Origin of the sequence: Allobosea massiliensis, from assembly GCF_042655245.1 — a bacterium.
Classification (GTDB): Bacteria; Pseudomonadota; Alphaproteobacteria; order Rhizobiales; family Beijerinckiaceae; genus Allobosea; species Allobosea massiliensis.
In genome coordinates, this window is record NZ_JBHSLU010000068.1 from 1 (window position 1) to 56677 (window position 56677).

49 protein-coding genes (1 of these 49 cut by a window edge) are annotated in these 56677 nt (G+C 69.8%); 20 read left to right on the forward strand and 29 right to left on the reverse strand.

All coding sequences use genetic code 11. The features are described from left to right. Nucleotides 1–8: 8 nt before the first annotated feature. The gene (locus ACFPN9_RS20505) at nucleotides 9–563 is read right to left on the reverse strand and encodes a hypothetical protein (protein ID WP_377817539.1); all 555 of its coding nucleotides are present in this window, start codon (nucleotides 561–563) and stop codon (nucleotides 9–11) included. Next, nucleotides 560–1831 (reverse strand): tyrosine-type recombinase/integrase, encoded by a 1272-nt coding sequence (locus ACFPN9_RS20510; RefSeq protein WP_377817540.1) that lies wholly within the window; start codon nucleotides 1829–1831, stop codon nucleotides 560–562. Before ACFPN9_RS20510 ends, ACFPN9_RS20505 begins: the two co-directional genes overlap by 4 nt. Before the next feature lie 357 nt (nucleotides 1832–2188). Between ACFPN9_RS20510 and ACFPN9_RS20515 the strand changes: the two genes are divergently transcribed. Further along, a complete protein-coding gene (locus ACFPN9_RS20515) occupies nucleotides 2189–3649 on the forward strand; it encodes a cryptochrome/photolyase family protein (protein WP_066725705.1) in 1461 nt (486 codons plus the stop codon). Nucleotides 3650–3652: 3 nt separating this feature from the next. Here the strand turns inward: ACFPN9_RS20515 and ACFPN9_RS20520 are convergent, their stop codons facing one another. Further along, nucleotides 3653–4456: an SDR family NAD(P)-dependent oxidoreductase gene (locus ACFPN9_RS20520; RefSeq protein WP_066734595.1), complete on the reverse strand. Its 804-nt coding sequence runs from the start codon at nucleotides 4454–4456 to the stop codon at nucleotides 3653–3655. Nucleotides 4457–4618: 162 nt separating this feature from the next. On the opposite strand from ACFPN9_RS20520, the gene ACFPN9_RS20525 reads away from it, so the two are divergent. From ACFPN9_RS20525 to ACFPN9_RS20570, 10 genes are all read left to right on the forward strand, one after another. Next, nucleotides 4619–5335, forward strand: a complete 717-nt coding sequence (locus ACFPN9_RS20525) for an alanyl-tRNA editing protein (protein ID WP_066725699.1) — start codon at nucleotides 4619–4621, stop codon at nucleotides 5333–5335. Nucleotides 5336–5384: 49 nt separating this feature from the next. Beyond that, the gene (gene sseA, locus ACFPN9_RS20530) at nucleotides 5385–6242 is read left to right on the forward strand and encodes a 3-mercaptopyruvate sulfurtransferase (RefSeq protein ID WP_066725696.1); all 858 of its coding nucleotides are present in this window, start codon (nucleotides 5385–5387) and stop codon (nucleotides 6240–6242) included. 187 nt (nucleotides 6243–6429) lie between these two features. Continuing rightward, nucleotides 6430–7974, forward strand: coding sequence for an MFS transporter (locus ACFPN9_RS20535; protein ID WP_245282349.1), 1545 nt, complete (start codon nucleotides 6430–6432; stop codon nucleotides 7972–7974). 60 nt (nucleotides 7975–8034) lie between these two features. Continuing rightward, nucleotides 8035–8553: a cupin domain-containing protein gene (locus ACFPN9_RS20540; protein ID WP_066722269.1), complete on the forward strand. Its 519-nt coding sequence runs from the start codon at nucleotides 8035–8037 to the stop codon at nucleotides 8551–8553. Nucleotides 8554–8693: 140 nt separating this feature from the next. Next, nucleotides 8694–9476: a molybdate ABC transporter substrate-binding protein gene (modA, locus tag ACFPN9_RS20545; protein ID WP_245282348.1), complete on the forward strand. Its 783-nt coding sequence runs from the start codon at nucleotides 8694–8696 to the stop codon at nucleotides 9474–9476. Further along, entirely contained in the window at nucleotides 9473–10171 is a 699-nt protein-coding gene (gene modB / locus ACFPN9_RS20550) for a molybdate ABC transporter permease subunit (protein ID WP_066722273.1), read from the forward strand. The genes modA and modB overlap by 4 nt, the downstream gene beginning before the upstream one ends. Beyond that, on the forward strand, nucleotides 10168–11262 hold the full coding sequence (gene modC / locus ACFPN9_RS20555) for a molybdenum ABC transporter ATP-binding protein (RefSeq protein ID WP_066722274.1): 1095 nt from the start codon (nucleotides 10168–10170) through the stop codon (nucleotides 11260–11262). Before modB ends, modC begins: the two co-directional genes overlap by 4 nt. 76 nt (nucleotides 11263–11338) lie before the next feature. After that, on the forward strand, nucleotides 11339–11755 hold the full coding sequence (locus ACFPN9_RS20560; protein WP_066722348.1) for a winged helix-turn-helix domain-containing protein: 417 nt from the start codon (nucleotides 11339–11341) through the stop codon (nucleotides 11753–11755). Further along, a complete protein-coding gene (gene cueR, locus ACFPN9_RS20565; RefSeq protein ID WP_066722276.1) occupies nucleotides 11752–12156 on the forward strand; it encodes a Cu(I)-responsive transcriptional regulator in 405 nt (134 codons plus the stop codon). Before ACFPN9_RS20560 ends, cueR begins: the two co-directional genes overlap by 4 nt. Nucleotides 12157–12273: 117 nt before the next feature. Next, complete coding sequence (locus ACFPN9_RS20570; protein ID WP_066722278.1) at nucleotides 12274–13695, forward strand: M20 family metallopeptidase; 1422 nt, start codon at nucleotides 12274–12276, stop codon at nucleotides 13693–13695. Between the two features lie 35 nt (nucleotides 13696–13730). Here ACFPN9_RS20570 and ACFPN9_RS20575 read toward each other — a convergent pair whose 3' ends face one another. The 4 genes from ACFPN9_RS20575 to ACFPN9_RS20590 all read right to left on the reverse strand — a co-directional run bounded on the left by ACFPN9_RS20575 (nucleotide 13731) and on the right by ACFPN9_RS20590 (nucleotide 16952). Next, complete coding sequence (locus tag ACFPN9_RS20575; RefSeq protein WP_066722279.1) at nucleotides 13731–14330, reverse strand: hypothetical protein; 600 nt, start codon at nucleotides 14328–14330, stop codon at nucleotides 13731–13733. Between the two features lie 98 nt (nucleotides 14331–14428). Further along, nucleotides 14429–15013, reverse strand: coding sequence for an amino acid synthesis family protein (locus ACFPN9_RS20580; protein WP_066722280.1), 585 nt, complete (start codon nucleotides 15011–15013; stop codon nucleotides 14429–14431). Nucleotides 15014–15163: 150 nt separating this feature from the next. Beyond that, nucleotides 15164–15751 (reverse strand): amino acid synthesis family protein, encoded by a 588-nt coding sequence (locus ACFPN9_RS20585; RefSeq protein WP_066722286.1) that lies wholly within the window; start codon nucleotides 15749–15751, stop codon nucleotides 15164–15166. 10 nt (nucleotides 15752–15761) lie between these two features. Further along, nucleotides 15762–16952 (reverse strand): amidohydrolase family protein, encoded by a 1191-nt coding sequence (locus ACFPN9_RS20590; RefSeq protein ID WP_066722288.1) that lies wholly within the window; start codon nucleotides 16950–16952, stop codon nucleotides 15762–15764. Between the two features lie 157 nt (nucleotides 16953–17109). Between ACFPN9_RS20590 and ACFPN9_RS20595 the strand changes: the two genes are divergently transcribed. The 5 genes from ACFPN9_RS20595 to ACFPN9_RS20615 all read left to right on the forward strand — a co-directional run bounded on the left by ACFPN9_RS20595 (nucleotide 17110) and on the right by ACFPN9_RS20615 (nucleotide 23863). Then, nucleotides 17110–17604, forward strand: a complete 495-nt coding sequence (locus ACFPN9_RS20595) for a MarR family winged helix-turn-helix transcriptional regulator (RefSeq protein ID WP_066722289.1) — start codon at nucleotides 17110–17112, stop codon at nucleotides 17602–17604. 97 nt (nucleotides 17605–17701) lie between these two features. Continuing rightward, the gene (locus tag ACFPN9_RS20600; RefSeq protein WP_066722291.1) at nucleotides 17702–18580 is read left to right on the forward strand and encodes an FAD binding domain-containing protein; all 879 of its coding nucleotides are present in this window, start codon (nucleotides 17702–17704) and stop codon (nucleotides 18578–18580) included. Next, entirely contained in the window at nucleotides 18577–21366 is a 2790-nt protein-coding gene (locus tag ACFPN9_RS20605) for a molybdopterin-dependent oxidoreductase (RefSeq protein ID WP_377817541.1), read from the forward strand. Before ACFPN9_RS20600 ends, ACFPN9_RS20605 begins: the two co-directional genes overlap by 4 nt. Nucleotides 21367–21380: 14 nt before the next feature. Continuing rightward, entirely contained in the window at nucleotides 21381–22889 is a 1509-nt protein-coding gene (locus tag ACFPN9_RS20610; protein WP_066722357.1) for a 6-hydroxynicotinate reductase, read from the forward strand. 104 nt (nucleotides 22890–22993) lie between these two features. Further along, entirely contained in the window at nucleotides 22994–23863 is an 870-nt protein-coding gene (locus tag ACFPN9_RS20615) for a hypothetical protein (RefSeq protein ID WP_066722292.1), read from the forward strand. Between the two features lie 104 nt (nucleotides 23864–23967). On the opposite strand, the gene ACFPN9_RS20620 is transcribed toward ACFPN9_RS20615, so the two are convergent. The 9 genes from ACFPN9_RS20620 to ACFPN9_RS20660 all read right to left on the reverse strand — a co-directional run bounded on the left by ACFPN9_RS20620 (nucleotide 23968) and on the right by ACFPN9_RS20660 (nucleotide 34515). Beyond that, on the reverse strand, nucleotides 23968–24678 hold the full coding sequence (locus tag ACFPN9_RS20620; RefSeq protein ID WP_066722294.1) for an ABC transporter ATP-binding protein: 711 nt from the start codon (nucleotides 24676–24678) through the stop codon (nucleotides 23968–23970). A gap of 1 nt (nucleotide 24679) precedes the next feature. Beyond that, nucleotides 24680–25486 (reverse strand): ABC transporter ATP-binding protein, encoded by an 807-nt coding sequence (locus tag ACFPN9_RS20625; protein WP_066722296.1) that lies wholly within the window; start codon nucleotides 25484–25486, stop codon nucleotides 24680–24682. Beyond that, nucleotides 25483–27372 carry an ABC transporter permease gene (locus tag ACFPN9_RS20630; protein WP_066722297.1) on the reverse strand — a complete coding sequence of 630 codons (1890 nt, stop codon included), beginning with the start codon at nucleotides 27370–27372 and terminating at the stop codon, nucleotides 25483–25485. Before ACFPN9_RS20630 ends, ACFPN9_RS20625 begins: the two co-directional genes overlap by 4 nt. Before the next feature lie 152 nt (nucleotides 27373–27524). Continuing rightward, nucleotides 27525–28742 carry an ABC transporter substrate-binding protein gene (locus ACFPN9_RS20635; protein WP_066722299.1) on the reverse strand — a complete coding sequence of 406 codons (1218 nt, stop codon included), beginning with the start codon at nucleotides 28740–28742 and terminating at the stop codon, nucleotides 27525–27527. Between the two features lie 475 nt (nucleotides 28743–29217). Then, on the reverse strand, nucleotides 29218–30096 hold the full coding sequence (locus ACFPN9_RS20640; protein ID WP_245282346.1) for an energy transducer TonB family protein: 879 nt from the start codon (nucleotides 30094–30096) through the stop codon (nucleotides 29218–29220). Next, nucleotides 30093–30545, reverse strand: a complete 453-nt coding sequence (gene exbD / locus ACFPN9_RS20645) for a TonB system transport protein ExbD (RefSeq protein ID WP_066722301.1) — start codon at nucleotides 30543–30545, stop codon at nucleotides 30093–30095. The genes ACFPN9_RS20640 and exbD overlap by 4 nt, the downstream gene beginning before the upstream one ends. A 3-nt stretch (nucleotides 30546–30548) precedes the next feature. Further along, the gene (exbB, locus tag ACFPN9_RS20650) at nucleotides 30549–31610 is read right to left on the reverse strand and encodes a tonB-system energizer ExbB (RefSeq protein WP_082737635.1); all 1062 of its coding nucleotides are present in this window, start codon (nucleotides 31608–31610) and stop codon (nucleotides 30549–30551) included. 215 nt (nucleotides 31611–31825) lie between these two features. Beyond that, the gene (locus ACFPN9_RS20655; protein ID WP_066722303.1) at nucleotides 31826–33739 is read right to left on the reverse strand and encodes a hybrid sensor histidine kinase/response regulator; all 1914 of its coding nucleotides are present in this window, start codon (nucleotides 33737–33739) and stop codon (nucleotides 31826–31828) included. Nucleotides 33740–33759: 20 nt separating this feature from the next. Continuing rightward, on the reverse strand, nucleotides 33760–34515 hold the full coding sequence (locus tag ACFPN9_RS20660) for a helix-turn-helix domain-containing protein (protein WP_082737633.1): 756 nt from the start codon (nucleotides 34513–34515) through the stop codon (nucleotides 33760–33762). A gap of 138 nt (nucleotides 34516–34653) precedes the next feature. Between ACFPN9_RS20660 and ACFPN9_RS20665 the strand changes: the two genes are divergently transcribed. Then, on the forward strand, nucleotides 34654–35376 hold the full coding sequence (locus tag ACFPN9_RS20665) for a response regulator (RefSeq protein WP_066722304.1): 723 nt from the start codon (nucleotides 34654–34656) through the stop codon (nucleotides 35374–35376). On the opposite strand, the gene ACFPN9_RS20670 is transcribed toward ACFPN9_RS20665, so the two are convergent. The 3 genes from ACFPN9_RS20670 to ACFPN9_RS20680 form a co-directional block, all read right to left on the reverse strand. Then, complete coding sequence (locus ACFPN9_RS20670) at nucleotides 35352–35843, reverse strand: hypothetical protein (protein ID WP_156446582.1); 492 nt, start codon at nucleotides 35841–35843, stop codon at nucleotides 35352–35354. The genes ACFPN9_RS20665 and ACFPN9_RS20670 overlap by 25 nt on opposite strands. Before the next feature lie 38 nt (nucleotides 35844–35881). After that, entirely contained in the window at nucleotides 35882–36955 is a 1074-nt protein-coding gene (adhP, locus tag ACFPN9_RS20675) for an alcohol dehydrogenase AdhP (protein WP_066722308.1), read from the reverse strand. A 61-nt stretch (nucleotides 36956–37016) separates the two neighbouring features. Further along, the gene (locus ACFPN9_RS20680) at nucleotides 37017–38546 is read right to left on the reverse strand and encodes a bifunctional aminoglycoside phosphotransferase/ATP-binding protein (RefSeq protein WP_066722363.1); all 1530 of its coding nucleotides are present in this window, start codon (nucleotides 38544–38546) and stop codon (nucleotides 37017–37019) included. 183 nt (nucleotides 38547–38729) lie between these two features. On the opposite strand from ACFPN9_RS20680, the gene ACFPN9_RS20685 reads away from it, so the two are divergent. Further along, nucleotides 38730–39479, forward strand: a complete 750-nt coding sequence (locus ACFPN9_RS20685) for an SDR family NAD(P)-dependent oxidoreductase (RefSeq protein WP_066722310.1) — start codon at nucleotides 38730–38732, stop codon at nucleotides 39477–39479. A 23-nt stretch (nucleotides 39480–39502) separates the two neighbouring features. On the opposite strand, the gene ACFPN9_RS20690 is transcribed toward ACFPN9_RS20685, so the two are convergent. The 5 genes from ACFPN9_RS20690 to ACFPN9_RS20710 all read right to left on the reverse strand — a co-directional run bounded on the left by ACFPN9_RS20690 (nucleotide 39503) and on the right by ACFPN9_RS20710 (nucleotide 47259). Next, nucleotides 39503–42667 (reverse strand): efflux RND transporter permease subunit, encoded by a 3165-nt coding sequence (locus ACFPN9_RS20690; RefSeq protein ID WP_066722311.1) that lies wholly within the window; start codon nucleotides 42665–42667, stop codon nucleotides 39503–39505. Further along, the gene (locus tag ACFPN9_RS20695; RefSeq protein WP_066722312.1) at nucleotides 42664–43821 is read right to left on the reverse strand and encodes an efflux RND transporter periplasmic adaptor subunit; all 1158 of its coding nucleotides are present in this window, start codon (nucleotides 43819–43821) and stop codon (nucleotides 42664–42666) included. The genes ACFPN9_RS20690 and ACFPN9_RS20695 overlap by 4 nt, the downstream gene beginning before the upstream one ends. Then, nucleotides 43818–44924, reverse strand: a complete 1107-nt coding sequence (locus tag ACFPN9_RS20700; protein ID WP_066722313.1) for an alpha/beta hydrolase — start codon at nucleotides 44922–44924, stop codon at nucleotides 43818–43820. The genes ACFPN9_RS20695 and ACFPN9_RS20700 overlap by 4 nt, the downstream gene beginning before the upstream one ends. 66 nt (nucleotides 44925–44990) lie before the next feature. Further along, complete coding sequence (locus ACFPN9_RS20705) at nucleotides 44991–45218, reverse strand: hypothetical protein (protein WP_066722315.1); 228 nt, start codon at nucleotides 45216–45218, stop codon at nucleotides 44991–44993. 121 nt (nucleotides 45219–45339) lie between these two features. Beyond that, nucleotides 45340–47259: a mechanosensitive ion channel family protein gene (locus ACFPN9_RS20710; RefSeq protein ID WP_066722317.1), complete on the reverse strand. Its 1920-nt coding sequence runs from the start codon at nucleotides 47257–47259 to the stop codon at nucleotides 45340–45342. A gap of 194 nt (nucleotides 47260–47453) precedes the next feature. Here ACFPN9_RS20710 and ACFPN9_RS20715 point away from each other — a divergent pair, with 194 nt between their 5' ends. After that, nucleotides 47454–47747: a hypothetical protein gene (locus ACFPN9_RS20715; protein WP_066722319.1), complete on the forward strand. Its 294-nt coding sequence runs from the start codon at nucleotides 47454–47456 to the stop codon at nucleotides 47745–47747. Nucleotides 47748–47753: 6 nt separating this feature from the next. Here ACFPN9_RS20715 and ACFPN9_RS20720 read toward each other — a convergent pair whose 3' ends face one another. From ACFPN9_RS20720 to paoA, 5 genes are all read right to left on the reverse strand, one after another. Next, nucleotides 47754–49682, reverse strand: coding sequence for a sensor histidine kinase (locus tag ACFPN9_RS20720; RefSeq protein ID WP_377817542.1), 1929 nt, complete (start codon nucleotides 49680–49682; stop codon nucleotides 47754–47756). Next, nucleotides 49679–50329, reverse strand: a complete 651-nt coding sequence (locus tag ACFPN9_RS20725) for a response regulator (RefSeq protein WP_066722325.1) — start codon at nucleotides 50327–50329, stop codon at nucleotides 49679–49681. The genes ACFPN9_RS20720 and ACFPN9_RS20725 overlap by 4 nt, the downstream gene beginning before the upstream one ends. A gap of 222 nt (nucleotides 50330–50551) precedes the next feature. Next, nucleotides 50552–52759, reverse strand: coding sequence for an aldehyde oxidoreductase molybdenum-binding subunit PaoC (gene paoC / locus ACFPN9_RS20730; RefSeq protein ID WP_066722327.1), 2208 nt, complete (start codon nucleotides 52757–52759; stop codon nucleotides 50552–50554). Nucleotides 52760–52763: 4 nt separating this feature from the next. Then, the gene (locus ACFPN9_RS20735; protein WP_066722329.1) at nucleotides 52764–53714 is read right to left on the reverse strand and encodes an FAD binding domain-containing protein; all 951 of its coding nucleotides are present in this window, start codon (nucleotides 53712–53714) and stop codon (nucleotides 52764–52766) included. Next, nucleotides 53711–54346: an aldehyde dehydrogenase iron-sulfur subunit PaoA gene (gene paoA, locus ACFPN9_RS20740; RefSeq protein ID WP_082733245.1), complete on the reverse strand. Its 636-nt coding sequence runs from the start codon at nucleotides 54344–54346 to the stop codon at nucleotides 53711–53713. Before paoA ends, ACFPN9_RS20735 begins: the two co-directional genes overlap by 4 nt. A gap of 367 nt (nucleotides 54347–54713) precedes the next feature. Here paoA and ACFPN9_RS20745 point away from each other — a divergent pair, with 367 nt between their 5' ends. After that, nucleotides 54714–56677 carry the 5' portion of a hydantoinase/oxoprolinase family protein gene (locus ACFPN9_RS20745; RefSeq protein ID WP_377817543.1) on the forward strand. It continues 94 nt past the right edge of the window, so the window shows 1964 of its 2058 coding nt (coding positions 1–1964); it begins with the start codon at nucleotides 54714–54716; its stop codon lies beyond the right edge, outside the window.

Consider the following 56677-nt stretch of genomic DNA (forward strand, 5'->3'; position numbering starts at 1 on the left):
TCCCATCGTCAGCCTGCCAGCCGTGGCCGCCTGACCAGCCCGACCAAAGCCGGCACGCGGTGGCTCTGCGAAGCTACACCACCAGCAGGGACACGACCTCTTCCGGCGCCCGGCTCTGCTTTCGGACTGGTAGCGACAGCCTGCCGCGCGCATCGCTCAAGGAATCGCGCTTGCTCGGCGAGACGCCGGAAGAACTCGATATCGCAGTCGCCGATCCAGCCTCTCATCTGATCAGAGGCAGCCTCATCCATCTCTGCTGCAAGCTCGTTATCGCACAGCCACTGCCCTTTTTCGCCGAGCGCTCGGCTCAGCATCGGCCTCACTTCGTCGAGAGACGCGGCGAATAGGTGGGCTCGTTTGTGCAGTCTGTCGATCCGGCGACGGCTCTCGACGTCGACCGGACCGCTGTGGAACTCGTCAGAAGCCCTACTGGCGGCCAATCGCAAGAAGCTCCATTCCACCGCCGAGAACGTGATGCCCGCTTCCCGCTCGACGCGCTGCTGAAGGCTCTCCTCGAGATCCGCATCTGGTCCCTGGCCTGGCCGGTGATGCACATTGGTCATGCCGCCGCAGCCTTCTTGCCGCGTGATATGCCGTACCGCTTCTTGGACTTGTTCAGCGGCAGCACCTCGGCCGAGCCGCCGGCGATTATGGCCGAGAGCCGTTCGGCCCATAGGTCGAGAGCCGCCCGCTTTTCCTTGGCATAGTCGTACCGTGCATAAACGCTGGTGGTGATGCTCGCCTTCGTCGTGCTCACGTGGTTGAGCACCAGCCCGATGTCGAAGGGTGATACGCCCAGTTCAGCCATTTGCGTGGCTGCGGTGCGCCGCAGATCGTGTGCAGTCCACTTCGCCAGGCCGATCGCCTTTTGCGAGCGCTGGACCGCCCGGGCAACGCCGCTATTCGTAAGAGGCGTGCCCCTCGGCCCCGGGAATAGCGCCGGCAGCTTGTGGGCCTTCAGGACGGGCTCAATCACCGACAAGGCCAAGTTCGAAAGCGGTACGACATGCTCTCGCTTGTTCTTCGACCGCTCCGCGGGGATCCGCCACAGCCGCTCGTCAAGGTCGAGCTCGCTGCGCATCATGCCGGCGACCTCGCCCTGGCGAGCCCCGGTGATCAGGCAGAGGCGTAGCGCCTCGATCGTCCACCTCGAGGCATCAGCCTTTTCCAGCGCGCGCCAGAGGGTCGCGATCTCGCCGGACGTCAGGGCCCGCTCGCGCGGCGCCTTGGCCTCAGACGGTGGCTTCCACCGGTGGCCGGGATCGCTTTCGAGGTACCCGTTGTCGAGCCCCCAAGCAGTCATCGCCTTCAACAAAGCAGCGACGCGGTTCGCCTGCGTCTTGGCGCCGCGGTTCAGCACTGCATCGGTCACCTTGACCAGATCCCGACGATGGAGGTGCGAAAGAGCGACTGTCCCGATCACCGGCACGACGTCCGCCTTCATCACCCGCTCCATGTCGTCGACCGTGCGACGATCACGCCGGCGCCTGTCGGTGATGAACGCGGTCGTCAGATCCTCGACGGTCGTCTCAGCTTTGGGGCCGGCCTTGATCTGCTGAACAGCCTGCCGAGCATCGACACCGTCGGACACGCCGTCCTTCAGGAGAATCGCGCGCGCTCTCGCATCACTGAGCGACTTTTCGGGGTATGTGCCGAACGTCGTCCGGGCTCGCTTGCCATCGCCGGGGCGCGTGAACAGCAGACCCCAGGCCTTCCGCTTGGCCGACACGCGAAGGAACAGGCCCGGCGTCACGTCGTCGAAATAGTCGGTCTGCGCGGCCGTCGGCTTCACCCCAGCGACGAAGCGATCAGTCAGTCTGACTCGAGGCATGGCGTACCTATTTCCGTACCTAAAATGCCCCGTTTAGGTACGCCTGCAAGCGATAAAGAGCAACTGAGAAAAACGGAGACAATCTCAAACTGAAGATAACGCACTGATATTGCGTCGTTTATCCTGTGGATCAGTTTGTGATCGTTCGTCTGCGTCCGGCGCTGCAACTGCCTGTTAATCGATTGGTCGCAGGTTCGAATCCTGCTCCGGGAGCCAGCGATTTCGAAAGGCTCGGGCGTCGCCGCCCGGGCCTTTTTGCTTTGCTGAGGAAATCGGGGCTTGCGACGCCTGGCCTGCTTCGTCCTGCCACAGCCGACCGGCTGGCGCGGCAGGTAACCTCGCGTTACCTCTGCGCTGATGTCCCTCTCGCCTTCACCCTCGATCCACTGGTTCCGCGACGATCTGCGCCTCGCCGACAACCCGGCGCTGGCGGCGGCCGTGGCTGCGGGACCGACGCTGTGCCTGTATATCCTCGACGAGCGACCGGAGCGGCGGCCGCTCGGCGGCGCCAGCCGGTGGTGGCTGTCGCGCTCGCTCGCCGCACTCTCCAGCGAGCTGGAGCGCAGGGACGGCGCCCTGCTCCTGCTGCGAGGCGACCCGGAAACTCTCCTGCCGAAAGTGGCGGAGATGATCGGCGCCGCTCTCGTCACCTGGAGCCGCCGCTATGACGGCGACTCGGTCGCGCTCGACGCCCGCATCAAGAGCGAACTTCAAAACGGCGGCCGGCAGGTCTCAAGCTTCAACGCGGCGCTGCTGAATGAGCCCTGGCAGGTCACCACCAAGACCGGCGACCCCATGAAGGTGTTCACCCCCTATTGGCGCGCCGCCCGCGCTCGCGGCGAGCCGCCGGCGCCCCTGCCCGCACCCGTCCGAATCGCCACACCGGCCCTGCCCGCCGGATTGACCGCGCTCGCCGTCACCCGCGAGGATCTTGCCTTGGAGCCCCATGCGCCCGACTGGGCGGGCGGCCTGCGCGAGGCGTGGACGCCGGGCGAGGCTGGCGCCGCCGCCGCGCTCGAACATTTTCTGGCGGGGCCGCTCGCCGGTTATGGCGAAGACCGCAACCGGCCCGATCTGGCGTCGACCTCACGTCTGTCGCCGCATCTGCGCTTCGGCGAGATCGGCCCCCGCCAGGTCTGGCATGCGACCCACAGCGCCGTCGAAAGCGGGGCGGCAGCTGCTCCCGAATCCGATGCCGAGAAATTCCTCTCCGAGATCGGCTGGCGGGAGTTTTCCTACCATCTCCTCTTCCACAATCCTGATCTCGCGACCCGCAACTACAATCCGCGCTTCGATGCCTTCCCCTGGCGCCATGACGATGCCGCACTGGAGGCCTGGCGGCGCGGGCGCACCGGCTATCCGATCGTCGATGCGGGGCTGCGCGAGCTCTGGACCACCGGCTGGATGCACAACCGCGTCCGGATGATCGTCGCCTCCTTCCTGATCAAGCATCTGCTGATCGACTGGCGCGAGGGCGAGGCCTGGTTCTGGGACACGCTGGTCGATGCCGACCCCGCCAACAACGCCGCGAGCTGGCAGTGGGTCGCGGGCTCCGGTGCCGACGCCGCGCCCTATTACCGGATCTTCAACCCCGTGACGCAGGGGCTGAAATTTGATCCCCGCGGCGCTTATGTCCGCCGCTGGATCCCTGAGATCGCGGCGCTTGGCGATGCCGAGATCCACGAACCCTGGAAGGCCTCCACCGCCATCCTGCGCCGCGCGGAGATCGAACTGGGCGTGACCTATCCGCGCCCGATCGTCGATCTCGATGCCGGCCGCCAGCGGGCGCTGGCGGCGCTGGCCGCCACCAAGGGCTGACGCTCAAAGCGGCCGGGCGCCGCCGCGACGTGACGCCTGCCGCAGCAGCCAGAAATAGGCCGGATAAGGCAACAAATTCAGCAGCTTCATCGGCCAGGACAGCCGGCGCGGGAAGGTGATCTCGAAGCCGCTCGAGGCCAAGCCTTCGACGATCCGCCGCGCCGCCGCCTCGGGCGGCATGATGAAGGGCATCGGCACCGCCTTGGGGCGCGTCATCGGCGTTGCCACCCAACCCGGATTGACGAGCTGGAGCGTGATGCCGGCTCGGTCGCAGTCGAATCTCAGCGTCTCGCAGAGATGGATGACGGCCGCCTTTGAGACGCCATAGGCGGAGGCGCCCGGCAGCCCGCCATAGCCGGCGACGGAGGCGTTGACGGCGATCTGCCCGCGGCCGCGCGCGCTCATCCGCTCCAGAAGCACCGAGAGCCCGCGTGCGACACCGACGAGATTGACCGCGATGATTCGCTCGAACGCCTCCATGTCGAGGACTCCGTCCGAATCCGGCGCGATGCCGGCATTGAGGAAGGCGAGCGCGATCGGCCCCTGCACGCTCTCGACCCCTTCGATGACGGCCTTCATCGAATCGGCGTCGGTGATGTCGCCGGCATGGGCGAGGATGCGGCCGGGCAAGCCCTCAGCGCGGCGCGCGATGTCCTCCAGCAATTCGAGGCGTCGAGCGGTAATCGCGACGGTCCAGCCCTGTCGCGCGAGTTCGAGCGCGACGGCCTCACCGATGCCGGAACTGGCTCCGGTGATCCAGGCGACGCCGTCGCCGGGCCGCATCCGCTGCGGGGACTGGCGCTGCATCGATCGGACCCTCACGGATGGCACGGATGGCCTATCTAGGCGGAGCCGCGGCGTGACGGAAGTCCCGGCACAAGCCGAGGTGGCGTCGCGGCCACGTCCGGTGCAATCTCCGCTGCCCTGCCCGACCGGCCCCGCGCCGGCCCTGCCACGAGTTGCCCGACCATGACCACCGCCCTGCTCTTCCGCGACGACGCCTATCTCGCCGAGACTCCCGCCACCGTGCTGGCGATCAATGAGCGCGGCGGTATTGAACTGGACCGGACGGTCTTCTACGCCACCGGCGGCGGCCAGCCCGGCGATGCCGGGCTGCTGCGCCGGGCCGACGGCTCGACCATCACGATCGGCAGCGCGGTCTATGGTCCGCAGGACCGCAGCCGCATCCTGCATGTGCCGCTGGACGGCCAGCCCGCGCCGCAGCCGGGCGAAGCGGTGACCGCCGTGCTCGACTGGGAGCGCCGCCTCAAGCGCATGCGCATCCACACCGCGCTGCATCTGCTCAGCGTCGTCCTGCCCTTCCCCGTCACCGGCGGCGCGATCGGCGACGGCGACGGGCGCCTCGACTTCGATATTCCCGAGGGCGGACTCGACAAGGTCGAGATCGCCGAAAAGCTGAACGCGCTGGTGGCGCGCAACGCCGCCGTGACGGAGCGCTGGATCACCGATGCCGAGCTCGACGCCAATCCCGGCCTCGTCAAGACGATGTCGGTCCAGCCGCCTCGCGGCTCGGGACGCATCCGGCTAGTCGCGATCGGTGACATCGATCTCCAGCCCTGCGGCGGCACCCATGTCCGCAACACCGCCGAGATCGGCCTTGTCGCGGTCACGGATATCGAGAAGAAGGGCAAGCAGAACCGCCGCGTCCGGATCGCGCTCGCCTGAGGGCAGGCGCGCCCCCAAAGCCAGAAACCGAATTCAGGGAAACGCAGAGATGGCCAGCGACACCGTTTTCGTCTCGACCGACTGGCTCGCCGAGCGCCTCGACGCGCCCGACATCGTGGTCGTCGACGGCTCCTGGTATCTGCCGGTCCATGCCCGCGATCCGCATGCGGACTATGCCGAGCGGCGCATTCCCGGCGCGGTGCGCTTCGACATCGACGCGGTCAAGGACACCGGCTCCGACCTACCGCACATGCTGCCACGCCCGGAAGCCTTCGCCGCCGCCGTCGGCGCCATGGGCATCGGCGATGGCATGCGCATCGTCGTCTATGACGGGCTTGGCCTGTTCTCGGCGCCGCGCGTCCGCTGGACGTTTCGGACCTTCGGCGCCAAGGACGTGGTCATTCTTGAAGGCGGCTTCCCTAAATGGCAGGCCGAGAATCGCCCGATCGAGCTGGGCCCGCCGCGCAGCCGCGCCGCGCGCAGCTTCACCGCCCGTCTCGACCATTCCGCCGTCGCCGATGCCGGCGACATCGCCCGGGCGCTGACGGAGGGAACTGCGCAGGTGGTCGATGCCCGGCCGGGCGACCGCTTCCGCGGCGAGGCGCCGGAGCCGCGCGCCGGCGTCCGCTCCGGCCACATGCCCGGCTCGCTCAACCTGCCCTTCCCGGCCATCGTCGAGAACGGGCAGCTCCGGTCGCCGGAGGCCATCGCCGCCGCCTTTGCCGAGGCGGGCGTCGATCTCGACCGGCCGCTGATCACGAGCTGCGGCTCGGGCGTCTCGGCGGCGATCCTGTCCACGGCGCTGGAGACGATCGGCAAGCCGGCCCGCGCCCTCTATGACGGCTCCTGGGCCGAATGGGGCGCGAGCGACCGCCCGATCGCGACGGGGCCGGCCAAGCGCGGTTAGAACACGGAGGCGCCGCGTCATTGACCGGCGCCGGCAGAGAATACTAAACCGACAAGGTAACCATCCTGAACAGCTGGCGACACCGTCTGCTGTCACAGGCGGGTCGTGGTGCCCGTCATAAGGCTCTTCGCCCATACCAACCGAGAGGCGGCTGCGACCGTCGCGGACAGCAGCACGGACAGCGACGATGACACCCGGCCCCGAGATGACGGCAACCGCGCCCAAGGCGACGCGCCGGGACTGGCTGGGGCTGGCCGTGATCGCCCTGCCCTGCCTGCTCTATTCGATGGACCTCACCGTCCTGAACCTCGCCATCCCGCAGCTCAGCGTCGATCTCAAGCCGAGCGCGGCGCAACTGCTCTGGATCGTCGACATCTACGGCTTCATGGTCGCGGGCTCGCTGATCACAATGGGTACGCTCGGCGACAGGATCGGGCGGCGCAAGCTGCTTCTGATCGGCGCTGCCGCCTTCGGTCTGGCCTCGGTCCTCGCCGCCTTCTCGACCAGCGCCGAGATGCTGATCGCGACCCGCGCTTTGCTCGGCATCGCCGGCGCGACGCTGGCGCCCTCGACGCTGTCGCTGATCCGCAACATGTTCCTCGATCCCAAGGAGCGCAGCTTCGCGATCGGCATCTGGATCGCCAGCTTCTCGGCCGGCGGCGCGATCGGCCCGCTCGTCGGCGGGCTCCTGCTGGAGCATTACTGGTGGGGCTCGGTCTTCCTCGTTGGCGTGCCGGTGATGATCCTGCTGCTGGTGCTCGGCCCCTTTCTGCTGCCGGAGTTCAAGGACCCGAACGCCGGCCGGGTCGATCTCGCCAGCGCGGCGCTCTCGCTCGCGGCGGTTCTGGCGGTGATCTACGGCATCAAGCATCTGGCCGAGCATGGGATCGCCTGGCGGGCCGCCGCCGCGATCATCGCCGGCCTCGTCATCGGCGGTGTTTTCCTGCGCCGGCAGCGCCGCCTCTCCGATCCCTTCCTCGACCTGCGGCTGTTCCGCAATCCGATCATCAGCGCGGCGCTGGCGATCAATGTGCTCGGCTTCCTGTTCCTGTTCGGCAGCTTCCTCTTCATCGGCCAATACTTCCAGCTGGTCAGGGGCTTCACCCCCCTCGAGGCCGGGCTCTGGAGCCTGCCCTCCGCGCTGGCCTTCATCCTGGGCACGCCGATCGTGCCCGTCCTGGCCCACCGCTTCCGTCCGGCCCAGATCATGGCGGTCGGGCTGATCATGGCGGCGCTCGGCTTCGCCCTGCTCTCGCGCATCGACACGGGCTCGAGCGTCAGCCTCGTCGTCGTCGCCTCGGTGATCTTCTCGCTCGGCTTCACCCCGGTCGTCGCTCTGACGACGGAACTCGTCGTCGGCAGCGCCCCGCCCGAGCGCGCCGGCTCGGCCGCGGCGATCTCCGAAACCAGCCTGGAATTCGGCGGCGCCGTCGGCATCGCCATCCTCGGCAGCATCGTCACCGCCGTCTATCGCAGCCAGATGGCGCTGACCCAGCCAAGCGGTATGGCCCCCGACGCCGCCCGCAGCGCCGCGGCCACGCTCGGCGGCGCCGTCGCGGAGGCGGCGCGGCTGCCGCCCGATCTCGCATCGAGTCTTCTCGCGGCGGCGAGGATGGCCTTCGTCGCCGGCATGCAGCTCTCGGCGTTGGTCGCGATGGTCGGGCTCGTCGTCACCGCGATGACCGCCCTCGTCCTGCTGCGCAACGCGACGGCCGCTTCGCACCACGGCTGAGCGCCGCGCGGTTTCCCTCGCGCCCCGCCTGCCCTACCCTGGCGCCAGAGGAGCCGACCGATGAGCGATCACGACCACCCGCACGATCACCCGCACGACCATGAGCATGGCGGCGAGCCGCGCTGGAAGCATGATGGCGTGCGCGTCATCAGCGGCGACAGGCTCGATCCCAACACCGCCCAGACGCCTGGCATGTTCCGGCAGGCGGCGATCAACCATGCCCGCGTCGGCGCGCAGAAGATCTGGGCGGGCACGGTCTCGATCCAGCCCAATGCCAAGACCGGCGTGCACCATCATGGCGAGCTGGAGAGCGTGATCTATGTGGTCCGCGGCAAGGCGCGGATGCGCTGGGGTGAGCGGCTCGAATTCGTCGCCGAGGCCGGCCCGGGCGACTTCATCTACGTGCCGCCCTTCGTGCCGCACCAGGAGATCAACGCCGATCCCGACAACCCGCTCGAATGCGTGCTGGTCCGCTCGGACAACGAGGCGGTGGTGGTCAACATCACCGATGTCGACCCGGTCGAGGCGCCGGAATCGGTCTACTGGGTCGACCCGATCCACAAGCATCCGCCGGGCTGACGCGCACTACAACCTCAACCATCGCCATCCAGACGCACGCGCCTTGACTCGCCACGCCGCCCTCTGCGACCATCGCTGTATACGGCGAAACACAGCGCCATGTTGCGGAGGACCCTCGGATGCTCAGGCGGCGCGCTCTTATGGCAATGGCCCTGGCTGCGGCCTTTGGCCTCGCATCGGGCAGCAGCCAGGCGCTCGCCCAGCCGAAGGAACTCGTGATCTTCGCCGCCGCCAGTCTGAAAAACGCGCTCGACGAGGCCGCCGCCGGCTGGGCCCGCGAGACCGGCAAGCCGGCACCGAAGATGTCCTATGCCGCGAGCAGCGCATTGGCGAAGCAACTCGAAGCCGGCGCCCCGGCCGATCTCTTCCTCTCGGCCGATCTCGACTGGATGGATCATGCCGCCGGGAAGGGCCTGATCCGGCCCGACACCCGCGTCACCCTGCTGGCCAACCGCATCGCCCTGATCGCCCCCTCGGATTCGACCGCCACCATCGCCAAGGGGCCGGGCCTCGATCTCGCCGCCGTTGTCGGCCAGGGCCGCCTGGCCATGGCGAATGTCGACTCCGTGCCCGCCGGAAAATACGGCAAGGCGGCGCTGGAGAAGCTCGGCGCCTGGGATGGCGTCAAGGACAAGCTCGCCCAGGCCGACAATGTGCGGGCGGCGCTGCTGCTGGTCTCGCGCGGCGAGGCGCCGCTCGGCATCGTCTACACCACCGACGCAGCCGCCGATCCGAAGGTGAAGGTGCTGGCGACTTTCCCGCCGGATTCGCACCCGCCGATCCTCTATCCCGTCGCCGTAACCAGGGATTCGACCCATCCCGACGCGGTCGCATTCCTCGCCTATCTGCGCGGCGCGGGTCCGAAAGCCGCCTTCGAGAAACAGGGCTTCACCGTTCTGAACAAGGCCGCCAACGCGACGTGACCGACTGGCTGTCCCCGGAAGAATGGGCGGCGGTCCGGCTCAGCCTCCTCGTCGCCAGCACAGCCATGCTCGCGAGCCTGCCTTTTGGGATCGCGGTGGCGTGGCTGCTGGCGCGCGGCCGCTTCTGGGGCAAGTCGATCCTCGATGCAGCCGTGCATCTGCCGCTGATCCTGCCGCCGGTCGTCACCGGCTATCTGCTTCTGATCTGGTTCGGCAGACGCGGACCGGTCGGACAGGTTCTGCATGACTGGTTCGGAATCGTGCTCTCCTTCCGCTGGACGGGCGCCGTGCTGGCCGCGGCCGTGATGGGCTTCCCATTGATGGTGCGGGCGATCCGGCTCTCGATCGAGGCGGTCGACCGCAAGCTGGAAGACGCTGCCGGCACGCTCGGCGCGAACCCGGCCTGGGTGTTCGCGACCGTGACGCTGCCGCTCTGCCTGCCCGGCATCCTCGCGGGGATGATCCTCTGCTTCGCCAAGGCGATGGGCGAGTTCGGCGCCACCATCACCTTCGTCTCGAACATCCCCGGCGAGACCCAGACACTGCCCTCGGCGATCTACACCTTCACCCAGGTGCCCGGCGGCGAGGCCGGCGCGACGCGGCTGACGCTGATCTCGATCGCGATCTCGGTGTCGACGCTGTTTGCCTCCGAGGCGCTGGCACGGCTGGCCTCACGGCGGGTCGGCGCCGCATGACGACCGGGCTCGACATCGTCGTCCAGCACCGGCTCGGGGCCTTCACGCTCGACGCGACCCTGCGCTCTCAGGGCGGCCTGACCGCACTCTACGGCCCCTCCGGCTCCGGCAAGACCTCGCTCGTCAACGTGATCGCGGGGCTCATCCGTCCCGAAGCCGGCCATGTCCGGCACGACGGCGAGGCACTGTTCGACCGGGCGGGCGGCGTCTTCGTGCCGCCGCATCGCCGCCGGATCGGCTATGTCTTCCAGGAGGCGCGGCTGTTCCCGCATCTCAGCGTGCGCCGCAATCTGCTCTTCGGACGCTGGTTCGCGCCGCGCGGGAAAGCCGATCGCACTGATCTCGCGGCGGTTCTGGACCTGCTCGGCATCGGCCATCTGCTGGCGCGCCGGCCGGGCGACCTCTCGGGCGGCGAGAGGCAGCGGGTGGCGATCGGCCGGGCGCTGCTGGCGCGCCCCCGCCTGCTGCTGATGGACGAGCCCCTTGCCTCGCTCGACGAGGCGCGCAAGGCCGAGATCCTCCCCTATATCGAGCGCCTGCGCGACGAGGCCGGTATCCCCATCGTCTATGTCTCGCATGCGCTGGCCGAGGTCGCGCGGCTGGCGACGACGGTCGCAATCATCGAGGCCGGCAGGGTCACGGCCTGCGGACCCGCTGCCACGATCCTGTCGCGTCTCGATCTCGCGCTCCGGCCGGGATCGCCCGAGCCGAGTTCGCTGATCGAGGGCTTTGTCGGCACGGTCGATCCCGCCTTCGGGTTGACGCGGATCGAGACACGCGCCGGCGCGATCGAGGTCGCGCGAACGGGGTTGCGCCCCGGCAAGGCGATCCGGGTCCGCATCCTCGCCGGCGACGTCATGATCGCGCTCGCTCCGGTCGCCGGGATCAGCGCGCTCAACCAGCTTCACGGCACGGTGGCGGAGATCGCCCCTAGCGGAGGCGACGGCTCCGGAACCGTCGATCTGGGAATCGACTGCGGCGGCGAAAGGCTGGCGGCGCGGCTGACCCGCAAATCGCTCGTCACGCTCGGGCTCGGCCTCGGCAGCCCGGTCGTGGCGATCGTGAAGAGCGTTTCCATCGAAACGCCCTGAAGGGCTTTGGCCGATGGTCGCCTTGGGCATTCGGCCTCCCATGCCTATCATCGGAACCATGCCCGAGAACTCCACCATGCCCCAGCCGCCCGCAACCCGCCCCGCATTGAAGCTCGGCCTGCGGCTCGATTTCACGCCCGGTGGCCGGCTCGGCCCCGGCAAGGCCGATCTGCTCGAGGCCATCGGCCGCACGGGCTCGATCTCGGCGGCGGGCCGCGCCATGACCATGTCCTATCGCCGGGCCTGGCTGCTCGTCGACGATCTCAACCGCATGTTCCGCCAGCCGCTGGTCGAGGCCCAGCCCGGCGGCGCCCAGGGCGGCGGCGCAAGGCTGACACCGCTCGGGCACGAGGTCCTGTCGCATTACCGGGCGGTCGAGCGCATGGTGCTGGAGGCGGCGGCCGCGCCGATCGAGGCGCTGCGTGGCGCGATCGATCCGACACCACGCCCGGCCAAGCCGCAGCCGGCGGAAGCGCAGGAGACGACGCCATGAACATCGGCGAGGCGGCGCGGCAATCGGGCGTCAGCGCCAAGATGATCCGCTATTACGAGAGCATCGGCCTGATCGAGGCGCCGCAGCGCACCCAGGCGCAGTACCGCGTCTATGGCCGGGACGATCTGCACACGCTGCGCTTCATCCGCCGCGCCCGCCATCTCGGCTTCTCGCTCGACGAGACGCGCGCCCTGCTCGCCCTCTGGCGCGACAAGAGCCGCGCCAGCGCCGATGTGAAGCGGCTCGCCATGGACCATGTCCGCGATCTCGAGGCCAAGGCTGCGGAGCTCCGGGCCATGGCCGAGACACTGCGCCATCTCGCCGAAACCTGCCATGGCGATGGCCGGCCCGACTGCCCGATCCTCAGCGATCTCGCCGCGCCGCCCGCCGCCTGCTGCTGAGCCCAGCCTGTCCGCCATGCATGAAATGGCCCCTGGCTCGCCTCGGCCATGCGTCTGCCGGCTGGACGGGAGCGGGCTCGATTGGTCATATGCCGGCCTGACTAAGGCAGGACCATCATGGACAACCGAAACGATCTCTGGCGCCACGTCGATGCCAACAAGGAGCGGCTGATCGCCCTCAGCGACAGGGTCTGGGGCATGCCCGAGGTCTGCTACACCGAGACGCGCTCCAGCGCCGAGCACGCCGCCGAGCTGGAGCATCAGGGCTTCCGCGTCACCAAGGGCATCGCCGACATCCCGACCTCCGTGATCGGCGAGGCCGGCGAAGGCGGGCCCGTGATCGCCTTCATGGGCGAGTACGACGCCCTGCCCGGCCTGTCGCAGGAAGCCGGCGTCGCCAGCCATTCACCCGTCGAGGTTGGCGGCCACGGCCATGGCTGCGGCCACAACCTTCTGGGCTCCGCCGCACTGCTCGCCGCCGTGGCGATGAAGAACTGGCTCGCCGAGAACAAGCTGCCCGGCCGCGTTCGCTATTATGGCTGCCCGGCCGAGGAAGGCGGCGCCGCCAAGGCCTTCATGGTCCGTGCCGGCGCTTTCGACGATGCCGATGTCGCGATCTCCTGGCACCCGTCGAGCTGGTGGGAGGTGGCGCCGCCGCTGGCACTCGCCAACACTCGCGCCGATTTCGTCTTCACCGGCCGCACGGCGCATGCCGCCGCCGCCCCCCATCTCGGTCGCAGCGCGCTCGATGCCGTCGAGCTGATGAATGTCGGCGTCAACTACATGCGCGAGCACATGCCCAGCGACGCCCGCGTCCACTACGCGCTGCTCGACACCGGCGGCATCGCCCCCAATGTCGTGCAGGCCCATGCCCGGGTGCGCTACTCGATCCGCGCGCGGGACCTGCGCGGCATGCTCGAACTCGTCCAGCGCGTGAAGAAGATCGCCGAAGGCGCGGCGCTGATGACCGAAACCAAGATGGAGATGCGCATCGTCAGCGCCGTCTCCGACCTGCTCGGCAACACCCCGCTCGAGCAGGCGATGCATGGCGTGATGGAAGAACTCGGCCCGCCGCATTTCGACGACGCCGACCGCGCCTTCGCCCAGGAAATCCGCAAGACGCTGCAGCCGCAGGAGATCGCCTCGATCTGGCGCACGATCGGCATGGAGGACACCGGCGCCCCGCTGGCCGATTTCCTCGTCCCGCTCGACGCCCAGCGCAACCCCGCGATCGGCTCGACCGATATCGGCGATGTCAGCTGGGCGGTGCCGACCGTGCAGGCCCATGCGCCGACGGTGGCGATCGGCACGCCTTTCCACACCTGGCAGGTCGTCGCCCAGGGCAAGACGCCGGCCGCCCACAAGGCGATGGTCCATGTCGCCAAGGCGATGGCCGCGACCGGCGCCGCCGTCCTGCTCGACCCCGCGCTGCTGGCCGCCGCCAAGGCCGATCACAAGAAGCGCTTGGGCGCCGAGGGCTACACCTCGCCGCTGCCGCCCGAGGTCAAGCCGCCGCTGACCATGTCGCTCGGCGGCTGAGACGGACAAGAGGGGCGGATCAGTGTCGGTCCGCCCTATCGCGTCCCAGTCGCCGCCGTGCGATGAAAGATTGCCGTCGTGGCGTAGAGCGGGATGCGCCGGACCAGATTCTGGATGATGGCACCGGCGCTGCCGTAATCGCCGGCATACTCGCCGATGTTCGGATCGAAGATGTGGATCCGGCAGTCGAGCCCGTAGGGACGCTTCTCGATCCGGTTGATGCCGGCGATGGCATGGCCGCCGCCTCCCGAGAACCGCATCGACCAGGTCGCGGCAGCCCCGGGCTCGCGCAGATCATCGGTGACCTTCCGCAGCAGCCCCTGGCGTCCGACATGCAGCTTCATGTCGACGAAGGTCTGTTCCTCGTAATCGACGCCGACGCGCGCGCCCATGTGCCGCCGCGCATCCTCGCGGCCGAGGGCATTGCGCAGCCGTCCGTAGCGGCGCTGATGGGCTTCCGCACGGCTGAAATCGACGGCGAGCGCCTGCAGGCGTAGCCGCGGCGCCGCGCCGGGCGCCTGGAACAGCGACTGCAGCCAGAGATCACAGAGGGCGACGCAAACCCCGCCGCGCGTTTCGGGGTCGCTCGCGTCGAGAAATTGCCCCTGCTGGAAGCGTGTAAGGGTGAAGGTCATGGCGGCTCCATCCGGCGGAGCGATCTTGCTCCGCGCTATGGTCGCGCCACCGGGCGATGCGGTTTCCTCGCGCTGCGATTTGCAGGCAGCCCCTGCGCTCAGCGCAGCCCGTCCTCGCCCTTGATCTGGTCCTTGGTCAGCCCGCCGATGCGCGGCAGCGGCCGGCCTGAATCGGTGACCGCGATCGCGACCAGGATTTCGCCGGCGCGCGGGGCATCCGTCACCCGCACCTCGACGGCATCGAAATGCGAGCGGACGAAGGCTGCATCCTTGTGGCCGAGCGGCACGTCGATGGGCGTGCCGAGCCCGCCGCGCTTCTTGGCGGAAGGGATCAGCGCCGGGCCCTTGCCGAGCGCGGCGCGCACCGGAGTGCCCAGCTTTGGATGCAGGATCGCCGCCGCATGCTCCAGCTCGCCGCCCTCGCCGACGATCGCCGCCTTGCCGAAGCTCTCGGCCTGGCTGGGCTCGATCCCGAGTGCCGCAAGGCAGCGCTTCGTCAGGAGATCGCCGAGCTCGACGCCGATCTCTGTCAGCTCCCCGAGATCGTCCCGGTAGCCGCCCGCAAACGGGTTGGCGATCACCGCGACCGAGACGGCGCGCCGCGTCGGCGGCGAGACGGATCGGCCCCCCTCAATCAGGGTTTCGTCGACCTGGGTCAGGATCTTGCGGATGGTCGCGGGCATGAGGGGCTCCGGGCGGTCTTCTATCGAGGTTTCCGCGTCATGGTCGGGCTTGTCCCGACCATCCACGTCTTCATCTGGCGAGATCGGGGCTCGAGGCGTGGATGCTCGGCACGAGGCCGAGCATGACGGAGAGCTTCCCGCGCTCTTGCATCACCGCTGCCCGTCCCAGACGCTGATCTGGTCGGCGCGCAGGCCGCCGACGCGCTCATGGATGCGCGCACCCGTGGTCATGACGAGGATGAGAACCATCTCGTCGGCCTGGGGCGAGCCCGGCACGCCGATCTCCACCGCGCCGAAATGGCTGCGCACATAGCACGCGTTGATATGGGTGACGGGAATGTCGATCCGCGCCCCCGGTCCGGCGACCTTCTTGGTCGAGGGGACGATCGCCTTGGCGTTGCCCAGGATCTCGCGCATCGCGTAGCCGCCCGGGACATGCCAGAGCGCGCCATGCTCGAGTTCGCCGGCCGAGCCGACGACGGCGCCCTTGCCATAGCCCTCGACGGTCGCGGGATCGCCGCCGAGCGCGTTGAGGCAACGCGTCGCCATCTCCAGCCCCGCGGGCTTGAGCGCCTCCATCATCGGCAGGATGTCGGGCTCGTAGCGGCCGGCATAGGGGTTGGTCAGCACGGCGCAGACGGAGGCAATGCGCTCGGTCCGACCCGGCAGCGGCCCGAATTCGTGGAAGATCTCCTCCACGGTGGTCTGGATGCAGCGGATCTCGACGAGCACGCTCATGGGACGCCTTTCAAACCACGGCCGGGGCGCTGTGCGAGGGCGGCGTCGAGCGCGAGCGTCCGGTCCGCACCAGCCCGTCGATCACCACCATGCCGATGCCGGGAATATCGCCGAGCGACACCGCCTCCAGCAGATCCTTACCGGACGAATGCTGCGGCTTGTCGAGGAAGACGAAATCGGCCGGATAGCCGACTGCGATCAGCCCCGCATCGAGCGAGCGCCGGCGCGCAACATTGCCGGTGGCGAGGCAGAAAGCCTGCTCGGCCGGCAGCCCGCCGAGGCTCGACAACAGCGTGATCATCCGCAGCACGCCATTGGGCTGGACGCCGGAGCCCGCGGGCGCATCGGTCCCGATCAGCACATCCGCCAGCCGCCCGGCCTCGCGTGCGGCCTCTAACGCGACCAGTGCCGATTTCTCGTTACCGTTATGGACGACCTCGAGCGCGCCCTTCGCCTTCTCGCAGAGGATGCGGATGTCGCCATGGGCGATCGAGGTCGGCCCGCCATTGATGTGGCTGACGACGTCGGGCTGGGCTTCCAGCACGTCGTCCTTGTTGACGAAATGCGAGCCCGCGATCGAGGGGCCACCGGTGTGCATGATCGATTCCAGCCCGATCTCGCGGCACCAGTCGGCGACGCGCTTGGCGTCGGGCCCTTTGGCGACGGTGCCGAGCCCGATCTCGCCGATATGGCGGATGCCGAGCGCCTTCAGCTCCTCGAAGACCTCGCGGCCGAAATCGAGCTCGGCCACCGGCGCCCCCGCGATCACCTTGGCGCCGGCGGGCCGGAAATTCTGGAAGCAGCGTTGCGCGGTGACGGCCAGGGCCTTGACGCCGATCGCATCCTTCGGCCGGCCCGGGAGATGCACCTCGCCGGCCGAAACCAGCGTGGTGACGCCGCCATTCACGCCCATCTCGATCCAGCCGAGCTGGTTCTGGCGCGGCGTCCAGTCGCCGAACACGGGATGGCAATGGGAATCGATCAGCCCCGGCGACAGGCCCGAGCCTTTCGCGTCGATCACGCTGTCGGCGCTGGAGCCATCGAGATCGGAGGCCCGGCCGATCGCCGCGATGCGCCCGTCGACGACGACGATCGTGTCGGCATCGAGGATCGGCTTGTTCAGATCGCCCGAGAGCAGCAGGCCGATGTTGCGGATGACCAGCTTGCCCTTGGGCGTTCCCGCCGCGACGTCGTGAGCCATCTGGATCTCCGCAGCCCTCCCGCCGGCACCCTACGGGACAGGCGGCGATTGAATGTGTAATAACAATCATGGAGAGGCCCGCCGCCGCTGGCAAGGCCCTCGCGAGGCCGCCGGCTTGCGCCCGGAGGCACGCCGCCGAGGAGGCTAGGATACGGCCATGACGCGCACCGAATCCCCTGTCGCCGAGCTCGATGACGAGCCGCCTGCCGACCCCGCCCGGCGGGGCCGCAAGCCGGCCGAGCCCTATGTGCTCGAGGAGCAGGTCGGCTTCCTGATGCGGCGCGCGCAGCAGCGCCACATCGCGATCTTCCAGCGCATCATGGGCGAGGACGGCCCGACACCGACCCAGTTCGCCGCCATGGCCAAGCTGGGCGCGGGCGAGGAAATCTCCCAGAATCAGCTCGGGCGCATGACCGCGATGGACCCTGCGACCATCAAGGGCGTGATCGCGCGCCTGGCCGAGCGCGGGCTGGTCGAGCGCCGGCCGGACCCGGACGACCAGCGCCGCGTCCGCGTCCGCCTGACGACGGCCGGGCTGGAGGCGATGCCCGCTTTGACCGAGAAGGCGCGCGCCATCACGGCCGCCACCCTCTCGCCGCTCTCCCGCGAGGAGGCGGAGCGTCTGCTCGCGCTGCTCGCGCGTCTCGATTGAGCAGCGCCTGCCCGCAAAATCCGCTTGCGCCACCTTGTTTGTATACTAACAATAATCAACGAGGGTTCCGGATCGTCACATTCGAGGGGAGCTGGCCATGGCGCGCTATCTGCGGCCGACCACGCTGGACGAGGCGCTGGCGCTCCGGGCGCAGGCGGGCGGGACACCGCTGACGCCTCTGGCCGGCGGCACGGATGTCTACCCGGTCCGCACCCACAGGAGCGCCTGGTTTCAGCCCTTCGACCGCGACATGCTCGATCTCGGCGCGGTCCCGGAGCTCTCAGGCATTCAGCATGGCGCCACGGGAACCCGCATCGGCGCGGGCACGACCTGGAGCGCCATCGCCGAGGCGGCGCTCCCGCCCGCCTTCGACGCGCTGAAACACGCCAGCCGGCAGGTCGGCGGCGTGCAGATCCAGAATCGCGGCACGATAGGCGGCAATCTCTGCAACGCCTCGCCTGCCGCTGACGGCGTGCCGCCGCTACTGGCACTCGACGCCGAGGTCGAACTGGCGAGCCGGCGCGGCCGGCGCCGCCTGCCGCTCTCCGCTTTTGTGCTGGGCAACCGCCGCACCGCGCTGGCGCCCGACGAGATCCTGGTCGCGATCCAAATTCCAGCCCAGTCGACTGACGCCCGCTCGGCCTTCCTCAAGCTCGGCGCGCGGGCCTATCTCGTCATCTCGATCGCATCGGTCGCCGCGGTCATCGCGACCGACGATACGGGCCAGGTCACAGCCGCGCGCATCGCCGTCGGCGCCTGTTCGGCGGCGCCGCAGCGTCTGGGCACGCTGGAGGCCCGGCTCATCGGGCAGCCGGCCGGCGATCTCGCCGCCCTCGTCGAGCCCGAAGACCTCGCCGCGCTGGCGCCCATCGACGATGTCCGCGCCAGCGCCGCCTATCGCCGCGATGCGGCGATCGTGCTGGTGCGCCGGGCGCTCGCTCAGCTCGCCGAGGGATCGATGGAGGTGGCCGCGTGAACATCCATGACCGCTCGGCTCTCGCCGCCACCGCTCATGCCGCGGACGCCATCGCCTTCCGGCTCAATGGCACCGATGTCGCGCTGGGCGACGCGCCCGACAGCCGCCTCAGCGAGGTTCTGCGCGCCAGCCTCGGCGCCACCGGGACGAAGGTCGGCTGCGACGCCGGCGATTGCGGCGCCTGCACCGTCCTGATCGACGAGGCGCAGGCTTGTGCCTGCCTCGTGCCGGTCGGCCAGATCGCCGGCCGCGACGTGCTCACGGTCGAGGGGCTGGCGGAGACGGCGATCGGCGCCGCGCTCCAGCAGGCCTTCCAGCTGCATGGCGCGGCCCAGTGCGGCATCTGCACGCCAGGCATGCTGATGGCCGCCTATGATCTGCTCCGGCGCAACCCGCAGCCCGGCGAGCGCGAGACGCTGGACGCGCTCGGCGGCGTGCTTTGCCGCTGCACCGGCTATCTCAAGATCGTCGAGGCGGTGCGCGACGCCCATCGCTTCATGGGCGGCGGGACGATCGTCACAGAGGTCGAAGGTCCTTCGATCGGCAGCCGCCTCGCCCGTCTCGACGGCGCCCCCAAGGTCGCCGGCACCGAACGCTACGGCGCCGACACCGCGCCCGACGATGCGCTCTGGCTGCGCGCGATCCGCTGCCCGCATCCGCGCGCGGGCTTCACGCTGGGCGATATCGAGGCCTTCGTCGCCGCGCGGCCGGGGCTGGTGCGGGTCTTCACCGCGCAGGACGTGCCGGGCGAGAACTCCTTTGGCATCTATCCGCATCTCAAGGACCAGCCCGTCTTCTCAACCGGAGAGACGCGCTATCGCGGCGAATGCGTGCTGGCCGTGGTCGGCGAGAAGGAGGCGGTCGAGGCGCTGAGCATCGACGACATGCCGATCTCCTGGGAGCCGCTGCCGGCGATGGTCGGCAGCGCCGCGGCGCTGGCCGAGGGCGCCTTCACCCTGCACGACTTCGTGCCCGACAATGTGCTGACGCGCGGCCGCGTCGAGCGCGGCGATGTCGAGGCGGGCTTCGCCCAGGCCACCCATGTCGCTCATGGCGCTTTCGAGACCGGCTTCGTCGAGCACGCCTATATCGAACCCGAAGCCGGCTATGCAAAACGCATCGGTGATACGATCGAGATCTTCGCCTGCACACAGGCGCCCTATATGGACCGCGACGAGGTCGCCCGCGTGCTCGGTCTGCCGCTGGAGAGCGTCCGCATCCTGCCCTCGGCCTGCGGCGGCGGCTTCGGCGGCAAGCTCGACGTCTCGCTGCAGCCGATGCTGGCGGTCGCGGCCTGGGTTCTGGACCGGCCGGTGCGCTGCGTCTTCTCGCGCATCGAATCGATGATCTCGTCGACCAAGCGCCATCCGTCCTCGATCCGGGCGAAGGCCGCCTGCGATGCGCAAGGTCGGCTCGTCGCCTATGCGATGGAGGGCGATTTCGACACCGGCGCCTATGCTTCCTGGGGGCCGACGGTCGCCGGCCGCGTGCCGGTGCATGCGACGGGGCCCTACAGGGTGCCCCATGTCCGCAATCTCTCGCGGGCGATTTACACCAACGGCCCGCCCTCGGGCGCCTTCCGCGGCTTCGGCGTGCCGCAGGCGGCGCTCGCCCAGGAAAGCCTGTTCGACGATCTCGCCACGGCCGCCGGCCTCGACCGCCTCGAATTCCGCCTGATCAATGCGATCCGCGCCGGTGACACGACGCCGTCGGGCCAGCGTCTCGAAGCCAGCGCCGGGCTGGCCGAATGCCTGGAGGCGCTGAAGCCGCACTGGCAGCGGTTGCTGGCGGACGCGGCCGCCTTCAATGCAAGCGAGGGTCGCACCCGCCGCGGCGTCGGCATCGGCTGCATGTGGTACGGCATCGGCAACACCGGCATGTCGAACCCCTCGACCATGCGGGTGACGCTGTCGCAGGACGGCCGCGTGACCTTCTGGAACGGCGCCGTCGACATCGGCCAGGGCTCGACGACCGTCCTGACCCAGATCGCTGCGGATGCGCTCGGGCTGCCGGTCGAGCGCTTTGACCTCGTTCTCGGCGACACGCCGCTCACCTTCGACGCCGGCAAGACCTCCGCCTCGCGCCAGACCTTCGTCTCCGGCCGCGCCGCCGAGGCGGCCGCCGCCGCGCTGCGCGCCGAGATCCTGCGCCTGACCAATGCCGGTCCCTCGGCGCGGCTCGCCTTGGAAGGCACGACCGTCACGGTCGCGGAAAACGGCGTCGTCGCCCGGATCGACCTCGCCGCCCTGCCCGCGCAGCCGGACGGCACGGTGCTGGAGGGGATCGGCTCCTTCGACCCGCCGACCGTCCCGCTCGACGCGATGGGCCAGGGCGTGCCTTACGCCACCTATGGCTTCGCGGCGCAGATCGCCTCGCTCGATGTCGATCTCGATCTCGGCACGATCAGGCTGAACCGCATCGTCGCCGCCCATGACGTCGGCCGTGCGATCAACCCGATGCTGGTCGAGGGCCAGATCCATGGCGGCATCGCCCAGGGCATCGGGCTGGCGCTGATGGAGGAATACCTCCCCGGCCGCACCGAAAACCTGCACGACTACCTGATCCCGACCGCCGGCGACGTGCCGCCGATCGACATCATCCTGGTCGAGGATCCCGAGCCGCTCGGCCCCTCCGGTGCCAAGGGCATCGGCGAACCGGCGCTGGTGCCGACCGCGCCCGCGATCCTCGGCGCGATCCGCCATGCCACCGGCGTCACCCCGCGCCAGGTGCCCGTGCTGCCGCACCGGCTCTGGGAGTTGCTGCGCGCCAAGGAGGGTCGCTCGTGAACGAGATCAACCCGATGACGACGCAGGAGAGCGTGCTCGCTGAGCGCTCGCGCAAATTCGGCGTCGCCGAGGGCGATGAGGGCATCGTCCGCTGCGACGCCTGCCCGGTGCTCTGCCGGATCAGGCCGGGCCGAGCAGGCGCCTGCTCGCGCTATGCCAACGAGAACGGGCTCCTGATCCGCACAGACCCGGTCGTGCTGCTGGCGGAGGCGGTCGAGGGCGGCGAGCCCCTCGTCGCCTTCACGGAGCCCGCACAGGACTGGGACGGCTCGATCCTCCCCGCCGAGCGTGTCTTCGTCACCGGCATCGGCTCCGGCACGACCTATCCCGACTACAAGCCCGCCCCCTTCATCGTCTCGTCGCAGCATGAGGGCGTCGACACGGTGACCGTGGTGACCGAAGGCATCTTCTCCTATTGCGGCCTCAAGGTGAAGATCGACACCGACCGCCATCTCGGCCCGGAGACCGCGGCGATCCGCGTCAACGGCGAGCAGGTCGGCCATGTCACCACCGCCGAATACGGCTCGCAGATGCTCTCCATCGGCGGCGTGCGCCATCTCACCGGTGGCTCCAAGAAGGAGGGCAACACCACCTGCGAGACGATGCTGAAGCTCGGCAATGGCGAGGCGGTCGAACTCACCATCGATGGCGGCCATGGCGTCGTCGTCCAGGCCGGCCAGGCGCCGATCGTCGACGGCAAGCCCGAGACGCGCATGCGCGTCGGCTGCGGCTCGGCCACGATCGGCATCTTCGCCAAGCAGTGGCAGGGCCATGTCGACGAGGTCATCGTCGTCGACGACCACATCACCGGCGTGCTGACCGAGCATCAGGCCGGCCGCGTGCTCGACATGAAGCCGGCCGGCATCCGCGTCCGCGGCCGCAAATCGACGCCCGGCCGCTACTTCCAGGTCGCGCAGCCCGGGCTGGGCTGGGGCGGCACCGACATCACCGACCCGCTCTCGATCATCCAGAAGATCGACCCGGGCACCGCCTGGCCCGGCATGCGGCTACTGATGACCTCGACCACCGGCGAGGACTCGCTCTACTGCATCCTCGACGAGAACCTCCTGCCGGTGGAGGCGGAGATGCCGGCCGCCGTGCGCCAGGTCGTCGAGCGCATCGGCGAGAACTGCGAGCCGTCGCTCTGCAGCGTGATGTTCGTCGCCGGCGCCGGCGGCTCGCTGCGGGCCGGCGTCACCGAGAACCCGATCCTGCTCACCCGTTCCGTCCAGGGTGGCACGACGCGCGTCACCATGGGCGGCGCGCCGGTCTATGTCTGGCCCGGCGGCGGCATCACCGTCATGGTCGATGTGCTGCGCATGCCGAAGAACGCCTTCGGCTATGTCCCGACGCCCGCCATCGTCGCGCCGATCGAGTTCACCTTGCCGCGCGAGCTCTATCTCGCCTGCGGCGGCCATGCCGAGGAGATCGTTCCGGTCGAGGAGGTCCTGCGCGCCCATGGCGGCCAGGCCCGGATCGAGGGTGGCGCGGCCGAGAACCCCTGGCCGCTGCGGCGGGGCTGACATGCCCCTTCATTGCGAGCACAGCGAAGCAATCCAGTTTCGTCGGGCTCTACGTTCCCACTGGATTGCTTCGCTGTGCTCGCAATGACGGGTAAGGACGTCGGATGACATCCCACCGCGTCGCCCGGCTGCCGGGCAACCGCCTGCATCTGCAGGAGGGCCCGAGCGATCTCGTCATCGCGGCCTTCGGCCGGCCCGCAGAGATCGAGCGCGCCTATGGCGCCGCCGAGGCCGCCTTCGACGGCCTGCTGGCCGAGCTCGCCAGCGAACTGGCGGTCCTGCGCCAGCCGCTCGGGCCGCAACCGCCGCCGCTGGCCGGCGCGACGGCCAGGCGCATGGCGCGCGCCTGCTGGTTCTTTCGCGAGCAGTTCATCACTCCGATGGCCGCCGTCGCCGGGGCCGTCGCCGACGCTGTGCTGGGCGCGATGGCGCACGCCGTCCCCGGCCTCGAGCGCGCCTATGTCAACAATGGCGGCGACATCGCCATGCTGGTCACGCCGGGCCATCCGCTGGACATCGGCGTCGTGCCGTCGCTGGCGCGTGCCCGCCCCGAAGGCTTTATCCGAATCGAGGCCCCCTCGCCCACCGCCCGATACCTCTGCGGCATCGCCACCAGCGGCTGGCGGGGACGCTCCTTCTCGCGCGGCATCGCCGATGCCGTGACCGTGCTCGCCCGCAGCGCGGCCGAGGCCGATGCGGCCGCGACCGTCATCGCCAATGCAGTCGATGTGGCTGAGGCCGCCATCATCCGCCGCCCCGCCTGCACGCTCGACCCCGACAGCGACCTCCGCGACCTGCCCGTCACCGTCGAGGTCGGGCCCCTGTCGGCGGACGCGGTCGCCGCGGCGCTCGAAGCGGGCGTGCGGATGGCGGAGGCGCTGCGGCGCGACGGGCTGATCGAGGGCGCGCTGCTGGCGCTGGCCGACGAGTGGCGCAGTGTCGGGGGATTGGACAGGCAGATCAGTCAGGGGTGAAACGCGAGGTCATCCCGGGCGAAGCGAAGCGAAGACCCGGGATCCCGGATCGGCGCGGCTTCGCCGCTTGTCCGGGATGACCAGGGAGAATCGGAACGGGCGCGTCAGACCGACAGATACTGCGCCCGCACCGCCTCGTCGGCCTTCAGCTCGTCCATCGTGCCGGTGAAGCGGATGATGCCCTTTTCGATGATCGCGGCGCGGTCGGCGACATTGCCGGCGAAATGCAGGTTCTGCTCCGAGATCAGCACGGTCAGCCCCTCGCTCTTCAGCGCCAGGATGGTCTTGGCCATCTCCTCGACGATGACCGGGGCAAGCCCCTCCGACGGCTCGTCGAGCAGAACGAGCCGGGGATTGCCCATCAGCGTGCGCGCGATGGTGAGCATCTGCTGCTCGCCGCCCGACATCGCCCCGCCCGGCCGGTCGCGCATGCGCCCGAGATTGGGAAACAGCGCAAACAGCCGCTCCGGCGTCCAGTGCGGCGCGTCCGCCCGCGCCGGGCGCTGCGCCACCGAAAGGTTCTCCATCACGGTCAGCTCGGAGAAGACGCGCCGGTCCTCCGGCACATAGCCGATGCCCATGCGGGCGATCTCGAAGGGCTCGCGCCCGTCGACCCGCTGGCCCTCGAAGCTGACGCTGCCGCCGGCGGGCGGGACGAGCCCCATCACTGCTTTCATCGTCGTCGATTTACCGGCGCCGTTGCGGCCCATCAGGGCCAGAACCTCACCGCGCTGCATCGAAAAGCTCACGCCCTGCAGGATATGGGCGCGGCCGTAAAAGGCGTCGAGCCCAGTGATCTCGAGCATCGCGCTCATCTCAATGCCCTCCCGAGGTCGCACCGGAGCCGAGATAGACGGCGCGGACATTCGGGTCCTGGCGCACCTCCTGCGCCGTCCCATGAGCGATCAGCCGGCCGCGATCGAGCACGATGACGCTGTCGGAATGGGTGAAGACGACATCCATGTCGTGCTCGGTGAAGAGCACGGCGATGCCCGTGGCGGTGGCGATGCCCGCCGTCAGCGCCATCAGCTCGATGCGCTCGCGCGGCGCCATGCCGGCCGTTGGCTCGTCCATCAGCAGGAGCCGCGGCCGATTAGCGAGCGCGACGGCGAGCTCGACGCGCTTGAGGTCGCCATAGGCCAGCACGCCGCAGGCGCGCTCGGCCTGCTCGAGCATGCCGACCTGCGCGAGCAGGCCGTCCGCCTCGTCGCGATGGCGGTCGCGGGCGCGACCGAAGGGGCTCCAGATCCCGCCGGCATGCGAGATCAGCGCCATCTGCACGTTCTCGCGCACCGTCATCGAGGTGAAGGTCGCGGTGATCTGGAAGGTGCGGCCGACCCCCATGCGCCAGACATGGCGCGGCTTCAGCCCCGTGATCGCGCGGCCGGCCAGCAGCACCTCCCCGCCATCGGGCCGCAGCTGGCCGTTGAGCATGTTGAAGCAGGTCGTCTTGCCGGCCCCGTTGGGGCCGATCAGCGCCAGCATCGTGCCGGGCAGCACCGAGAAGGAGACGCCGTCGACCGCGCGCACGCCGCCGAAGGATTTGGCGAGGTCGCGCACGACAAGGACCGGCTCGCTGGCGGCGACGGCACTCGCCACGTCGGCAGGGGCGAGAGCGGTCATCGCGCAGCCTCCGCCAGCCGGGTCGTTGGCGCCGGCTCGGGCCCCGCTCGGCGCTCCCGCAGAGCGAGGATCGTGCCGACGAGCCCGCGCGGGAAGAGCACGACGAGCAGCACGATCGACAGCCCCAGCGCGAAGCGCCAGTACATCGTCGCCTTCATCAGCTGCTCGTGCAGTCCGGCATAGACGAAGGCGCCGACGATCGGGCCCGACACCGTCTGCACGCCGCCGAGCAGCACCATCAGCAGCGCATCGACCGAGCGCGGGATCGCCATATAGGTCGGGAAGACCGAGCCCTTGAAGAAGGCGAAGAGCGCGCCCGCAATCCCGGCGCAGAAGGCGGCCACCGCGAAGGCGACCCACTGGATGCGCACCACGTCGAGGCCGATCGCCTCCGCCCGCAGCGCGTTGTCGCGCCCCGCCCGCAGGCCGTAGCCGAAGGGCGAGAAGATGGTCAGCCGCAGCGCCAGCACCGCCGCCGCGCAGATCACCAGCGTCAGATAGTAATAGACCGTCTTTGAGGCCGCCCAAGCCGAGGGCCAGACGCCGAGGATGCCGTTGTCGCCCCCGGTGAGATCGACCGACTGGAAGGCCGTCGCCCAGGCGATCTGCGCGAAGGCGAGCGTCAGCATGGCGAGATAGACCCCCGACAGACGCACGCAGAACCAGCCGAAGACAACGCCTGCGATCCCTGCCAGGAAGGGGGCGAGCAGCAGCGCCGGCTCCATCGGGGCGCCGAGCCATTTCACGGTCAGCGCCGCGCCATAGGCGCCGAGCCCGAAATAGGCCGCATGCCCGAAGGAGGCCATGCCGCCCGGCCCCATCATGAAGTGCAGCGAGGCGGCAAACAGCGCGAAGATCACCAGTTCTGTCAGCGTCACCAGCATGTGGTCGGGCGTGACCAGCGGCGCCAGCGCCAGGATCAGGAGGCCGATCAGCGCGGCGAGCTTGGTCGTGCCGTCGGCCGGGCGCAGCAGCGGCTCTGCCGGACCGTGGCCGCGGCTGTGGCCGACGGGCGCCTTGCCCATCAGCCCATAGGGCTTGACCACCAGCACCACCGCCATGACGAGGAAGACCAGCACCAGCGTGATCTTGGGGAAGATCAGGATGCCGAAGGCGTGCAGGATGCCGATCAGCACGGCGGCGAGATAGGCGCCGGTGACGCTGCCGAGCCCGCCGACGACGACCACGACGAAGGCCTCCGAGATCATCGCGAGGTCCATGTGCAGCGTCACCGCCTCGCGCGGCAGCTGCAGCGCGCCACCCAAGCCGGCCAGCATCGAACCGAAGGCGAAGACCGAGGTGAAGAGCAGGCGCTGGTTGACGCCGAGCGCGCCGACCATCTCGCGGTCCTGCGTCGCGGCCCGCACCAGCGTGCCCCAGCGCGTCTTCTGGAACAGAAGCCAGAGGATCAGCAGCACGATGGGTCCGACCGCGATCAGGAACAGCTCATAGGTCGGAAAGCGGTTGCCGAAGATCACGACGAAGCTCTTGAAGCCGGGCGCACGCGGGCCGATCTTGTCCTCCGCCCCCCAGATCGCCAGCGCCACGTCCTGCAGCATCAGCACGACGCCGAAGGTCGCGAGCAGCTGGAACAGCTCCGGCGCCTGGTAGATCCGGCGCAGGATCAGCACCTCAATGACGACGCCGATAAGTCCGGTCAGCGCCGCCGCCGCCAGCACGCCGCCCCAGAAGCCGAGCGCCTCCGCCGGTCCGAAGCGCCCGACCAGCGTCCAGGCCAGATAGGCGCCGAGCATGTAAAGCGAGCCATGGGCGAAGTTCACGATCCGTGTCACGCCGAAGATGATCGACAGCCCCGACGCCACGAGGAACAGCGAGGAGGCCGAGGCCAGGCCGTTCAGCGTCTGGGTGAGGATGAGGTCGATCATTCTGGCTATCCCGGAGACCAAACTGCGCCGTCATCCCGGGCGCCCCGCAGCGGCGACCCGGGATCCATGCCGGAACGGTTCAGGAACGGATCCCGGATCGGCGCGGCTCGCGCCGATCCGGGATGACCGCGGTTCAAGACTGAAGGTGCAGCTCACCCCGCCGGGCGGAGAGTCTTCACCACATCGTCACTGGGCAGGTATTTCGCGCCGTCGGCATAGCGCCAATCGACCATCGTGCCCTTGCCGTCCTTCAGCGCAGTCTTGCCGACGAAGGCGCCGAGCGTCGACTGATGGTCGATGGCGCGGTACTCGGCCTGGCCGAAGGCGGAGGGGAACTTCAGCCCCTTGAGCGCGTCGACCAGCTTCTCGGTGTCGGTCGAGCCGGCCTTGGTCAGGGCGGCCGCGATCGAGTTCATCGTGTCGAAGCCGACGACCGAGCCGAGCCGCGGGTAGTCGTTGAACTTCTTGACGTAAGCCTCACGGAACTTGAGGTGTTCGGGCGTCTTGATGTCGGCCTGCGGATAGCCGGTGACAATCCAGCCGACAGGCGCCTCGGCGCCGAGCGGATCGAGATATTCCGGCTCGCCGGTCAGCATAGAGACCACGGTGCGGCCCTCGAACAGCCCGCGGGTATTGCCCTGACGGACGAAGTTGGTCAGGTCGCCGCCGAAGGTGACGTTGAAGATCGCGTCGGGCTTGGAAGCTTCCAGCGCCTGCACAGTGGCACCGGCATCAATGCGGCCCAGCGCCGGGAACTGCTCGGCGACAAATTCGACGTCGGGCTTGGCCTTCTTGAGCAATTCCTTGAACCACTTCACGGCCGACTGGCCGTATTCGTAGTTCGGCGCCACGACGGCCCATTTCTTGGCCGGGAGCTTCGCAGCCTCCTCGACCAGCATCGCCGCCTGCATATAGGTCGAGGGGCGCAGCCGGAAGGTGTAGCGGTTGCCCTTGGCCCAGACGAGCGCATCGGACAGCGGCTCGGAGGCGACGTAGAGCCGCTTGTTCTGGTTGGCGAAATCCGCGATCGCGAGGCCGACATTGGAGAGGAAGCCGCCCGAAAGCAGATCGACCTTCTCGGCATTGATCAGATCGCCGGCATGGCGCACGGCGTCCTCGGGCTTGCCGCCATCGTCGCGGAAGATCGTCTCGATCTTGCGACCGAGCGCGCCGCCAGCGGCATTGACCTGCTCGAGAGCCAGCTCCCAGCCCTGGCGATAGGGCTTCAGGAAGGCGGGCTGGGCGGTGTAGCTGTTGATCTCGCCGACCTTGATCGGTCCGGACCCTTGCGCCCTGACAAGGGCGGGGGCGGCGAGGATGGCGGCGCCGGCGGAGGCGCCAGCCAGAAGACTGCGGCGGTCGATCGTCATGCCTGTTCCCCATGTCTGGCCCGGTGGCGGAAGCCCCAGCGCTCTTCGACAGATGTCGCATGCCGACGAAACCGCGTCAGCCGCGAATTCATTTGTATGCCTACGAATTTGAAGAGGCCCAAACTGGCTGTCAACGGCGAAAAAACGGCAGGCGCTGGACAGGGCGCAGGCAGGATGCGGCGTCGACGACGAGCCTCACCGGCGCCATGGCGGCTCCGGATGATCGGACCGCACAGGGCCGCCTCGATCGGGCCTGCCCAAAAATTAGGACAACGATGCTGCCCTTTTCCTCTTGTGGGGGTGGGCGTCGTTTCCTATGTACGACGCACCGCAGCAGCGATGCTGCGTCGCCCTCCTTGGGCGTTTCCTCCCTAGACTTGGGCTGCGCTCACGCGCGGCCCTTTTTTCTTTCCGGGCCGGAAACGGCGAGGCCGTCGCGGGCGCGGCCAGAGACACGTCCGGCTACGCCTGTCGCTCAGCGCGAGAACTTCACCGGCACGGAAAGCGAGATGCTGCCCCCGCCCAGTCCCTCGGGCGGCGCGGGCACGGGGCTCGCCCGGCGAATCATCGCCACCGCCTCCTCGTCCAGCAACGCATCGCCCGACGCGCCGACCAGACGCGCCGAGAGCACGCGCCCGGCCCGGTCGATGCTGAAGGCGACCTGGACGGTGCCTGGATTCGCGCCACCCGGAAACCGCTTGAAGCGGTTGAGATGCGCGACGAGCGTGCCGCGCCAGTTCGCCCGCGAGGCGGCCGAGGCGGTCGCAGCGCCTTCGGCCGGTGCGGCGGCGGTCGGCGCGACCGGCGCCAGCGCGCGCGGCTGTGCGGTGGTGCGCTCCGCCGGCGGTTTCTCGGGGTTGATTGGCTTGCGACGCTCCACGACCTTCTTCGGAGGCGGCTTGCGTTCGGCGGTCTTCGGTCGGGCGGGAGGCGGTGGCGGCGGAGGCGGCGCCAGCACGGCTGCGGCATCGGGCAGCGGCGGCAGTTCCGGGATCTTGATCTCGGGCTCCGGTTGGACCACCGGCTCCGGCGGCGGCTCGACCGGCGGCGGTTCGACGACCGGCTCGGGCGGCGGGGGCTGCGGTTCGGGCTGAGCCTCGACCATCTCCGGGCCGGGCGCGACATCTTGCGCCGGGGCTTCGGGCGCGACCGGCAGTGGCGCGAGTTCGATCATCACCGCGGCCGGCGGCGCGCCCATGGCGGCTTCGGCCCGCTGCCATGTCACCAGCATCCAGCCGGCGACGCCATGCGCGCCGACGACGACGGCGATCGCCAGCGACCAGCGCAGCAGCGATGGCCCCAGCCGCGCGGCGAAGCCGGAGGAGCGGCCGGTCAGCATCCCCTGCCCGCTCATGGCTTCGGGCCTCCCGCAGCCGCGGCCTGCCCGGTATCCTCAAGCCCGACGAGGCCGATCTTGAGGTAGCCGGCCTGCCGCAACAGGTTCATCACCTCCATCAGCTCGCGATAGGCCACGCCGCCATCGGCGCGCAGGAAGATGCGCTGCTCGCGGTCGCCGCCGGTCCGCTGGTCTAGCGTCGGGCCCAGGCCCTCGCGTGCGATCCCGTCATTGCCGAGCGCGAGGCTGAGATCGCCCTTCACCGTCAGGAAGATCGGCGTCTCGGGCCGCGGCTGAGGCTGCGCGTTCGAAACCGGCAGGTCGACCGCGACATCGACCGTCGAGAGCGGCGCCGCGACCATGAAGATGATCAGCAGCACCAGGATGACGTCGATGAACGGCGTCACGTTGATGTCGCTGACCTCGCCGAGATCGCCGTCCTGCGCGTCCTTCAGGGAAACGCCCATGACTCACTCCGCCGGAACGCGCGCGAGGGCCGGTGCCGGCTGGTGCGCCCCGGCCATCGCATGCAGGGCGGCGCGGCCGGCGGCGGAGGCCTGCCGGCGGTGCCGCTCCAGATCGCGCGAGAGGTGCTGCAGGATCTCGCCCGACGCATCCGACAGCGTCGCGCGATAACCCATGATGGCGCGTGCGAAGACGTTGTAGATTATCACGGCCGGGATCGCCGCGACGAGCCCGATCGCCGTCGCCAGCAGCGCCTCGGCGATGCCGGGCGCGACCACGGCAAGATTGGTCGTCTTCGCCTGGCTAATGCCGATGAACGAGTTCATGATGCCCCAGACGGTGCCGAACAGGCCGACGAAGGGCGCCGTCGAGCCGATCGTGGCGAGCAGGCCGGTGCCGCGCGCCATCGCCCGCCCGGCCCGGGCCTCGATGCGCGACAGCGCGATGGCGACTCGCTCTTTGATCCCTTCCTCGCCGAGATCAGCCGAGCGCTGCGTCTCCTCGAGCGCGGCGCCCAGGAGGGTGGCGACCGGACCGCGCAGGCGACCCTTACGACCCGCCCCGCCCTCGGCCGCCTCGGCGAGGCTGTCCGCGTCCTCGAGTCGGCGCAGCGCCCGCCGCGCCGCCGCCTTGGCGGAGGCGAGTTCGAGCGCCTTGGCGAGCCAGATCGTCCAGGTCACCACCGAGGCGAAGGCCAACCCGACCATCACCGCCTTCACGACGATGTCCGCCGCCATGAACATGCCCCAGGGCGAGAGGTCATGTGGCAGGGCCGGAGCGACGGCCGTCGCGGGAGCCGGAGCCGGCACGGCCTGGATCTCCGTAGGAGGCAGAGGCTGGACGACCGGTGCGGCCGGATGCGCCGCGCTTGGCGGCGCGATGCCGAAGACTGGCGGTGCCGGCGGCAGTGCCGTGGTGGGCGCAACAGCCGGGGCCGGCGCGCCGGGTGCCGTCTGCGCTGCAAGCGGAAGGGCGACGCAGACCGCAGCCACCAGAACAAGTGCGATCAGTTGCGGAAGCGCGCGCCGGCCGGCGAGTGCCTGGCGCAGAGACTGGGAGGACGACACCGCCTTCTCCTTGGAATAATTCAAAAAAACGTTTGCATTCAATGAGATGCGCGTGGCGCTACGCCTCCCTCATGCGCTTGCGCATGTCAAGGCGAGCCAGGGCGGGAGGGGGCATGGCAAGGAAAAACGGCAAGGGTCGGTGGTCCCGGGACACCGGGCCGGCTTCGGCGCGAGCAAGTGCGCAGCGGTCGCTGCGGCCGATCGCCGCCGGGCGCCTAGTCGAGCAGTTCGCGGATGCGCACCGCCAGTTCCATCGCGCTGTAGGGCTTCTTCAGCCAGCTCGCCTCGGCGGCGAGTTCGCGCACGGCGACACTGGGCTCGGCGAAGCCCGAGGTCATGATGATCTTGAGACCGGGCCGGAGCTTGCGCGCCTCGCGGGCCAGTTCGTCGCCCGACATGCCGCCCGGCATGACGATGTCGGTGAACAGCAGCGCCACCTCCGGATGCGCGCCGAGGACGGCGAGCGCCTCGGCGGCCGTCTCGGCCTGGAGCACGCGATAGGTCATGTCCTCGAGCCGTGCGACGGCGACGCGGCGGACGCGGGCGTCGTCCTCGACGACGAGGATCGTCTCGCTGCCGCCGGGCAGCCCCGAGGGCGGCAGATGGCCATCCGCAGATACCGGCTCGGCCTGGGGCGCCACCATGCTGGCCGCCGGCAGGAACAACCGCACGCTCGTGCCCTGCCCCACCTCGCTGTAGATCTGGACATGGCCGCCCGACTGCTTGGTGAAGCCGTAGACCATGCTCAGCCCCAGCCCCGTCCCGGCCCCGACGCCCTTGGTGGTGAAGAAGGGCTCGAAAGCACGTTGGCGCACCTCGGCCGGCATGCCCGCGCCGGTATCTGTCACCGAAATCAGCACATAGCTGCCGGTGCGAACCTCGGGATACATGCTGGCGTAATCGGCATCGAGCTTCGCGGCGGAAACTTCGACCGTCAGCCGCCCGCCGCGAGGCATGGCGTCGCGCGCATTTAGCGCGAGATTGAGCAGCGCGTTCTGCAGCTGCGACGCGTCTACAAGGGCCGCGCCCGGCGCGCCCGAGACGATGGTGCGCAGCTCGATCGTCTCGCCGAGCGCCCGGCGCAGCAGGTCCGAGAAGCGCGAGACGAGTTGGCCGACATCGGCGAGCTTGGCGTTGAGCGGCTGCTTGCGGCCGAAGGCGAGCAGCTGGGCCGTGAGCTTGGCCCCGTCCTCGGCCGCACCTTGCGCTTCGCGCAGCAGGGCCCGCGCCCGGTCGTCGGTCAGCCGCCGCTCGATCATTTCGAGATTGCCGCTGACGACCGTCAGGAGGTTGTTGAAGTCATGCGCGATGCCGCCGGTGAGCTGGCCGACCGCTTCCATCTTGTGGGCCTGGCGCAGTTCCTCCTCGATGCGGTGGCGGCTGGTCAGGTCGCGGATGAAGCCGGTGAAGATGCGCCGGCCGGCGGCACGGGCCTCGCCGATGGCCAGCTCCATCGGAAAATGCGTGCCGTCCTTCTTCTGCCCCGTGACGACACGACCATAGCCGATGATGCGGCGTTCGCCTGTCTCGAGATAGCGCTCCATGTAGCCGTCATGGGAGCCGCGGTCGGGTTCGGGCATCAGCATCTTGACGTTGTGCCCGATCACCTCACCCGTCTTGAAGCCGAAGAGACGCTCCGCCGCCGCGCTGAAGGAGGTGATCGTCCCGCTCTCGTCGATCACGACCATGGCTTCCGGCACGGTGTCGAGGATCGAGCGCAGATGCGCCTCGCGTGCGACTAGATGCGCCTGCATGGTGCGCAGATCGCTGACATCGACATTGGTCTCGACGATGGCGGGCTCGGAGCCCGCCTCAGCGCCCGCGACCACCCAGCGGCTCGCGACGGAAACGGGCGTGCCATCCTTGCGTCGCTGCGTCAGTTCACCGGTCCAGACGCCCTCCTGCTTCAAATGGGCGACAATGTCGGCGAAGGGCTCGGGAAAGGCCGTCTCGAGCAGGTCATGGGCGACGCGGCCCAGCGCCTCGTCGCGGCTCCAGCCATAGAGGGCCTCGGAGCCGCTGGTCCAGCGCGTGACGACACCGTCGAATCCGTGGACGATGAGGTTGGCGCTGTCGAGGACATGGGCGATTTCGTCCAGCGTGGACGGGCTGGTGACGGTCGCCGGCATGCGCTCCCTCGATGGTCTCGTCAGTTCGGCCAGACCGCCTGCTGGATGCTGCGGCCGCCAAGGGCGTCTTTATCCCCGGCATCGGCCTCGCCCGCAAGCATCGCGAGCTTGCCGAGCTTGCGCACCACCATCGCATGCCGGCTGCTGGGCGCGATGACGCCGCAATTGGTCAGGCGCGTCATCGTCCGCGACACCGTCTCGATCGTCAGCCCGAGATAGTCGGCCATGTCGAGGCGCGTCATCGGGATCTCGATCACCGGCTGGCGCTCGTCGCCGCCGAGGCGGCGCGCGATCAGCAGCAGGAAGCTGGCGACGCGCTCCTCGGCGCTCTTGCGGGCGAGCAGCACCATCTGGTCCTGGGCCGCCGCCATCTCGTCGCAGAGGCAGGCAAAGAGCTGCGGCCGCAGCTCCGGCGAACGGTTAATCTCCTCCTGGAAGCGGCCATGCTCGTAGCGGCGCAGCTTCGTCCGGGTGATCGCCTCGGCGGTATAGAGATACTGGTCCTTCAGCGAGACGCCGAGCAGGTCGCCGGGATAGAGGAAGCCGGTGATGACGCGGCGGCCGTCGCTGAGGATGCGGAAGATGCGCAGCGCGCCCTCCACCACCTCGAAGACATGGCGGGCCTCGTCGCCCTCCCAGAACACGGCCGTGCCGGGCTCGAAGGTTTCGACCGGCTGGCCGCCGAAGAGGCTGTTCAGGCTAACCGGCTGGCTCGGGACCGTCGCGAATCGCCTGACAGCTCCGTGCGGCTGTGACATGGTGGCTTGCGAGAGCATCGGCGCGTCATCCTCTTGTGATCGACGAGCCGAATTGAAACGATCCCGGTAACGCCGGAACGCCGCGACGGTGACGCTTCGTGCGAAGATGTGACGGTTTGTAACAGCCGCGATCGTGGGAGAACCGACCTGCCTGCCATGCCCGAGTTGCCCGGCCGTAGCGAACAGATCCTGGTGGTGGATGACGATGTCCGCATCAGGCAGATGCTGACCACCTATTTCGAGGACGAAGGCTACCGTGTGACGGCTGTCGCAGACGGCGCCGCTATGCGCGAGGCGCTGCAGCGCCAGTCGGTGGACATCATCCTGCTCGATCTCGTCCTGCCCGGCGGCGAGGACGGGCTGATGCTAGCGCGCGAGGTCCGCGCCCGCTCTGACACGCCGATCATCATGCTCACCGGCCGCGACGACGTGGTCGACCGCATCGTCGGCCTCGAGGTCGGCGCCGACGACTACATCGCCAAGCCCTTCCACCTGCGCGAGGTCCTGGCCCGGCTGCGCACCGTGCTGCGCCGGCGCCAGCCTGCCGCCCCGGCCAGGGCCGAGCCGGATGATGCGATCCACTTCGACGGCTGGCGGCTCGATCTCGCGCGCCGCCAACTCGTCACCGCCGAGGGCACCGAGATCGTGCTGACCACCGGCGAGTTCGACATGCTGGCTGCCCTCGCCCGCGCACCCGGGCGCGTGCTCTCGCGCGATGTGCTGATGGACCTGACCCATGGCCGCAGCCTGGAGGCCTTCGACCGCACCATCGACGCCCAGATCGCGCGGCTGCGCAAGAAGATCGAGCCCGATCCCAGCCGGCCGACCTTGATCAAGTCGGTCCGCGGCGTCGGCTATGTCTTCACGGGCAAGCCCTGAGCCACGGGCCAGGGCGGTTCCGCCATCGGCGACGGATCGAGGATCAGCGCGACGCCGCCGCCGATCCGCCGCGGCACCTCCATCCGTGTGAAGGAGCGCGCCGCGGCGCCGGTGCGGATGCGCACGGCGGCGCAGTCGAGCCGGCCCGCCAGCGCACAGAGATCCTCCACCATCGCCGAGGTGACGCCCGGCTCGTCGGCCGCGCTCGCGACGACGAAGACGGGCACGTCGAGAATCGCGCCATGGACGGCATGGCGAGCCTGCCGGCACAGGCACAGGCCCTTGACGTGACCGCGCGGATTCGTGGCCACGCGCAGGTCCCGCCGCGCCCCGGCCACACCGCCGGGGGTATCGCAATAGGCCCGCCAGCTCTCGATGTCGGGCGGCGGGCTCACCGCCTCCACCAGCAGATAGGCGGCATCGACCTGCTCGGGCTTCATCCCGGCGATGGTATAGGCTGCCTGCATGGCGAGGTTCCTTTCCCCGCTGTCGCCGTTGGCCGGATTCATGCCGCCGCGCGCTCGTCTCCCGGCGCCGCGCCCGCGATCGGCAGCGAGAGATCGAGCACGATCCGCCCCTCGATCTCGCCACGCCGCAGCCGGTCGAAGGCCGCGTTGATGTCGCTCAGCGGCACGGTCGCGATCTTCGCACGCACCTTGCCCTCGGCGGCGAAGGCGATGGCCTCGTCGAGATCGCGGCGGGTGCCGACGATCGAGCCGCGCAGCGTGATCCGCTTCAGCACGACGTCGAAGATCGGCGTCGGGAACTCGCCCGGCGGCAGCCCGACCAGCGCGACCGTGCCCTTGCGCCGGACCATCCGCACCGACTGGGCGAAGGCCGGCGGCGAGACGGCCGTGACGAGGACGCCATGGGCGCCGCCGCCCGTCGCCGCCAGAACCTCCTCGACGGCGGTAGCCGAACGCGCATCGATCGCGACATCGGCACCGGTCTGACGGGCGAGATCGAGCTTCTCCGCCGCGATGTCGAGCGCGACGACCTTGAGCCCCATCGCCTTGGCGTACTGGATCGCGACCTGCCCGAGCCCGCCGATCCCCGAGATCGCGACCCATTCGCCGGGCCGCGCCTCGGTTTCCTTCAGGCCCTTATAGGTGGTGACACCGGCGCAGAGGATCGGCGCCATCGCCGCGAAATCAACTCCGGCCGGCAGCCGTGCCGCGAAGGCCGCCGAGGCGATGGCATATTCGGCGAAGCCGCCATTGCAGCTGTAGCCGGTGTTGTGCTGGTGCTCGCAGAGCGTCTCCCAGCCCGTCTCGCAGTATTCGCAGCGCAGACAGGAATCGTGCAGCCAGGCGATGCCGACCGCATCGCCCAGCTTGAAATCGGTGACGCCCGGCCCGAGCGCCGCGACCGTCCCGGCGACCTCGTGGCCGGGAATGAAAGGCGGCACCGGCTTCACCGGCCAGTCGCCCTCGGCGGCGTGGAGATCGGTATGGCAGACGCCGCAGGCGCGAACCTTGACCAGGAGCTCGCCCGGCCCCGGGACCGGGATCGGCAGATCCATGATCTCGAGCGGCCGGCCGAGCGCCCGCACCACCGCAGCCTTCATCGTCGTCGCCATGGCACGCTCCCTCTTTGAGCCGCCATTCTAGGGCGCCCGCGGGCGACAGCCTTGACGGAGATCAAGCCGCACCGGGCCGGGCGGCGGCATCGACGATTTCGCAGGCGCGGCGGCAGACCGTCTCGGCATCCGCCTCGGCGGAGACACGGGTCCAGTCCCTGACGGCTTCGGCCTGTGCGAGCTGGGTGCGCACCACCGCCGCCGTGGCGTCGGACGGATCGCCGCGGCGCGCTTCGACACGCGCCATAAGGGTCTGGGGCTGCGCTTCCAGCCAGATGCCTTGAAAGGGCACCTGCGCGGTCTGGGCGGCTTGCGCAATGCGCTCCCGATCCGGCGCGCGATCGAACACCGCCTCGACGACAACACCGTGCCCGCCCTTCAGGATCGCCGCCGCCCGACTGGCCTGCTCGGCATAGACCGCCTCGGACACGGCCGACCGGTAGGCGTCTGGCGGCAGCCGCGCCTCGGCCACCACGCCGAAGCGCCGCTTGCGGATGCGGTCGCTCGCGAGCACCCGCGCGCCGGGCGGTGGCCCGACGCGGTCGGCCAGGGCGGCGGCGACCGTCGATTTGCCGGAGCCCGACAGCCCGCCGACCGCCACGAGGCGGATGACGGGCGGCGCGAGGCATCGGCCGGCCAGAGCGAGATAGGCCCGCGCCTCGGCGATGACCGTCGCATCGGCCCCGGCCTGGACGGCGAGCACATGCGCCCGGACGGACGCCCTCACCGCCATGAAGAAGGGCAGCAGCGAAAGGCCGCCCTCATCGCCCGTTTCGTCGAGATAGCGGTTCATCAGCCGGTTCGCGAGGCTGGCCAGGCCGCGATGCCAGAGATCCATCAGGACGAAGGCGAGATCATAGAGGACGTCGGTGGTCGCCAGATCCTCATCGAATTCGAGCGCGTCGAACAGGGTCGGCTGGCCATCGAGCAGGCAGATGTTGCGCAGATGCAGATCGCCATGGCAGCGGCGGATGCGCCCCTCCCGCCCCCGCCGGTCGAGAAGCCTGCGGTGGCGCACCAGCGCGGCCTCGCAGGCGGCGTTCAGCGCCACGACATCGTCCGCCGGCAGCCGGTCGGTCAGGGCGAATCCCTTGGCGTTGATCGCCAGCACGGCCGCCATCGTCTCGGCTCCGCCGCGCCGCTCATCGATGTGGGCACCGGCATGGAAGGCGGCGATCCGCTGCGCGAGCGTCGTGATCAGGGCCGGCGTCAGCCGCCCCTCGGTGGCTATGCGGTCGAACAGGGCGTCGTCGCCGAAGCGACCCATCTCGACCACCGCCTCGACCAGCACGCCCGCGCCGTCCAGTGCGAGTTCGCCATCGGCCTCGCGTGTCACCCGCCGCACCCGGCGATAGAGCGCGGGCGCCGTGCGGCGGTTGAGCCACAGCTCGCGCTCGCAGGCAGCGAGGCGTTTCTCCGACGTCGAGAAGTCGAGATAGGGCAACCTCACCGGCCGCTTCAGCTTGAACGCGGTCTTGCCCGCCAGCAGGATGACGGAGATATGGGTCGTCACGATGCGGGCGTCCTGTCGCCTCGTGCCGGCCGCCTCGGCCAGCAGGGCGAGGATCGGTTCAAGCCCGCAGCCTGTCATCGCCGTCTCCCGCTTCCCCTCCATCGTCGCCGGCCCGCCCTCGCATCGCGTTGCGCTGGATCAAGAGCAAGCGGGAGAACGTTGGCCGGTTCGACCGCTGGGCCCGCCTGCGCTAGACCATCGGCGGGGCCGACGTTGCCTTCATGCCCCGCCCGAGCCTGCCAAGCGAGAGAGACCCGCATCATGACGAAAGAATTTGCCGGCAAACATGTCGTGGTGATGGGCGGCAGCCGCGGTATCGGCCGCTCCATCGCCCTCGGTTTCGCCGCCGGCGGCGCCGCCGTCTCGATCTGCGCCCGCACGCCGGGGCCGCTCGAGGCGACACGGCGCGAGATCGAGGCGCACGGCGTCACCGCCCATGCCGCCGCGCTCGACCTCGCCCAGGCCGAGGCGATCCAGGCCTATGTGCCCCAGGCCGTCGCAGCGCTGGGCGGGCTCGACATTCTCGTCAACAACGCCTCGGGATTCGGCCATTCCGATGACGAGGCGGGCTGGGAGGCCTCGCTCGGCATCGACATGATGGCGGTGGTCCGCGGCAGCCATGCCGCCATCCCGCATCTGAAGCCCGGCTCCTCGATCGTGAACATCTCCTCGATCTCGGGCCTGCGCGCCAGCGCCCGATCGGCGCCCTATGGCGCCGTCAAGGCGGCGGTGATGCACTACACCGCCAGCCAGGCGAAGATGCTGGCACGGCAGGGCATCCGGGTGAACTGCGTCGCGCCGGGCTCGATCGAGTTCCCCGGCGGCACCTGGGAGGAGCGCAGGACCTCCAACCCGGACCTCTACAACAGCACGCTCGCGACCATCCCTTTCGGCCGGATGGGCCGGCCCGAGGAGATCGCGCAGGTCGTGCTCTTCCTCGCCTCCGACAAGGCGAGCTGGGTGACCGGGCAGAGCATCGTCGTCGATGGCGGCCAGCTCGTCGGCCCCTGAGACGCCGCGGAGCGCCCCTCCCCTTAGCCGTGGCCGTGGCCGGCGCTGCCGGCGACCGCCACGGGCGGCACGCGCGGCTCCCCCCGGAGCCGGGTTTCCAGCTTCTGGAGCACGACGAAGACCGAGGGCACGACCACCACGGTCAGCAGCGTCGAGCCGATCATGCCGGTCAGCGTGGCGAAGCCGATCGATTTCTGGGCGTTGGCGCCGGCCCCGCTCGCCAGCACCAGCGGCACCAGCCCGAGGATGAAGGCGAGCGAGGTCATCACGATCGGCCGCAGCCGCAGCCGCGCCGCCTCGATCGCCGCCTCCGCCAGCGGCATCGCCTGCTTCAGATGCAGGTCGCGGGCGAAGCCGACGATCAGGATCGCGTTCTTGGCCGAGAGCGCGATCAGCAGCACGAGCCCGATCTGCGTATAGAGATTGCTGGAGAGCCCGAGCGCCAGCATCGCGCCCGCCGTCCCCAGAAGCGCCAGCGGCACCGAGAGGATGATGCCGAGCGGCGCGATCCAGCTCTCATACTGGCCGGCGAGCACGAGATAGACCAGCAGCAGACTGAGCGCGTAGACGACGAAGACCTGCCCCGCCAGTTCCCGCTCCTGATAGGACAGGGCCGACCACTCGTAGCCGGTGCCGGGCGGCAGAATCTGGCGCGCGATCTCGGCCAGGATGTCGAGCCCCTCGCCCGAGCTGACGTCGCGGTTGGGCGCGCCGATCAGCGTCGCCGCCGGGTAGAGGTTGTGGAAGCTGATCAGGGACGGACCGATACCGGGACGGATGTCGGCGATGGCGCCGAGCGGCACCATCTCCCCGCTCTTGGCCCGCAGCTTCAGCGTCCGCAGCCCCTCGGCCTCCATCCGCGCCTCGGCCTGCGCCTGGACGAAGACCTGGAAGACGCGGCCGCCCTTGCTGAACTGCCCGACATAGGCCGAGCCGACATAGGCGCCGAGTGCATCGGTGGCGGCGCCGAAGGAGATGCCCAGGGCCTCGGCCTTGGTGCGGTCGATCGCCAGTTCCACCTGCGGCGCCTGGGCGCTGAAGGTGTTGCGCGCCGCCTGGAAGCGGTTCTGCGCGCGGGCGCGCTCGGCGATCGCGTCGGCGAGGCGCTGGAGCTTGGCGTAGTCGAAGCTGCCGTCGCGCAGCTCGACCTTCATGGTGAAGCCCGAGGCGTTGCCGATGCCCTGGATCGGCGGCGGCGGCAGCACCAGCGCCGCGCCGTCCTCGAGATCGGCCATCGCCCGGTTGAGCGCACCATAGAGGCCAAGCAGGTCCTCGCCCTTCCGGCGCAGTTTCCAGTCGGTCAGCATCACATAGGCGACGCCGGCATTGGCGAGGCTGGCATTGTCGTTGAGGGCCGAGAGGCCGGCGATGGCGATGACCTTGTCCACGCCCGGCACGGCGCGCGCCCGTTTGGTGACCTCGTCGAGGGCGGCCGTCGTGCGCGACAGCGAGGCCCCGTCCGGCAGTTGCACCGAGACCAGCATGTAGCCCTGGTCCTCGACCGGCAGGAAGGAGGTCGGGATGCGGCTCAGCGCATAGACGGACGCTCCGACGAGCAGCAGCGTCACCGTGAAAACCATCCCGCTGCGCGCCACGAGCCGGCGCACCAGCCGCACATAGGCGCGCTCGCAGGCGCCATAGCCGCGCTCGAACATCCGGTAGATCCAGGCGCGCTGCGCGACGGGCCTGGGCGCCCGCAGCCAGAGCGCGCATTGCGCGGGCTTCAGCGTGACCGCGTTGACGGCGCTGATCAGCGCAGTGGCGGCGATCACCAGGGCGAATTGCTGGTAGATCTCGCCGCTCAGCCCCGGCAGGAAGGCGGCCGGCAGGAACACCGCCATCAAAACGAGGGTGATGCCCATGATCGGGCCGATCAGCTCCTCCATCGCCCGCACCGTCGCGTCATGCGGGCTCAGGCCCCGCTCCATGTGATGGGCGGCGCCCTCGACCACGACGATGGCGTCGTCGACGACGATCCCGATGGCGAGCACGACCGCCAGCAGCGTCGAGATGTTGACGGTGAAGCCGAGCGCCGCCATCGCCGCGAAGGCGCCGATGATCGTCACCGGCACGGTCGTGGCCGGGACCAGCGTCGCGCGCCAGTCCTGCAGGAAGATCAGGATCACCAGCAACACCAGCACCGCCGCCTCGACCAGCGTCTTGTAGACCGCGCCCAGCGAGGCCTCGACGAAGCGGGTTGTGTCGAAGGGCACGCTCCAGCCCATCCCTTCCGGAAAGCGCGCCGAGAGCGCGGTCATCCGCGTCTGCACGAGCTTCGCCACCTCGAGCGCGTTCGCCTCCGGCAGCTGGAAGATGGCGAGCCCGGCCGAGGGCTGGCCGTTCAGCCGGAAATCCTGGCCATAGGCCTGGGCGCCGAGCTCGACGCGGGCGACGTCGCGCAGGCGGGTGATGCGGTTGCCGTCGGCCCGCACGATGATCGCCTCGAAGGCCTCGACCTCGTCGAGCCGGCCGGGCGTCAGCAGCGTCGTCTGGAAGGCCTGGTCGCCGGCGGTCGGCGCCATGCCGAGCTGACCGGAGGCGACCGAGCGATTCTGCTGGTTGACGGCATTGACGATGTCGGAGGGCAGCAGCCCGCGCAGCTGCATCTTCTGCGGATCGAGCCAGATCCGCATGGCATATTGCCCGGCGCCGAAGACGTTGACGGCGCCGACACCCGGCAGCCGCGCGATCTCGTCGAGCAGGTTCAGCGTCGCGAAATTCGACAGGAACAGGCTGTCATGGCCCGCGCGATCGGAGGTGAGCGCGACGATCTGGAGGATCGCGGTCGAGCGCTTGTTGGTCTGCACCCCTTGCGTCTGGACGACGGAGGGCAGCTGCGGCAGCGCCGCGGCGACGCGGTTTTGCACCAGGATCTGCGCCTTGTCGGCATCGGTGCCGATCGCGAAAGTCACCGTCAGCGTGTAGAGCCCGTCGCTGGTGCTGGTCGAGGACATGTAGATCATGCCTTCGACGCCATTGACTTTCTGCTCGATCGGCAGCGCGACCTCGCGCGCGATCACCGCGGCACTGGCGCCGGGATAGCGCGCCGTGACCTGCACCGTCGGCGGCACGACATTGGGATATTGCGCGACCGGCAGCCGCAGCAGCGCCACCAGCCCGAGGATGACGGTGAGCACCGCGATGACATTGGCCAGGACCGGCCGCTCGATAAAGAATTTCGCCATCAGCGCGCCGCCTTCGCGACATCGGTGACGGGACGCACCCGGCTGCCGGGAATGGCGTTCTGCATCAGGCCGACGACGACGCGGTCGCCCGCCGACAGCCCGGAGCGGATGACGCGCAGGCCGCCCTCACTGGCCTCGCCGATCTCGACCGCGCGCTGCTCGACGCGCTCCTGCCCGTTGACGACCAGCACATAACGCCCGGTCTGGCTGGCGCCGAGCGCCGCCTCCGGCACCAGCAGGGATGGCACGTCCTTCTGCAGCGGCAGCCGCACGCGGACATAGAGCCCCGGCAGCAGCACGCCCTTCGGATTCGGCACGGAGGCCCGCACCGCCAGCGTGCCGCTGCCCATGTCGAGTTCCGGCGCGACATAATCGAGCTGGCCGGCATGCGGATAGCCGGCATCGGTGTCGAGCCCGATCTCGACCGGAACGCTGCCGAGCCCGGCCAGCGTCAGGCCGCGCTGGCGCATCGCCTCGCGGATCCGCAGCACGGTCTGCTCGTCGAGCGAGAAGCGTACCTTGATCGGATCGCTCTGGACGATTGAGGCCAGCAGCGTCGGCCCGCCGACGCCGACCAGCGCCCCCTGATCGACGAGATGGGCGGAGACGGTGCCGTCGAACGGCGCCTTGACCTCGGTATAGGCCAGGTTGAGCTGCGCCTGTGCCACCTGGGCGGCGGCCTGCTCGCGGGCCGCGGCGGTCGAATCGCGCCGGCTCTGGGCGTTGTCGAGCGCGGCTTCCGAGGCGGCCTGGCGCAGCGCGAGCTGCTTCTGGCGGGCAAGATCGGCCTCGGCCTGGACCAGCAGCGCCTTCTGCTGGGCCTCGGCTGCCTCGGCGAGTTGAAGGCTGAGCCGGTAATTGTCGGGCTCGATCACGAAGAGCACGTCGCCCTGCTTCACGGAAGCGCCGTCGCGGTAGCGGATTTCGCTCAGCGTGCCCGAAACCCGCGCCACAAGATCGACCCGCTTCGCCGCGGCGGTCTGGCCCGTCAGCTCCAGATAGCGCGTCACCGGCCGCGCGACCGGCGCGGCGACGCGGACCTCGGCGGGTGGTGGTGCCGAGGCCGCCGGCTTCTCGTTGCAGCCGGCGAGCAGGGCGGCGAGGGACAGCAGCGCCGGCATCGCGAGCCGCGGCCCGATCGGCGAAGGGACGGTCATCGCGAAGCTCCCAAAGGTGGGCCGGGAATGAGGGCGTCGCCGAGCAGCGTCACGGAGCGGCCCAGCGTCTCGAAGCGCTCGTTCAGGGTCGAGCCGCCAGCCTTGGTCGCGCCGGCCCCGCCGGCGATCGCTCGCCCGATCGCGGCGATGGTGGTGCCGTCGCCGAAGGCCTTGTTGTGGTTGCGGCCGATCCCGCCCGCGACCTCGGAGAGGTCGTGCGCCTCGATCCCCAGCGCGCGGAACTGGCCGAGATCGGTGTTGGCGCCGGCCCGGATCTTGCCGCCGAACAGCCGCCGCGACAGGTCGAGCGCATAATCGTCGCGCGAGGCGTAGAGCACAATGCGGGCGGCGAGCGGCCGCAGCCGTGCGATCTGCGTGCGGAACACGTCCATGTCGATGTCGGGCGCGGCCATCACGATGGTGCCGAGCCGCCCCAGCGTCTTCGCGTCGCCCGCGATCGCGAGCTGCCGCAGCGTCTCCATCGTCAGCCAGTTGCCCATCGAATGGGCGAAGATGTCGATCCCCTCGATGCCGGGATCGCGCGCCAGCCGCGCTAGCAGATCGGCCATCACGTCCCGGCTGAAATTGGCGGAATCCTTGTCGTAGCCGTAGTCGCGGATCTCTCCCCGCGAAGGCCAGCTGAACAGGATCGGCAGGCCGGGATAGTGCGTGTCGTCGACGATCTGGGCGAGGCGCACGACCGCCTCGTCGAACTGCGTGTTGTAGCCATGGGTGAAGACCAGCGCCCGGCGCCGCGTCTTCAACTCGCTGCGGGCGAGACCGGCAAACGCCGCAGCGTCGAGTTCGCGCGCGGCGACGAGCGCGATGTGCTTGTCGGGGTCGGGGCTATCGGCATCGGTCGGAACCGATCCGGCCGCCCGCCCCTTCGGCAGCGACAGGGTGAGGCTGGCATAGCGGGCCGTGTCGCCGCGCTCGCCCGAGAAGAGATGGCCGCTCGCCCCGTCGGCCCTGTCCCGCGTCGTCACCGCCAGGACGGTGCGGGTCTTGGCCTCGGCCGGCGGCTTCGCCACCGGCACCAGCAGCCCGCGGCCCGGGCCGGCGCAGCCCCCTGCCGCCAGCGCCACGAGCGCGATTCCCGTCACAGCCAACTGGCCTAGCTTGCATCGCATCGGCATCCCCCCGCCGCCGTCGATCCCCGCCGGCGCCGCTCAGCCGCCCCGCGCCTCGACGACCTTGCGGCAGTCGTTCGAGAGCTTCGCTTTGTTGTCCTTCAGGCAGGCGTTCATTGGCTGCGGCTGGCCAATGAAGGAGGCGCAGAGCTTCTGCGCATCCGAACGGCAGGCCATCTGTTCCGCACGGGTCGGCGCCGACTGGGCACCCGCGAGGCCGGTGCCCGCGAGCAGCAGCGCGCAGGCGAGCAAGGTCGATGTCTTCATGGAAAAGGCCCTCTCGGCTGGGAAGGTGACCCGGCGATCGGCGATCCTCGGGCCTGTTCAGCATGGCCCGGCGCCCCCGCGTCGCCCATGCCATGTTCATGGGTGTCCCAAGGGCGGGATATCAGCCGGCAGCGGCCGGGCTCGGCGCCGTCGCCGCGGCCGGAGCAGCGGCGCTCGACAGGTCGTCCGTCGCGATCGCGACCTCGCGCAGCAGCCCCGCCACGGCGAGTTCGTCGATCGTCTCCTCGATCAGGCGGCGGATGAGGGGCCGGGCGCGCTCCGCCGCCGCGGCGCCGATGCTGAAGGTGAAGACGAGCGAGCCGCGCGCGTCCTGTTCCGGCTCCTCACCCGGCCCGGGCGCGTTAAGCTTGACGGCGATGTCGCCGACGATCGCCTGCCGGATCGCCGGCTCGCTGCGCAGCGCCGCCGCGGCCTGGCGGGTGAACAGGACGATGCCGTCTCGGTCCGGCGTCCGGTCGAGCGCGACGCTGACGCTCATCCGCATCAGCTTGCGGCTGTGATTGGTGACGGCGCCGAGTTCGCCGAGCGGGATCGTGTGCAGCCGCCCATCCTCCTCGCGCAGCCTCACGCTGCGCAGGTTGATCTGCTCGACCGTGCCCCGCCGCGAGCCGACCTCGACGGATTCGCCGATGCGGAAGACGTCGTCGACGATGTGGAAGACGCCGGAAACGACGTCCTTCACCAGCGCCTGCGAGCCGAAGCTGATCGCCAGACCGACGATGCCGGCGCCGGCCATCAGCGGCGTGATGTCGACGCCGAGCGCCGACAGCGCCACCAGCGAGAACACGACGCAGATCAGCGTGATCGTGGTGGCGCGCAGGATCGGCAGCACGGTCGACAGCCGCGCCAGGCGCGCGTCGCGCTCTTGCAGCGTCCCCTCGCCTTCCCCAGGCATCAGCGCGGCTTCCGTCCAGACATGGACGATCGCCGCGCCGGTCGCGCCCAGCACGAAGAGAAGCGAGGCGAAGCTCAGGCGGTAGCCGAACAGCCGCCCACTCTCCGCCGGCAGCCAGCCGAAGGCGCCGACGATCCAGAATTCGAGCCCGATGCGCAGGATCGTGACCAGGGCGATGCTGTCGATCAGCACGCGCAGCACGAAGAGCCGCCGCATCTCGGCCGGCTGGCGCGAATCGCGGATGCTCACCGCGATCGCCCGGTCGAGCGAGAGGGCCACCAGGAGCACGACCATCGTGCCGACCGCGCCGTGAAAGAGCGCGAAGCCACCGTCGACCCAGCCCCAGAGCCAGAAGGCGAAGGCCAGCAGGCTGAGGGTGATCGCGACGAAGCGCGGCGCGGCGCCGGTGCCATGGCGCCCGAGCGAGGCAAAGAGCTGCACCGCCCCGGCCGTCAGCAGGGCAGCGACGAGGCAGGAGATGAGCTTGGCGGACTCTGTGCTCAGGCCCGCGCGCTGGGCCGCCGCCAGCAGGACGATGTGCAGATGCGCCAGCGCGAAGAGCACGGCGAAGCGGCGCACCGCCTTGCGCGCTCCGGCATCGTCCACCCGCGCCAGGCGGAAGCGACGGAGTTGGGGCTGGAACAGGATGAGCAGCAGCGTCAGCCCCATCAGCCAGCGCACCAGCGCGATCACCATGTCGCGCGGCAGCAGCTCGCTGCCGGGCAGGATGCCGAGCCCGCGCACAAGGAGCACCCGCCCCGTGATCGCCGCCGCCAGCAGCGCCAGCACCTCCAGCCCGGCAAGCCCGGCCATGCCGGCGAGGGCACTGCGCGCGGCCCCGGCCCGGCGGCGCGGGCCGGCGAGCATCAGGCGGGTCCCGAGATAGGCGAGGACGACCGCCGCGCAGACGGCCAGCGTCTGCGCCAAGGCGAGCGGCGCATCCGGCAGGGCGCGCGCCACCACCCCGCCCACCTCGCCGGGCAGCCGCGGCGCCGTCGTCAATGCCGAGACGAACTCGCGGTCGGCCAGTTCGACGAGTCGGCGCAGCGCGTCCAGAGGCCCTATGCCGCTGCCTTCCCCCTGAACCGGGGCCGCGATCGCCTGAGCCGCTGCTTCTCCCGACATGCGCCCTCCCCCGCGCGGCCGCGGGGCTTTTCGCCCCTGCGCCGCCACGCTCGACCAGAGCCCCTCGGCGGCGCCCCGGCCACCCCATCTTCATGGGATGTCGCCGGCAGGGGCAACCGGCCAGATTGGGATGTGTCGCGATGCCTGGCCGGTCGGTCAGGACGCGGACGCGAGGATGGCGGAGGACACAACCCATGGGTCGCATTCAAGGAATCACGCGCGCCGCGCTCGGTCTGGCGGCACTCTCCGCGCTGGCCGCGCTGGAGCCGGCGCCGGCGCAGGCGGCGGTCGTCTACTGCAAGACGGTCGGCGTGCCCAAGGGCTGCGTGGCCCGCCCGGGCGCCCCGGTCGTTGTCGGTGCCCCGGCAGCTCGGGCAGCGGTGGCGACGCCCTATCGCGGCGTTGGGGCCGGCGCGCGCGGCGTCGGCGTGCGGCCCGGCACGCCCGCCAACCGCGGCGGCCCGGTCAACCGCGTCGGGCGCCGCTGAAACGGCTCAGCCGCCCGTTTCCAGATCGGCGAAGCGGGCCGGCAGGTCGAGCGTCACGCGCGTCCCCTCCGGACCCGAGACGATCTCCAGCAGCGCGCCGCAGCGTTCGGCGCGCCGCTTCATGTTGGCGAGGCCGCGCCCGGGCGGACCGGCATCGCCCCCGCCCAATCCGGCGAAGCCACGGCCGTCATCGGCCACGGTGATGCGGCCATGCTCGCCCGCTTCGCCCATCAGTGTCTCGATGCTGACGCGGATCGTGCCGGCCCCCGCATGCTTCACGGCATTTGTGACCGCCTCGTCGAGCAGGCGCAGGACTTGGATGACGTGGCCCGGCCGCAATTCCGGATGAACGGGCAATCCCTGTGGAGTCAGCACCGTCCAGTCGAGCGCGATCCGGTGGGCGCTGAGCTGCGACGCGATCCGCTCCCGCCACGCTCCGAGCGCCAGCATGAGATCGCCGCCGATGTCGTCCATCGCGTCGATCACCAGCCGCAGATCCCGCAATGCCGCCCGGGCCGCCTCGCCGATCGGCGCACCGCCGCTGCGCTGGCGCTCGCTCAGGGCGACGATGCTGACGAGCTGGCCGCCGAGACCGTCATGCAGGTCGCGCATCAGCCGGGTGCGCTCGTTCGAGAGCGCCATCGCCCGGGCCCGCTCCTCCTCGCGGGCCAGCGTCGCGCGCAGCTTGTCCTCGGCTTCGCGGACGAGTCCGACCATGCGCGAGGCGAAGCCGTCGACCTGATTCAGGGCGCGGGCAAAGCGCCAGGTGAGGCCGATGCCGATGGCGATCACCATGGCCGAGTAGGAGATGCGCGAGAAGAAGATCCGCCGGTCCGACGCGACATCGAGAATCGAGAAGATGTCAAAGGCCCAGAAGAACAGGACCACCGTCACCGCGCTCCCGAGCAGGAGGGTGATCATGTCGCGCCGCCGCAGGAAAACGAGTGCGATGATCACCGCCGTCGACACGAGACAGAACATGACGGTGAACGGCCCAAGCAGGAGATAGAGTCTGCGAACCGGCACGGGACCAGCCAACAGGCCCACGACGGTGATGATCAGCCCCGGTAGGAACAGCAGTGCTGCGGCCCGCGGCAGCTTGAGCCCCAGGAAAAGAACGAAGAACACCACAGCGAAGGCGCTCTCGAGCGGTGCCGATGCGATCAGCACGGCATTGAGCCCGCCATAAAGCGATTGGCCGCTCGGCGCGGAAATGAAGGTCTGAGTCACGCCGAGCGCCATCGAGGCGGCGAGCGCTCCATATTCGGGCTCGTGCCGCCGCATCAGCCACATCATGCCGAGGATGACGGCCAGGATGCTCTGCCAGGCTGCCAGAACCACGGGCAGCGTCTCGAAGAGCAGCACCCGCCGCTCATAGGCCGGCCGCAGCGCTGCGTCCGGGCCGACATAGACCCGGTCGAGGAAACCGGTCAGCGGCCCCCAGACGAGGAGGCGAACCGTCAGCTCATTGGGGCCGGGTCGCAGCAACACGGAGGGGACGACCGCGATCGCCGGCGTGCTGCGGTCCGGCCGGTTGGCCGAGGGCGTGCGGCGGCTGTCGAGGATCTCGACGCCGTTGACGGCGACCACGACCCCGTTGGTGAAGCGGGGCAGCATCACCGCCCAGGCCTCTCTCGCCGGGGCCGCGGGAGGTCCCCCGAAGCTCAGCCGGAACAGCGGCGGATCGTCCATGGTGTAGCGGGTGTCGAGGTGATGCGGCAGCGTCACGGCCCGGCCGGCCGGCTCCAGCCGCGCCTGCGACAGGCCGTAGCGTTCCGGTGGCTCGGGCGCCGGCAGCGTGGCGAGCAGGAGGCAGAGCCCGACGATCAGCGCCTGCAGCGCCAGATAGCCTGTCAGCCAGAGCGCGATCCGCGGCGCGCCCATCGGCGCCGCCGGCGCCTCGGGCGCCTCCCGGCCGGTCGCCGCCTCGGTCACAGCCGGATCAGACCCTGCTGCAACGCCTCGAACACCGCCTCGCCGCGGGTGTTGACCTCGAGCTTGCGGTAGATGTTCTTGATGTGCCCGGGCACCGTCTGGCGCGACAGGCCGAGATGGCCGGCGATGTCGGCATAGCTGAAGCCCTTGGCGATGCCCCAGAGGATGTCGATCTCGCGCGGCGTCAGCCTGGCCGTGTTGAGGGCATTGGGCGCGGGCGCGGCGGAAGGCTGCGTCTGGGTGCGGCGCACGATGAAGCGCGCGATCGAGGCCGAGATCGGCGAATGGCCCGCGACGAGGTCGCGCACCGTCGCCGCGATGTCGGTCGGAACGGCGTCCTTGAGCAGATAGCCGGTCGCGCCCTGGCGGATCGCCGCGATGACGCTCTCCTCGTCGCCGAGAATCGAGATCACCATGATCTCGGTGTCGGGGTGGCGCTGTCGCGTCTCGCGGATCAGCTCGAGGCCGTGCCCATCGGGAAGTTGCAGATCGGTGAGCAGCACGCGCGGCGCGCACTCCGCCAGGCTCGCCCGCGCCTCGCCAAGAGTCGCGGCGGCGGTGACGGCGAACTCCTGCCCGGCGCCGAGCGCGTCCTGCAGGCGCCAGCGCGTCGGCGCGTCGTCCTCGACCAGCAGCACCGAGATCATGCGCCGGCTCGCTCCCCTCGCCGGGCGGTCCGCCGACGCCCCCTGCGAAGCAGCCCCCGTCCGGTTACTCTAGCGGCGCGCCGTTTCGCGCGACAGCCCATGTTCATGGGGCGAGCGGTCGGGCCTTGGCACAGTCGTTCCCCGGCCCCTCCCCAGCCAAAACTTGCCGATCGGCAAAGCCTGCGCCAGGGAACCTTCCGCCGGAAGCGTCAATCGCAATGGCTAGGCGGCGTCCGGCATGTGCTGCAGCAGCTTGTCGAGCGTGATCGGATAGTTGCGGACGCGCACGCCTGTGGCATTGTAAATGGCGTTGGCGACAGCCGCGCCGACCCCGCAGATGCCGAGTTCGCCGACGCCCTTGGCCTTCATTGGCGAGGACATCGGATCGACCTCGTCGAGAAAGATCACGTCCTGATGCGGGATGTCGGCATGAACCGGCACCTCATAGCCGGCGAGGTCGTGATTGACGAAGAAGCCACGGCGCTTGTCGACCGCAAGCTCCTCCATCAGCGCCGCTCCTGCGCCCATCGTCATGGCGCCGATGACCTGGCTGCGGGCCGTCTTCGGATTCAGGATCCGCCCCGCTGCGCAGACCGCCAGCATCCGCCGAATACGGGTCTCCGCGGTGTAGGCGTCGACGCCCACCTCGACGAAATGCGCCCCGAAGGTCGATTGCTGATGCGTCTCGTCGAGTTCGCCGAACTCGATCGTGTCCTCGCCGCTGAGCGGCCCGCCTTCCGCCGCGCTGGCCAGCGACAGGCTGCGATTGCCGACCTTCACCGTACCGTCGGCAAAGACCGCCTCGGCCGAGTTGATCCCGAGATTCTGCGCCACGGCCTCGCGCAGCTTGATGCAGGCCGCATAGACGCCCGCCGTCGAGCTGTTGCCGCCCCATTGGCCGCCGGACCCGGCGGAAACGGGAAAGGTCGAATCGCCGAGCTTGACCACGACACGGTCGAGACCGACGCCGAGCATCTCGGCCGCGGTCTGGCCGATGATGGTGTAGCTGCCGGTGCCGATATCGGTCATGTCGGTCTCGACCGTGACGATGCCGTTCGCGTCGAGGCGGACGCGCGCACCGGACTTCATCACGATGTTGTTGCGGAAGGCGGAGGCGACGCCCATGCCGATCATCCAGTTGCCCTCGCGCCTGTCTCCCGGCCGCGCCGAGCGACGCGACCAGCCGAAGCGCTCGGCCCCCACCCGAAAGCATTCGTCGAGGCGGCGCATCGAGAACGGGCGCTCCGGCTTCTCGGGATCGACCTGGGTGTCGTTGAGCACCCGGAAGGCGATCGGATCGAGCCCGAGCTTTTCGGCCATCTCGTCCATCGCCATTTCCAGCGCCATCAGCCCCGGAGCTTCGCCCGGAGCGCGCATGGCGTTGCCCTCCGGCAGGTCGAGCTCGGCGAGGCGCATCGCGGTCATGCGATGGGCCCCGGCATAGAGCAACCTCGTCTGCTGCACCGCGACCTCCGGTCCGCCACCCGGCTGGTCGCCGGACCAGCTCTCATGGCCGATCGCGGTGATCTTGCCGTCGCGGGTCGCGCCGATGCGGATGCGCTGGATCGTGGCCGGGCGGTGCGTCGTGTTGTTGACGATCAGCGGCCGCGACAGCGCGACCTTGACCGGCCGCTTTGCCAGCCGCGCGCCGAGCGCCGCCAGCAGCACGTCGGAGCGCAGGAAGAGCTTGCCGCCGAACCCGCCGCCGATGAAGGGCGAGACGATGCGAATCCTGTCCTCGGGGATGCCGAGTGTGGTCGCCATGTCGGTCACGCCCCAGGCGACCATCTGGTTGGAGGTCCAGAGCGTCAGCCGCTCGCCCTCCCAGGCCGCGAGCGTGGCATGCGGCTCCATCATCGCGTGGCTCTCGTCGGGCGTCGTATAGGTTGCGTCGAGCGTCACCGGCGCCTGCGCGAAGGCGCCCGCGAAATCGCCGACCTGCGTGTCGTCGAGGCTGGGATCGTCGCCCTCGGGCTTGGCGGCCCCGTCTTTCGCCTCCGCGAGGTCGAAAGCACCTTCGGCCGTCTCGTAGCTCACCTTGACCAGGGCTCCCGCCGCGCGCGCCTGCTCGAAGCTCTCGGCGATGACCAGCGCCACGGCCTGGTGATAATGGGCGACCTCGGGGCCGGCGAGCAGCGGCGCGGTGTTGCGCTTGCCCTTCTTGAGCGGTCCGGCCTCCTTGGCCGTCAGCACGGCGATCACGCCCGGCGCCCGGCGCGCGGCCTCCGTGTCCATCGCGGTGATCCGGCCCTTGGCGATGGCGGCACCGATCACATGGCCATAGGCCTGGTTCGGCACGACATCGTGCTGCTCATAGGCATAGCGCGCCGTGCCGGTCACCTTCCGTGTCCCGTCGATGCGATCATGGGGATGCCCGACGACCTTCAGCCGGTCGATCGGGTTCTCGGTGGCAGGCTTGTCGAACTTCATGGCTTCAGCCCCTCGCCTGGGTCAGCACCGCCGCGAGCGTGCGCTCGACCAGCGGCAGCTTGAATGCGTTCTCATGGGTCGGCTTCGCGTCGGCGAGCAGCGCCGCCGTGGTCGCCTTCGCCCCGCGCGGCAGTTCGGCTTCCGCCGCCTCCACGCGCCAGGGCTTGGGCGCAACGCCGCCTACGGCCACGCGCCCGCTGCCGTCCCGCTGCACGATCGCGGCGACCGAGATCAGCGCGAAGGCGTAGGAGGCCCGGTCGCGCACCTTGCGATAGATCTGCACCCCGCCGACCGGCTTCGGCAACGTCACGGCGGTGATGAGTTCGCCTGGCTCCAGAACGGTCTCGACATGCGGCGTATCGCCAGGCAGCCGGTGCAGATCGGCGACCGGCACGGAGCGGGTCGAGCGATCCGGCTTCACCGTCTCGACCTGCGCGTCCAGAACCCGCATCGCCACGGCCATGTCGGAGGGATGCGTCGCGATGCAGGCGTCACTGGTCCCCACGACGCCGAGCTGGCGCGTGAAGCCGCCGATCGCCGAGCAGCCGCTGCCGGGCTCGCGCTTGTTGCAGGGCTGGGCTGTGTCGTAGAAATAGGGGCAGCGCGTCCGCTGCAGCAGGTTTCCAGCCGTGGTTGCGCGGTTGCGCAATTGGCCGGACGCTCCCGCCAGCAGCGCCCGCGACAGCACGCCGTAGTCGCGCCTCACCCGCTCATCGGCTGCCAGGGCCGTGTTGCGCACCAGCGCGCCGATCCGCAACCCGCCCTCCGGCGTCGGCTCGATGGTGTCGAGGCCGAGTCCGTTGACGTCGATCAGATGGTCCGGCGTCTCGATCTGAAGCTTCATCAGGTCAAGCAGATTGGTGCCGCCCGCAATGAAGCGCGCGTGAGGCTTGCTCGCAGCTGCGGTCGCGGCCTCGGCCGGCGACGTCGCCTTCTCGTAGCTGAAGGCCTTCATGCCCGCCTCCCCGCCACGTCGGTCATGGCCTCGACGATGTTGGAATAGGCGCCACAACGGCAGATGTTGCCGCTCATGCGTTCGCGGATCTCGAGTTCCGTCACGGCCGGCGCCGCGGTCAGGTCGGTGGTGACATGGCTCGGGATACCGGCCTTGATCTCGTCGAGCACGGCGACGCCGGAGCAGATCTGCCCGGGCGTGCAATAGCCGCACTGGAACCCGTCATGTTTCACGAAGGCGGCCTGCATCGGGTGCAGCGCATCGACGCTGCCGAGCCCCTCGATCGTGGTGACCTCGGCGCCCTGGTTCATGATCGCGAGCGTCAGGCAGGAATTGATCCGCTGCCCGTCGACGATCACCGTGCAGGCACCGCACTGGCCATGGTCGCAGCCCTTCTTGGTGCCGGTCAGCTTCAACTGCTCCCGCAGCAGGTCCAGCAGGGTCGTGCGCGTATCGACGGAAAGAGAGCGCTGCTCGCCGTTGACCCGCAGCGACACCGCGGCGGTAACGGGCTCTCCACGCGGAGCGGGTTGCGCCCGCGTCGGCCCGGTCGTCGCGGGGAGTGCCGCGCAGGCGCCGGCCACGACCATGAGGTCGCGCCTGTTCAATGTGATGTCTCCCGGAGTGGGCATATCCGGCTCCAATGTCGGTCAAGAACGGTGGGAAGGGTCTGACGGCGGTGTCGTTCGCGAAGGTGAACCACCGAGATCGCGGCTGGTTCATTGTGTTGCGTCGCTGCGCCGCACACGAGTTCGTCAGAGCGCACGCCTCACCCGACGCAGGAACCGGTTTGGGCGTCGCCCTCCTGCACCGCCGCCGTCCGAGAGGCTGCCAGCCGCTTCGCCGACCGCAAGCCGACGCCAAGCCACCGGCCGCCGCTGCCCGGCGCGCTCGACAACAGCATGGGCGTATGCCCTGCGGGAGTATCGCGAGCGTCGGGAGGTCTGCATCTTGCAGGAGCAGCACCGCACCCCACGCTGATTCGGACGTTAGATCGCCATGACCCCAGGACGGATCCGCATCGCGGTCGATATCGGCGGCACCTTCACGGATCTGGAATTCTACGACGAAGCGAGCGGCGAGACCCACAGCTTCAAGGCCGCCACAACGCCCGACGACCCGTCGCGGGGGTTGATGGATGCGATTCATGGGGCTGCGTCGCGCTGGGGCTTTGCGCTCTCCGATGTCGCCTTCCTGATGCATGGCACGACGATCGCCACGAATGCGGTGCTGACGCGCAACCTGCCCGAAGGCGCGCTGATCACGACGGCCGGCTTCGAGGACGTGCTCGAGATCGGCCGTCACGCCCGCAAGGAGATCTACCGCCTCAAGCCCGAGCCGCCGGCCGTGCTGGTGCCGCGGCGGCGGCGCTTCGGCGTGGTCGAGCGGATCGGGCCCGCCGGCGAGGTGCTGACCGCTCTCGACGAGGCCAGCGTCGAGGCGGCGATCGACCGCGTCGCGGCCTCGGGCGCGAGCGTCTGCGCCATCGCGCTGCTCAACGGCTTCACCAACCCCGCCCATGAGATCGCGATCCGCAACCGGCTGCTGGCGCGGCTGCCGGATCTGGCGGTGTCCTGCTCTCATGAGGTCTCGCCGGAGATTCGCGAGTTCGAGCGGACCTCGACGACGGTCCTGAACGCGCTGCTGATCCCGGTGGTGCGACGTTATATCGACGCGCTGCTGGCGCGCATCGCGGCCGAGGGGCTGACCGCGCCGCTCTATCTCGTGCAGTCCAATGGCGGGGCGACCACGCCGCGCGCGGCCGGCGAGGCGCCGGTCAAGCTCCTGCTCTCGGGCCCGTCCGGCGGCGTGCTGGCGGCCGAGGGCGTCGCGCGCCAGCTCGGTTTCCCCAATGTCGTGGGCGTCGACATGGGCGGCACGAGTTACGACGTCGCCGTCATCCGCGAGGGCCGCCGAGCCGTCGTCGCGCAGGGCGACATCGATGGCCTGCCGGTGCGCGTGCCCATGGTCGACATGCGCACCATCGGGGCCGGGGGTGGCTCGATCGCCTCGCTCGACGCGTCAGGCCGCCTCCAGGTCGGGCCGCGCAGCGCCGGCGCGAGGCCGGGCCCGGTCTGCTATGGCCGCGGCGGCACCGAGCCGACCGTCACCGACGTCAACCTGATCCTCGGTCGGCTCGACCCCGTGACCTTCCTCGGCGGCGAATTCGCGCTCGATCTCGACGGGGCCCGCGCGGCGCTGGACACTCGCATCGCCGGCCCGCTCGGGCTCGACCGCGACCGCGCGGCAGCCGGCATCCTCGCCGTCGTCGTCGCCAAGCTCGCCGGGGCGATCAAGCTGTCGCTGTTCGAGCGCGGGCTCGATCCGCGCGACTTCGCGCTGATGTCCTTCGGCGGGGCCGGCGGACTCCATGCCGTCGAGGTCGCCGAGGAACTCGGCATGACCACGGTGATCTTCCCGAAGGACCCCTCGACCTTCTCGGCCCATGGCATCCTGCAATCCGACATCGTCCACGATCTCGCGCGAACCCGCGTGCTGCAGCTGAAGGCCGGCGCCGCGCCGGCTTTCGCCGCGCTTGCCGGCGAGCTGTTGCGCGAGGGCGAGGCGCTTCTGGCGGCAGACGGCTTGCCCATGGAGCAGCGCCGTCTCGAACTCGCGGCCGATCTGCGCTATCGCGGCCAGGCCTTCGAGCTTCTGGTGCCGCTGGACGAGGTCCCGCAGGACGACGCCGCGCTCGCGCGGCTCTGCGGGCGCTTCCACGAGGCGCATCGGCAGCGCTTCTCCTTCGATGACCAGAACGAGACAGTCGAACTGGTGACGCTGCGGCTGGCCGCGATCGGCCGGCTCGGCGGTGTGGCGGCAGCCCGGGCGCCCGCTTCCGGCGTCGCGGCGCCCCTCCGCGAGCGCGCGGTCCATCTCGACGGAGCCTGGACGACCGCCCCGGTCTTCGAGCAAGGGCGGCTCGGATCCGGCGCCGAACTCGATGGGCCGGCCATCGTGGA

Bases quoted from the DNA above. Each gene is read 5' to 3' on its own strand.
- ACFPN9_RS20505 (WP_377817539.1), bottom strand. From the start codon at position 563: ATGACCAATGTGCATCACCGGCCAGGCCAGGGACCAGATGCGGATCTC.
- ACFPN9_RS20510 (WP_377817540.1), bottom strand. From the start codon at position 1,831: ATGCCTCGAGTCAGACTGACTGATCGCTTCGTCGCTGGGGTGAAGCCG.
- ACFPN9_RS20515 (WP_066725705.1), top strand. From the start codon at position 2,189: ATGTCCCTCTCGCCTTCACCCTCGATCCACTGGTTCCGCGACGATCTG.
- ACFPN9_RS20520 (WP_066734595.1), bottom strand. From the start codon at position 4,456: ATGCAGCGCCAGTCCCCGCAGCGGATGCGGCCCGGCGACGGCGTCGCC.
- ACFPN9_RS20525 (WP_066725699.1), top strand. From the start codon at position 4,619: ATGACCACCGCCCTGCTCTTCCGCGACGACGCCTATCTCGCCGAGACT.
- sseA (WP_066725696.1), top strand. From the start codon at position 5,385: ATGGCCAGCGACACCGTTTTCGTCTCGACCGACTGGCTCGCCGAGCGC.
- ACFPN9_RS20535 (WP_245282349.1), top strand. From the start codon at position 6,430: ATGACACCCGGCCCCGAGATGACGGCAACCGCGCCCAAGGCGACGCGC.
- ACFPN9_RS20540 (WP_066722269.1), top strand. From the start codon at position 8,035: ATGAGCGATCACGACCACCCGCACGATCACCCGCACGACCATGAGCAT.
- modA (WP_245282348.1), top strand. From the start codon at position 8,694: ATGGCAATGGCCCTGGCTGCGGCCTTTGGCCTCGCATCGGGCAGCAGC.
- modC (WP_066722274.1), top strand. From the start codon at position 10,168: ATGACGACCGGGCTCGACATCGTCGTCCAGCACCGGCTCGGGGCCTTC.
- ACFPN9_RS20560 (WP_066722348.1), top strand. From the start codon at position 11,339: ATGCCCCAGCCGCCCGCAACCCGCCCCGCATTGAAGCTCGGCCTGCGG.
- cueR (WP_066722276.1), top strand. From the start codon at position 11,752: ATGAACATCGGCGAGGCGGCGCGGCAATCGGGCGTCAGCGCCAAGATG.
- ACFPN9_RS20570 (WP_066722278.1), top strand. From the start codon at position 12,274: ATGGACAACCGAAACGATCTCTGGCGCCACGTCGATGCCAACAAGGAG.
- ACFPN9_RS20575 (WP_066722279.1), bottom strand. From the start codon at position 14,330: ATGACCTTCACCCTTACACGCTTCCAGCAGGGGCAATTTCTCGACGCG.
- ACFPN9_RS20580 (WP_066722280.1), bottom strand. From the start codon at position 15,013: ATGCCCGCGACCATCCGCAAGATCCTGACCCAGGTCGACGAAACCCTG.
- ACFPN9_RS20585 (WP_066722286.1), bottom strand. From the start codon at position 15,751: ATGAGCGTGCTCGTCGAGATCCGCTGCATCCAGACCACCGTGGAGGAG.
- ACFPN9_RS20590 (WP_066722288.1), bottom strand. From the start codon at position 16,952: ATGGCTCACGACGTCGCGGCGGGAACGCCCAAGGGCAAGCTGGTCATC.
- ACFPN9_RS20595 (WP_066722289.1), top strand. From the start codon at position 17,110: ATGACGCGCACCGAATCCCCTGTCGCCGAGCTCGATGACGAGCCGCCT.
- ACFPN9_RS20600 (WP_066722291.1), top strand. From the start codon at position 17,702: ATGGCGCGCTATCTGCGGCCGACCACGCTGGACGAGGCGCTGGCGCTC.
- ACFPN9_RS20610 (WP_066722357.1), top strand. From the start codon at position 21,381: ATGACGACGCAGGAGAGCGTGCTCGCTGAGCGCTCGCGCAAATTCGGC.
- ACFPN9_RS20615 (WP_066722292.1), top strand. From the start codon at position 22,994: ATGACATCCCACCGCGTCGCCCGGCTGCCGGGCAACCGCCTGCATCTG.
- ACFPN9_RS20620 (WP_066722294.1), bottom strand. From the start codon at position 24,678: ATGAGCGCGATGCTCGAGATCACTGGGCTCGACGCCTTTTACGGCCGC.
- ACFPN9_RS20625 (WP_066722296.1), bottom strand. From the start codon at position 25,486: ATGACCGCTCTCGCCCCTGCCGACGTGGCGAGTGCCGTCGCCGCCAGC.
- ACFPN9_RS20630 (WP_066722297.1), bottom strand. From the start codon at position 27,372: ATGATCGACCTCATCCTCACCCAGACGCTGAACGGCCTGGCCTCGGCC.
- ACFPN9_RS20635 (WP_066722299.1), bottom strand. From the start codon at position 28,742: ATGACGATCGACCGCCGCAGTCTTCTGGCTGGCGCCTCCGCCGGCGCC.
- ACFPN9_RS20640 (WP_245282346.1), bottom strand. From the start codon at position 30,096: ATGAGCGGGCAGGGGATGCTGACCGGCCGCTCCTCCGGCTTCGCCGCG.
- exbD (WP_066722301.1), bottom strand. From the start codon at position 30,545: ATGGGCGTTTCCCTGAAGGACGCGCAGGACGGCGATCTCGGCGAGGTC.
- ACFPN9_RS20655 (WP_066722303.1), bottom strand. From the start codon at position 33,739: ATGCCGGCGACCGTCACCAGCCCGTCCACGCTGGACGAAATCGCCCAT.
- ACFPN9_RS20660 (WP_082737633.1), bottom strand. From the start codon at position 34,515: ATGCTCTCGCAAGCCACCATGTCACAGCCGCACGGAGCTGTCAGGCGA.
- ACFPN9_RS20665 (WP_066722304.1), top strand. From the start codon at position 34,654: ATGCCCGAGTTGCCCGGCCGTAGCGAACAGATCCTGGTGGTGGATGAC.
- ACFPN9_RS20670 (WP_156446582.1), bottom strand. From the start codon at position 35,843: ATGCAGGCAGCCTATACCATCGCCGGGATGAAGCCCGAGCAGGTCGAT.
- adhP (WP_066722308.1), bottom strand. From the start codon at position 36,955: ATGGCGACGACGATGAAGGCTGCGGTGGTGCGGGCGCTCGGCCGGCCG.
- ACFPN9_RS20680 (WP_066722363.1), bottom strand. From the start codon at position 38,546: ATGACAGGCTGCGGGCTTGAACCGATCCTCGCCCTGCTGGCCGAGGCG.
- ACFPN9_RS20685 (WP_066722310.1), top strand. From the start codon at position 38,730: ATGACGAAAGAATTTGCCGGCAAACATGTCGTGGTGATGGGCGGCAGC.
- ACFPN9_RS20695 (WP_066722312.1), bottom strand. From the start codon at position 43,821: ATGACCGTCCCTTCGCCGATCGGGCCGCGGCTCGCGATGCCGGCGCTG.
- ACFPN9_RS20705 (WP_066722315.1), bottom strand. From the start codon at position 45,218: ATGAAGACATCGACCTTGCTCGCCTGCGCGCTGCTGCTCGCGGGCACC.
- ACFPN9_RS20710 (WP_066722317.1), bottom strand. From the start codon at position 47,259: ATGTCGGGAGAAGCAGCGGCTCAGGCGATCGCGGCCCCGGTTCAGGGG.
- ACFPN9_RS20715 (WP_066722319.1), top strand. From the start codon at position 47,454: ATGGGTCGCATTCAAGGAATCACGCGCGCCGCGCTCGGTCTGGCGGCA.
- ACFPN9_RS20725 (WP_066722325.1), bottom strand. From the start codon at position 50,329: ATGATCTCGGTGCTGCTGGTCGAGGACGACGCGCCGACGCGCTGGCGC.
- paoC (WP_066722327.1), bottom strand. From the start codon at position 52,759: ATGAAGTTCGACAAGCCTGCCACCGAGAACCCGATCGACCGGCTGAAG.
- ACFPN9_RS20735 (WP_066722329.1), bottom strand. From the start codon at position 53,714: ATGAAGGCCTTCAGCTACGAGAAGGCGACGTCGCCGGCCGAGGCCGCG.
- paoA (WP_082733245.1), bottom strand. From the start codon at position 54,346: ATGCCCACTCCGGGAGACATCACATTGAACAGGCGCGACCTCATGGTC.